At 62.4% G+C, this 44,873-nt stretch carries 49 protein-coding genes and 1 pseudogene (1 of these 50 only partly in view); 25 read left to right on the top strand and 25 right to left on the bottom strand.

Annotation, left to right across the window (positions count from 1 at the left end; all coding sequences use genetic code 11):
- The 6 genes and pseudogenes from I2G20_RS08880 to I2G20_RS08855 all read left to right on the top strand — a co-directional run.
- Window positions 1-112: pseudogene (locus I2G20_RS08880) on the top strand (IS630 family transposase); the annotation flags it as partial.
- Between the two features lie 296 nt (window positions 113-408).
- A complete protein-coding gene (gene phnC, locus I2G20_RS08875; protein ID WP_196259323.1) occupies window positions 409-1,245 on the top strand; it encodes a phosphonate ABC transporter ATP-binding protein in 837 nt (278 codons plus the stop codon).
- A 46-nt stretch (window positions 1,246-1,291) separates the two neighbouring features.
- The gene (gene phnD, locus I2G20_RS08870; protein WP_196259322.1) at window positions 1,292-2,212 is read left to right on the top strand and encodes a phosphonate ABC transporter substrate-binding protein; all 921 of its coding nucleotides are present in this window, start codon (window positions 1,292-1,294) and stop codon (window positions 2,210-2,212) included.
- A gap of 62 nt (window positions 2,213-2,274) precedes the next feature.
- The gene (phnE, locus tag I2G20_RS08865) at window positions 2,275-3,183 is read left to right on the top strand and encodes a phosphonate ABC transporter, permease protein PhnE (RefSeq protein WP_246472946.1); all 909 of its coding nucleotides are present in this window, start codon (window positions 2,275-2,277) and stop codon (window positions 3,181-3,183) included.
- Between the two features lies 1 nt (window position 3,184).
- Entirely contained in the window at window positions 3,185-4,045 is an 861-nt protein-coding gene (gene phnE, locus I2G20_RS08860; RefSeq protein WP_196259321.1) for a phosphonate ABC transporter, permease protein PhnE, read from the top strand.
- Entirely contained in the window at window positions 4,042-4,662 is a 621-nt protein-coding gene (locus I2G20_RS08855) for a DapH/DapD/GlmU-related protein (protein WP_196259320.1), read from the top strand. Before phnE (I2G20_RS08860) ends, I2G20_RS08855 begins: the two co-directional genes overlap by 4 nt.
- A gap of 177 nt (window positions 4,663-4,839) precedes the next feature.
- Here the strand turns inward: I2G20_RS08855 and I2G20_RS08850 are convergent, their stop codons facing one another.
- From I2G20_RS08850 to phnG, 11 genes are all read right to left on the bottom strand, one after another.
- Window positions 4,840-5,052: a tautomerase family protein gene (locus tag I2G20_RS08850; protein ID WP_196259319.1), complete on the bottom strand. Its 213-nt coding sequence runs from the start codon at window positions 5,050-5,052 to the stop codon at window positions 4,840-4,842.
- A 12-nt stretch (window positions 5,053-5,064) separates the two neighbouring features.
- A complete protein-coding gene (locus I2G20_RS08845) occupies window positions 5,065-5,469 on the bottom strand; it encodes a PIN domain-containing protein (RefSeq protein WP_196259318.1) in 405 nt (134 codons plus the stop codon).
- A complete protein-coding gene (locus I2G20_RS08840) occupies window positions 5,466-5,699 on the bottom strand; it encodes an AbrB/MazE/SpoVT family DNA-binding domain-containing protein (RefSeq protein ID WP_196259359.1) in 234 nt (77 codons plus the stop codon). The genes I2G20_RS08845 and I2G20_RS08840 overlap by 4 nt, the downstream gene beginning before the upstream one ends.
- A 62-nt stretch (window positions 5,700-5,761) precedes the next feature.
- Entirely contained in the window at window positions 5,762-6,901 is a 1,140-nt protein-coding gene (locus tag I2G20_RS08835; RefSeq protein ID WP_196259317.1) for an alpha-D-ribose 1-methylphosphonate 5-triphosphate diphosphatase, read from the bottom strand.
- Between the two features lie 72 nt (window positions 6,902-6,973).
- Window positions 6,974-8,119 carry an alpha-D-ribose 1-methylphosphonate 5-triphosphate diphosphatase gene (locus I2G20_RS08830; RefSeq protein WP_196259316.1) on the bottom strand — a complete coding sequence of 382 codons (1,146 nt, stop codon included), beginning with the start codon at window positions 8,117-8,119 and terminating at the stop codon, window positions 6,974-6,976.
- The gene (gene phnL, locus I2G20_RS08825; protein WP_196259315.1) at window positions 8,119-8,820 is read right to left on the bottom strand and encodes a phosphonate C-P lyase system protein PhnL; all 702 of its coding nucleotides are present in this window, start codon (window positions 8,818-8,820) and stop codon (window positions 8,119-8,121) included. Before phnL ends, I2G20_RS08830 begins: the two co-directional genes overlap by 1 nt.
- Before the next feature lie 201 nt (window positions 8,821-9,021).
- Entirely contained in the window at window positions 9,022-9,825 is an 804-nt protein-coding gene (gene phnK / locus I2G20_RS08820) for a phosphonate C-P lyase system protein PhnK (RefSeq protein ID WP_196259314.1), read from the bottom strand.
- Entirely contained in the window at window positions 9,822-10,742 is a 921-nt protein-coding gene (locus I2G20_RS08815) for an alpha-D-ribose 1-methylphosphonate 5-phosphate C-P-lyase PhnJ (protein WP_196259313.1), read from the bottom strand. The genes phnK and I2G20_RS08815 overlap by 4 nt, the downstream gene beginning before the upstream one ends.
- Window positions 10,739-11,839 carry a carbon-phosphorus lyase complex subunit gene (locus tag I2G20_RS08810; protein ID WP_196259312.1) on the bottom strand — a complete coding sequence of 367 codons (1,101 nt, stop codon included), beginning with the start codon at window positions 11,837-11,839 and terminating at the stop codon, window positions 10,739-10,741. Before I2G20_RS08810 ends, I2G20_RS08815 begins: the two co-directional genes overlap by 4 nt.
- Window positions 11,840-12,439: a phosphonate C-P lyase system protein PhnH gene (gene phnH / locus I2G20_RS08805; RefSeq protein WP_196259311.1), complete on the bottom strand. Its 600-nt coding sequence runs from the start codon at window positions 12,437-12,439 to the stop codon at window positions 11,840-11,842.
- The gene (phnG, locus tag I2G20_RS08800; RefSeq protein WP_196259310.1) at window positions 12,436-12,906 is read right to left on the bottom strand and encodes a phosphonate C-P lyase system protein PhnG; all 471 of its coding nucleotides are present in this window, start codon (window positions 12,904-12,906) and stop codon (window positions 12,436-12,438) included. Before phnG ends, phnH begins: the two co-directional genes overlap by 4 nt.
- Window positions 12,907-13,094: 188 nt before the next feature.
- Between phnG and phnF the strand changes: the two genes are divergently transcribed.
- A complete protein-coding gene (gene phnF / locus I2G20_RS08795) occupies window positions 13,095-13,823 on the top strand; it encodes a phosphonate metabolism transcriptional regulator PhnF (RefSeq protein ID WP_196259309.1) in 729 nt (242 codons plus the stop codon).
- Between the two features lie 17 nt (window positions 13,824-13,840).
- Here the strand turns inward: phnF and I2G20_RS08790 are convergent, their stop codons facing one another.
- Genes I2G20_RS08790 through gntR form a run of 3 tightly spaced genes read right to left on the bottom strand, consistent with a single transcriptional unit; the run spans window position 13,841 to window position 16,634 of the window.
- The gene (locus tag I2G20_RS08790) at window positions 13,841-14,593 is read right to left on the bottom strand and encodes an SDR family oxidoreductase (protein ID WP_196259308.1); all 753 of its coding nucleotides are present in this window, start codon (window positions 14,591-14,593) and stop codon (window positions 13,841-13,843) included.
- A complete protein-coding gene (gene denD / locus I2G20_RS08785; RefSeq protein WP_196259307.1) occupies window positions 14,590-15,579 on the bottom strand; it encodes a D-erythronate dehydrogenase in 990 nt (329 codons plus the stop codon). The genes I2G20_RS08790 and denD overlap by 4 nt, the downstream gene beginning before the upstream one ends.
- On the bottom strand, window positions 15,579-16,634 hold the full coding sequence (gntR, locus tag I2G20_RS08780) for an HTH-type transcriptional regulator GntR (RefSeq protein ID WP_246472944.1): 1,056 nt from the start codon (window positions 16,632-16,634) through the stop codon (window positions 15,579-15,581). The genes denD and gntR overlap by 1 nt, the downstream gene beginning before the upstream one ends.
- Before the next feature lie 214 nt (window positions 16,635-16,848).
- Between gntR and I2G20_RS08775 the strand changes: the two genes are divergently transcribed.
- The 6 genes from I2G20_RS08775 to I2G20_RS08750 all read left to right on the top strand — a co-directional run bounded on the left by I2G20_RS08775 (window position 16,849) and on the right by I2G20_RS08750 (window position 23,309).
- A complete protein-coding gene (locus tag I2G20_RS08775) occupies window positions 16,849-17,391 on the top strand; it encodes a TRAP transporter small permease (RefSeq protein ID WP_196259305.1) in 543 nt (180 codons plus the stop codon).
- Window positions 17,391-18,668, top strand: a complete 1,278-nt coding sequence (locus I2G20_RS08770; protein ID WP_196259304.1) for a TRAP transporter large permease — start codon at window positions 17,391-17,393, stop codon at window positions 18,666-18,668. The genes I2G20_RS08775 and I2G20_RS08770 overlap by 1 nt, the downstream gene beginning before the upstream one ends.
- Before the next feature lie 53 nt (window positions 18,669-18,721).
- The gene (locus I2G20_RS08765) at window positions 18,722-19,735 is read left to right on the top strand and encodes a TRAP transporter substrate-binding protein (protein ID WP_196259303.1); all 1,014 of its coding nucleotides are present in this window, start codon (window positions 18,722-18,724) and stop codon (window positions 19,733-19,735) included.
- 117 nt (window positions 19,736-19,852) lie between these two features.
- A complete protein-coding gene (locus I2G20_RS08760; protein ID WP_246472943.1) occupies window positions 19,853-20,752 on the top strand; it encodes a DMT family transporter in 900 nt (299 codons plus the stop codon).
- A complete protein-coding gene (locus tag I2G20_RS08755; protein ID WP_196259302.1) occupies window positions 20,749-22,530 on the top strand; it encodes an IlvD/Edd family dehydratase in 1,782 nt (593 codons plus the stop codon). Before I2G20_RS08760 ends, I2G20_RS08755 begins: the two co-directional genes overlap by 4 nt.
- 11 nt (window positions 22,531-22,541) lie before the next feature.
- Window positions 22,542-23,309, top strand: a complete 768-nt coding sequence (locus I2G20_RS08750; protein ID WP_196259301.1) for an SDR family oxidoreductase — start codon at window positions 22,542-22,544, stop codon at window positions 23,307-23,309.
- Window positions 23,310-23,346: 37 nt separating this feature from the next.
- On the opposite strand, the gene I2G20_RS08745 is transcribed toward I2G20_RS08750, so the two are convergent.
- The 5 genes from I2G20_RS08745 to I2G20_RS08725 form a co-directional block, all read right to left on the bottom strand.
- Window positions 23,347-24,579, bottom strand: coding sequence for an MFS transporter (locus tag I2G20_RS08745; RefSeq protein ID WP_196259300.1), 1,233 nt, complete (start codon window positions 24,577-24,579; stop codon window positions 23,347-23,349).
- A 192-nt stretch (window positions 24,580-24,771) separates the two neighbouring features.
- A complete protein-coding gene (locus I2G20_RS08740) occupies window positions 24,772-25,797 on the bottom strand; it encodes a TRAP transporter substrate-binding protein (RefSeq protein ID WP_196259299.1) in 1,026 nt (341 codons plus the stop codon).
- Window positions 25,798-25,874: 77 nt separating this feature from the next.
- Window positions 25,875-27,197, bottom strand: coding sequence for a TRAP transporter large permease (locus I2G20_RS08735; RefSeq protein WP_196259298.1), 1,323 nt, complete (start codon window positions 27,195-27,197; stop codon window positions 25,875-25,877).
- On the bottom strand, window positions 27,194-27,736 hold the full coding sequence (locus I2G20_RS08730; protein WP_196259297.1) for a TRAP transporter small permease: 543 nt from the start codon (window positions 27,734-27,736) through the stop codon (window positions 27,194-27,196). The genes I2G20_RS08735 and I2G20_RS08730 overlap by 4 nt, the downstream gene beginning before the upstream one ends.
- Window positions 27,737-28,166: 430 nt before the next feature.
- On the bottom strand, window positions 28,167-28,610 hold the full coding sequence (locus tag I2G20_RS08725) for a MarR family winged helix-turn-helix transcriptional regulator (RefSeq protein ID WP_196259296.1): 444 nt from the start codon (window positions 28,608-28,610) through the stop codon (window positions 28,167-28,169).
- A 183-nt stretch (window positions 28,611-28,793) separates the two neighbouring features.
- Between I2G20_RS08725 and I2G20_RS08720 the strand changes: the two genes are divergently transcribed.
- Complete coding sequence (locus tag I2G20_RS08720) at window positions 28,794-29,015, top strand: hypothetical protein (protein ID WP_196259295.1); 222 nt, start codon at window positions 28,794-28,796, stop codon at window positions 29,013-29,015.
- Between the two features lie 21 nt (window positions 29,016-29,036).
- On the opposite strand, the gene I2G20_RS08715 is transcribed toward I2G20_RS08720, so the two are convergent.
- The gene (locus I2G20_RS08715; RefSeq protein WP_207747577.1) at window positions 29,037-29,819 is read right to left on the bottom strand and encodes a PadR family transcriptional regulator; all 783 of its coding nucleotides are present in this window, start codon (window positions 29,817-29,819) and stop codon (window positions 29,037-29,039) included.
- Between I2G20_RS08715 and I2G20_RS08710 the strand changes: the two genes are divergently transcribed.
- Together I2G20_RS08710 and I2G20_RS08705 are read left to right on the top strand one after the other, a co-directional pair.
- Window positions 29,803-30,123, top strand: coding sequence for an SH3 domain-containing protein (locus I2G20_RS08710; RefSeq protein WP_196259294.1), 321 nt, complete (start codon window positions 29,803-29,805; stop codon window positions 30,121-30,123). The genes I2G20_RS08715 and I2G20_RS08710 overlap by 17 nt on opposite strands.
- An 87-nt stretch (window positions 30,124-30,210) precedes the next feature.
- Window positions 30,211-31,227, top strand: coding sequence for an asparaginase (locus tag I2G20_RS08705; protein ID WP_196259293.1), 1,017 nt, complete (start codon window positions 30,211-30,213; stop codon window positions 31,225-31,227).
- 13 nt (window positions 31,228-31,240) lie between these two features.
- On the opposite strand, the gene I2G20_RS08700 is transcribed toward I2G20_RS08705, so the two are convergent.
- Window positions 31,241-32,581, bottom strand: coding sequence for a TIGR03808 family TAT-translocated repetitive protein (locus I2G20_RS08700; protein ID WP_196259292.1), 1,341 nt, complete (start codon window positions 32,579-32,581; stop codon window positions 31,241-31,243).
- Between the two features lie 153 nt (window positions 32,582-32,734).
- On the opposite strand from I2G20_RS08700, the gene I2G20_RS08695 reads away from it, so the two are divergent.
- Both I2G20_RS08695 and I2G20_RS08690 read left to right on the top strand, forming a co-directional pair.
- Window positions 32,735-34,240, top strand: a complete 1,506-nt coding sequence (locus I2G20_RS08695; protein WP_196259291.1) for a helicase HerA-like domain-containing protein — start codon at window positions 32,735-32,737, stop codon at window positions 34,238-34,240.
- 8 nt (window positions 34,241-34,248) lie between these two features.
- Window positions 34,249-34,779, top strand: a complete 531-nt coding sequence (locus I2G20_RS08690; RefSeq protein WP_196259290.1) for a hypothetical protein — start codon at window positions 34,249-34,251, stop codon at window positions 34,777-34,779.
- 4 nt (window positions 34,780-34,783) lie between these two features.
- On the opposite strand, the gene I2G20_RS08685 is transcribed toward I2G20_RS08690, so the two are convergent.
- The 3 genes from I2G20_RS08685 to I2G20_RS08675 all read right to left on the bottom strand — a co-directional run bounded on the left by I2G20_RS08685 (window position 34,784) and on the right by I2G20_RS08675 (window position 38,291).
- Complete coding sequence (locus I2G20_RS08685) at window positions 34,784-35,332, bottom strand: response regulator (protein WP_196259289.1); 549 nt, start codon at window positions 35,330-35,332, stop codon at window positions 34,784-34,786.
- A 159-nt stretch (window positions 35,333-35,491) separates the two neighbouring features.
- Window positions 35,492-36,091, bottom strand: a complete 600-nt coding sequence (locus tag I2G20_RS08680; RefSeq protein ID WP_196259288.1) for a superoxide dismutase — start codon at window positions 36,089-36,091, stop codon at window positions 35,492-35,494.
- Between the two features lie 121 nt (window positions 36,092-36,212).
- Window positions 36,213-38,291: a S9 family peptidase gene (locus I2G20_RS08675; RefSeq protein ID WP_196259287.1), complete on the bottom strand. Its 2,079-nt coding sequence runs from the start codon at window positions 38,289-38,291 to the stop codon at window positions 36,213-36,215.
- Between the two features lie 81 nt (window positions 38,292-38,372).
- Between I2G20_RS08675 and vapB the strand changes: the two genes are divergently transcribed.
- Window positions 38,373-38,621 (top strand): type II toxin-antitoxin system VapB family antitoxin, encoded by a 249-nt coding sequence (gene vapB / locus I2G20_RS08670; protein WP_343070321.1) that lies wholly within the window; start codon window positions 38,373-38,375, stop codon window positions 38,619-38,621.
- Entirely contained in the window at window positions 38,621-39,040 is a 420-nt protein-coding gene (locus tag I2G20_RS08665) for a type II toxin-antitoxin system VapC family toxin (protein ID WP_196259286.1), read from the top strand. Before vapB ends, I2G20_RS08665 begins: the two co-directional genes overlap by 1 nt.
- A 10-nt stretch (window positions 39,041-39,050) precedes the next feature.
- Here I2G20_RS08665 and msrB read toward each other — a convergent pair whose 3' ends face one another.
- Window positions 39,051-39,449 (bottom strand): peptide-methionine (R)-S-oxide reductase MsrB, encoded by a 399-nt coding sequence (gene msrB, locus I2G20_RS08660; RefSeq protein WP_196259285.1) that lies wholly within the window; start codon window positions 39,447-39,449, stop codon window positions 39,051-39,053.
- Window positions 39,450-39,655: 206 nt separating this feature from the next.
- Between msrB and I2G20_RS08655 the strand changes: the two genes are divergently transcribed.
- The 5 genes in view from I2G20_RS08655 to I2G20_RS08635 are tightly spaced (at most 14 nt apart) and all read left to right on the top strand, a layout consistent with a single transcriptional unit that may run on beyond the window.
- On the top strand, window positions 39,656-42,034 hold the full coding sequence (locus I2G20_RS08655; protein WP_343070320.1) for a putative monovalent cation/H+ antiporter subunit A: 2,379 nt from the start codon (window positions 39,656-39,658) through the stop codon (window positions 42,032-42,034).
- The gene (locus I2G20_RS08650) at window positions 42,031-42,453 is read left to right on the top strand and encodes a Na(+)/H(+) antiporter subunit B (RefSeq protein ID WP_196259283.1); all 423 of its coding nucleotides are present in this window, start codon (window positions 42,031-42,033) and stop codon (window positions 42,451-42,453) included. The genes I2G20_RS08655 and I2G20_RS08650 overlap by 4 nt, the downstream gene beginning before the upstream one ends.
- Window positions 42,453-42,830, top strand: coding sequence for a Na+/H+ antiporter subunit C (locus I2G20_RS08645; protein ID WP_196259282.1), 378 nt, complete (start codon window positions 42,453-42,455; stop codon window positions 42,828-42,830). Before I2G20_RS08650 ends, I2G20_RS08645 begins: the two co-directional genes overlap by 1 nt.
- A gap of 14 nt (window positions 42,831-42,844) precedes the next feature.
- Window positions 42,845-44,428 (top strand): Na+/H+ antiporter subunit D, encoded by a 1,584-nt coding sequence (locus I2G20_RS08640; RefSeq protein WP_196259281.1) that lies wholly within the window; start codon window positions 42,845-42,847, stop codon window positions 44,426-44,428.
- Window positions 44,425-44,873 carry the 5' portion of a Na+/H+ antiporter subunit E gene (locus I2G20_RS08635; protein WP_196259280.1) on the top strand. It continues 34 nt past the right edge of the window, so only the first 449 of its 483 coding nucleotides appear in the window; its start codon is at window positions 44,425-44,427; its stop codon lies off the right edge, out of view. The genes I2G20_RS08640 and I2G20_RS08635 overlap by 4 nt, the downstream gene beginning before the upstream one ends.

The raw sequence follows: 44,873 nt of genomic DNA, 5'->3' as shown, positions 1-44,873 counted from the left end.
AGCAGAGCGAACCGTTGATGCGCTCTGGAACAGAATTGGCAAACTGGTCCAAACCTTCACGCCCAAAGAGTGCGCCAACTACTTCGCAGCCGCTGGATACGATGCAGACTGATAGGATTCCGCCCTAACGCCTAGCCGATTGATCTTTTTGTGGTTTTCCCGCTCCGGGGCAGTGGAAAACTGCCGCTGATTGAATTCTCGATATTTGGGGTGGTCGCTGAAGTGTATTTGATGATCAAAAGTAATATACAAATCAATAATTGGTCTATCCACAATAGACTGTGGATATTGAAATATATGTGTCACACTTATTCCCTAAGGTCTCCTCTCAAGCGCCGCGATTCCCGAAATTCATTCTGGGCACGCGGTAGTTATTGTTCGCCCTGAGGCAACCGGAGGCCACGACAAATGCTTGAGCTCAATCGGGTACGAAAAGTATTCGGCGATAATGCTGCTGTAAAAGGCATCACGCTGCGATTTGAACCCGGCCAGATGGTTGGCGTTATTGGCCGTTCGGGTGCCGGCAAGTCCACCCTCCTTCGGCTGATCAATCGTCTCATCCCCGCGAGCGGTGGCGAGATCCTTTTCGAGGGCAAGCCCGTAACCGGCCTCACGGGCAGCGAACTGAGGGCCTGGCGCGCCCGTTGTGCCATGATCTTCCAACAGTTCAACCTCGTCGGCCGCCTCGATGTGCTCACCAACGTGATGATCGGCCGCATCGGCACAGCAGCGACGCTTCCCGTCATGTTCAAGCATTTTTCGAAGACCGATCGCTCGCTCGCCGCCGCAGCCCTCGAACGGCTCGATCTTCTTCCTCAGGCGCTGCAGCGCGCCGATACATTGTCGGGCGGCCAGCAGCAGCGCGTGGCCATCGCCCGCGCGCTCATCCAGCAGCCTTCGATCATTCTTGCCGACGAACCCATCGCCTCGCTCGACCCGCGCAATGCCCGTCTCGTCATGGACGCCCTGCGCCGGATCAACGAGGAGGACGGCATGACGGTCATTTGCAACCTCCATACGCTCGATGCCGCGCGTGCCTATTGCGACCGCATCGTCGGGATGGCGCATGGCGAGCTCGTCTTCGACGGCAAGCCAGAGGAACTGACCAGCGCCGTCATCGAGCAGATCTACGGCGGCGATGACGAGGAACAGGCCATCGACGAGAAACTGACCTCGACGATTGCGGCCCGCAAGTGGACCCCGCCCGTGCCCGCGAAATTGCAGCCGGCCCAGGCCGCGATCTGAGTTAGCCCGCAATAAATACCTAACCCCCCATAGGAGAAGAGGTCCCATGACCGCTCTGTTTCGCCGCCGCGCCTTCGCGGCGTTCGCCCTCGCCATGTCTTTTGTCAGCCCGGCCCTTGCCGATTGGCGCGAACAATATCCTGAACTCTACCTCGGCATCTCGTCGTCCGAGAACGAGAACGACGCCATTGCCCGCAATCAGGGTTATGCCGCTTACCTCACCGAAAAGCTCGGCGTGCCGGTCAATGTGGTTCGCGGCACCGACTATGCCGCCGTTATCGAAGCCATGCGGGCAGGCAATGTTCACTTCGCATCCATCGGGCCCGCCAACTATGCTCTGGCGCACCGGGTGATGGGAGAGGATGTCGCGCCGGTTGCGGTCAGCCTCGATCTGGAAGGCAACCGCGGCTACTATTCGGTTCTGGCCGTCCGGGCCGACAGCCCCTATCAGTCGCTTGAAGACGTTGCGGGCAAGCCCTTCGCCTTCGCGGATCCCAATTCCGCTTCGGGCTTTGCCATCCCTTCCTATTACCTGCGTGAAACCCTCGGAATGCCGCCTGAAGAATACTTCGGCGAAGTCGCTTTCTCGGGTGGCCATGAACAGTCGGTCATCGCCCTGCTTAATGGCACCTTCGAGGTCGTCGCCACGCACTGGACCAACGAGACGCGCGGCAATATCCAGCGCATGGTCGAAAAAGGGATGATCGAGGAGGGTTCGACCCGGATCATCTGGACGTCGCCGCTGATCCCGTCCTCGCCCGTCGTAATGCGCACCGATCTCCCCCAGGAAGTTCAGGACCTCTTCAAGGAAGCGCTGTTCGCCTTCCCCGATGAAGCGCCGGACGCCTTCAACGAACTTCACTCGAACCAGTCCAGCGGCTACGGCGTGGCAACCCACGAAGACTATATCGATATGGTCGCCATCACCGAATACAACGCCGAACAGCGCCGTTTGCGCGGCAACTGACCGAAAATGACGGGGCGCCCGGACCGGGCGTCCCTTTTCGTTTTTCCGACAGGGGCAAGCCGATGACATCTCCCTCAACTACGCTCGGCGCCGGCGCACGAGATGCGCGCGACCGCCTTTCCCGGTTCGAGGCGCGCTTTCTCGCCGAACGCAGGACGCGCATGGCCTGGACGGCGCTTTATCTGGCGCTGTTCCTTGCCGCGACCATCGGATCGATGGTCGTTTCGGGGTTCAACGTGCAAAAGCTCATGACCGGGCTGCCAAAGGCGTGGAATTACGTCCACGGCACGCTACCCACGCTCACCCTCGAAAACCTTCTGGGCGACCTCCGGACCTGGTATTGGGGCTTCAACTATTGGCTGCGGCTTCTCGTCGAGACCGTGCTGATGGCCTTTGTCGGCACGGCGCTGGGCGGTTTTCTTGCTTTGCTCCTGTGCTTCCCGGCCTCGCGCAATCTGGTCCAGCGTTCGGGCATCTATTTTTCCGCACGCCGTGCGCTCGAATTCTTCCGCACCGTGCCCGAGCTCGTCTTCGCGCTGATTTTCGTCTTCGCCTTCGGGTTGGGGCCGTTCGCGGGCGTGCTGGCCATCGCGGTTCATACCGCGGGGTCGCTGGGCAAGCTCTTTGCCGAGGTCAACGAGAACGTGGACATGCGCCCGCTCGAAGGCGTCTATGCGTCGGGCGGCAACTGGCCGATGGCCATGCGGCTCGCCGTGATGCCGCAGGCGCTACCGAACTATGCCAGCTATGCGCTGCTGCGTTTCGAGATCAACGTGCGCGGTGCCGCCGTTCTGGGTGTCGTCGGAGCGGGCGGGATCGGGCAGGACCTCTACTTTGCCATCCGCCAGTTCGAATACCAGGACATCTCGGCCATCCTGCTCCTGCTCATCGTCACCGTCTCGATCATCGACATGGTTTGCGAAACCATCCGCCACCGTCTGATCGGCGCGGACAATTTCAAGGGACACTGACATGCCCCCGGCACCATCGATCGCCCCCGGCGAAATCGCCCGGCTCGAAAAGCTCCAGCCGACCCTTTTCCGCCGCCCCTGGCCCGAACTCTTTCTGACGTACGGCCTCTGGACAGCTTTTTTCGGCGTCTTGATTTTTGGGCTCTGGTGGATCAACGCCTCTCCCGCGCGCATCTGGGAGGGGCTGGGAAAACTCGGATTTCTCGTCCAGTTCATGTTCCCGCCCTCCGATGGCGGGCATTTCTGGGAATTCGCCTATGCCATCCTCGAGACCGTCGGCATGGCCTTTCTGGGCACGCTGATCGCCGCAATCGTCGCGCTGCCGCTGGGGTTCCTTGGCGCCAAGAACGTCATTCCCAACTGGTTCTTCCATTTCGGCCTGCGCCGGTTCTTCGATGGTTTCCGGGCGGTCGACAGCCTCATCTGGGCGCTGATCTTCGTGGCTGCCGTCGGCATGGGCCCCTTCGCCGGCGTGCTCGCCATCGTCTTTTCCGACATACCGGTCTTTGCAAAGCTCTTTTCCGAATCCATCGAGAACATCGATAACAAGCCCGTCGAGGGCGTCCGCGCCTCGGGCGCGCGCGAGCTTCACACCCTGCGGCTGGGCGTCTTCCCGCAGGTGGTGCCCGTGATGCTGTCGCACGTTCTCTATTTCTTCGAATCCAACGTCCGCTCCGCCACCATCCTCGGCATCGTCGGGGCAGGGGGGATCGGCCTGGCGCTCTCCGACCGCATCCGCATCAACAATTGGGACGAAGCCGCCTTCATCATCATCATGATCCTCGTGACGGTTGCCGTGATCGACAACATCTCCAAGCGCATCCGCATGAAGATCATCCTCGACAAGACGGACAGCAAATGACCCTCAAGATGCTGGGCACCGAGCCTACGATCCACGAGACCGCCAATATCCGCGAGAGCACGCTGGGCCGCTACACCGAAGTCGGCGCCCGCACGATGATCGCTGAAACCGATTTCGGGGACTATTCCTATATCGTCCATGACGGCTCGATCATCTACGCGACCGTCGGCAAGTTCTGCTCGATTGCCGCCTTCGTGCGCATCAATCCCGGCAACCATGCCACCTGGCGCGCCAGCCAGCACCATTACACCTACCGCTCGCGGCAATACGGCTTCGATCTTGGAGACGACGAGGAGTTCTTCGGCTGGCGGCGCGCGCATCGCGTGGCCATAGGCAACGATGTCTGGATCGGGCACGGGGCGGTTATCATGCCCGGCGTCACCATCGGAGACGGCGCCGTGGTGGGCTCTTCCGCGGTGGTCACCAAAGACGTGGAGCCCTACACCATCGTCGCGGGCGTTCCCGCCAAACTCATCAAACGCCGCCATCCTGAAGCGCTGGCCGAAAGGCTGATGGCGCTCAAATGGTGGGATTGGAGTCACGAGAAACTGGGCGAAACCCTGCCCGACATGCGCGCACTTTCCGCCGAGGCGTTCGTGGAAAAATATGGGGCCTGAAACCGTGTGGGGAATTCTTCCGACCGATAACTGAACGAGAAAACGTTTTCCGTTCAATTCGTCCAGTTATAATTTGTCGGACTCCAAATCTGGGTCCAAATGGACCCGACGTGGTGATCAGCAACCCGGTAGAATATGCGGGCTGGATGACGCGGGGATAAGCGGCTTTGGCGCACCTCAGGACGTTTTCGCCCGGTTCTTGCGCAGCTCGGTCACGGACACCCCGCCCACGCCCCAGTTATCGAGGTCGACCTCCTCAATGACGACAAAGGTGGTTGCGGGGTTCTTGTCGAGGACATCGACCAGCAGATCGGTGACCCCCTTGATGATTTTCGCCTTCTGCTCGGCAGTCGCGCCTTCGCGGGTGATCTTGATGTTGACGTAGGGCATGGGACCTCCGGTTCAGGTTTCGGGTACGATCAATCGAAGCGTAGGGAAATAGGTTTGGTATCGTCCCAGGTCGCGAGTAAGCAATGGCAGGTCAGCAACCGCTGCATGAGCGCCAATGAAGAAGTCGGGCAGAACTCCCGTGCGCTTGCCACCGGCGGTCCGGTACTGAGCAAAGGCTTTGGCCGCCAGGAACAGTGCAGGCCGCGGCGTCGGCACCATATCAATGCCCGCATGCGCGATGAAGGCATCGAGGTCCTCAATGCGCTCGTATCTTACCGAGAGCTCGGCATAGACAACGTCATTGATGAGCAACGGCCCGGCGAGACTGGCCGCTTCGAGCTGCATGAGCGACCAATCGACCCAAGCGGGGTCATTGGTAGCGAGATCGAGCAGAACATTGGTGTCGACCAGCGTCACGATTCGCCGCGTGTAAGAGCCATAATGGCGTCGGTATCAAGCCCCGCACCGGCATGGCCGCGCAATTGGGCAAAACGACTGACCGGCCTTTTGCTGTCGTGCGGTACCAGAACAATGCTGCCATCCTTGGCGCGCAAAAAATCGACCTTGCTGCCTGGCTTGATGCCAAGAAGGTCGCGGACGGACTTCGGAATCGTCACTTGGCCTTTGGAGGTCACTGTAGTGGTCATTGCAAAACCTGTAATACCATTATCTGACAAGGTATTACTTCGCGGTGCGAAATTCAATAGCCTCAGCTGATCCGCTTCCCCTCGCGCCAGACGCCCATGATGACGGGCAGGCCGTCAACGAGTCTTACCCGCGAAAAGTCGGCCCGCTTGCCTTCGGCGATGCGGCCGCGGTCGGTGAGGCCAACCATGTCGGCGGGGTTGGCAGAGACCAGATTGACCGCCTTAGGCAGTGATATGGTCTCCTGCAGGCTGAGCTGGAACACCGCCTGCATCAGGCTGGAAGGGACGTAATCGGAGGAAAGCCCGTCGAGAAAACCGCGCTCGGCGAGGTCGATCGCCGAGACATTGCCCGAATGCGAGCCGCCGCGCACCACGTTCGGCGCGCCCATCACCACCTTCATGCCGCGCTTGTGCGCATGGCCGGCTGCGGCCACCGATGTGGGGAATTCGGAAATCTCGATGCCGTGCGACACCGCTTCCTCCACATGCTCGCGGGTCGTGTCGTCATGGCTGGCCATGACGGTACCGTGATGCCGCGCCAGCGCGATGACCGAGCGGCGGTGATATTCGGCGTGGCGCGCCTGGTCGTCCTTGCGCTTTTGGACCATGGCGTCGAATTCCTCGTCGGTCCATTTCTTGTCCCGGTTGAACTGACGCCATTTGGAGAGATCGGCCCATTGCCGCTGGCCGGGCGTGTGGTCCATCAGCGAGACGAGTTTGATGAGCGGGTTGCCGGCAAGCGGATGGTAGATGTCGAGCACGGCGGGGTCGGCCAGCTCGCACCGCATATGCAGCAGATGCTCGGCCCGCAGCACATCGCGGATCTCGGGGTTGGAGACGGTCTCGACGGTGGTTGTGATCATCTGGCGGCGGTTGCTGGCCGCCGAATACTCGCCCACCGAAACCGCGTCGAAAACCGTCGTGATCCCGGCCCCGGCGATCTGTACGTCATGGGAAAGAATGGCAGCAGCCGGCGAGGGCCACATGACGCCGGGGCGCGGCTGGAGATGCTTTTCGAGATTGTCAGTATGGATCTCGACGAAGCCCGGTACAAGATAATCGCCCTCGAAATCGAGCGTGCCGGGAAGCGCGGAGGCACCGGTGTCATATCCGGCGATCCTGCCGTCCTCCACCGACATCGCGCCCTGGATCACCTGATCTTCAAGCACCAGCTTTGCATTCGAAACGACCAAGTCACTCATCTTCCGGCCTCTTTTCCCTTGCGGGACGTATACGATTTTCAAATTCGCTTCACCGGTGACGGAGAAAAGCGATCACGCAACCCTCTCGCCATCCCGCCACGCCTGCCGCAGGATTGGCGTGCCAGCTGAAAGGTTCACGAAAATGATGTCGGCGCGAAGGCCGGGCAGGATTTCGCCGCGATCCTCGAGCCTGGCTGCCCGCGCCGGAGCGCTGGTCGCCATGCTGACGGCTTCGGGCAACGAAATGCCCAGGGCGTCGTCGTCGGCGATGGCGAACACCGCATCGAGCATTGAACGCGGCACATAGTCGGAGGCCAGAATATCGACCAGCCCATGTGACAGCAACTCGCGTACCCCGACATTGCCCGATTGCGAACCGCCGCGCAGATAGTTGGGCGCGCCCGCGACCGCGTGCATCGAGAGCGACCGGGCTTCGCGTGCCGCCTCCATGCTCACCGGGAATTCGGCAATCCTGATGCCCTCCTCATGCGCCTGCCGGACATGTTCGGCGGTCGCATCGTCGTGACTGAGCAGCGGTAGGCCAAAGGAATGCGCCATCGCGATGATCTCGGCGCGGACATCGACGGATTCGGTCTCCAACCTGTCGAGAAGTTCGGTGATTTCCTCCTCGACCTCGGCGTGGGTCTTGCCGCTCGCCGCCATGCGGCGGGCGATATAGTTGCCCATGTCCCGGCTCTGGCGCTTGCCGGGCACGTGCTCCATCACCGAAACCAGGCGCACGAAATCCTTGTCGACATTGGCCTGCGCCTGTCCCGGCGCCTCCGGATCGGTGATCTCACAGCGCAGGTGGACGAGGTGCTCGGCCCGGAATGCCTTGACGTTGCGGGCGGCCTCGATGCCGTCGATCATCGGCTGGAAGATTTCGCGCCGCTCGGGGTTCTTCTCGGTGCCACCAACACATATGGAGTCGAAAACCGTGGTGATCCCCGCACCGATGATCTGCGCGTCATGCGCAAGGACGGCGCGATGAACGTCCCAGCGCACATGCGGGCGCGGCAGGACGTGCTTTTCCAGGTGATCGGTGTGGATGTCGACAAGGCCGGGCAGGATGTAATCGCCCCCGGCATCGATGGCGCCGGGCAGGGCGGTGCCGCCGCTCTCGACGCCCGCGATAAGGCCATCGCGAATGGCAAGCGTGCCCTCGATCACCGCGTCATCGAGAACGATCTTCGCATTGGTGAAGACGATTTCGGCCATCACGCAGCGCTCCGCTGGAAAGCCATGACCTCGAACAACCGGTCGGCAACCGCCTCGCGCACCTCGGCGTCGTGGAAGATGCCGACAATGGCCGTGCCGCGGGCCTTGGCTTCGAGGATCAATTCGATCACCACCTGCCGGTTGGCCGCATCGAGCGAGGCGGTGGGCTCATCGAGCAGGAGCACCGGATAATCGCGGACAAAGCCGCGGGCGATATTGACCCGCTGCTGTTCGCCGCCCGAGAAGGTCGCGGGCGCGATGGACCACAGGCGTTCGGGGATATTGAGGCGGGAAAGCAGGCTCTTGGCCTTTTCCTCTGCCGCCTGGGCAGGCAGGCCGACGAGCTTGGCGGGCTCCGCGACCACTTCGAGCGCGGGCACGCGCGGGATGACGCGCAGGAACTGGCTGACATAGCCGACGGTCTGGCGGCGCACCTCGACGATCTTGTAGGGCTCGGCTTTGGTCAGATCGACCCAGCCGCCCTCATGGGCGACCGAAATCGAACCCGATGTCGGCTTGTAGTTGGCATAGAGCGAGCGCAGCAGGGAGGATTTCCCGGACCCTGAAGGCCCGTGCAGGCAAACGCATTCCCCCGCATTCACGTCGAGCGAGAGATTCTCGAACACGGGGATCACCGTGCCCCCCTGGGTATGGAGAACGAAGTTTTTCGAAAGCTCTGCGACGGAGATCATGATGGTCATTGTGGTGTTCCTTGTTGGGCGCTGCGGCTGACGAGGCACCGCTCGCCCCCACCCCTAACCCCTCCCCTCAAGGGGGAGGGGAATCCGTTCGGCGTTTTTTGGGGCGAATGCTTGCAGGAAGCATGGAGCCAGTCCCCCTCCCCCTTGAGGGGAGGGGTTAGGGGTGGGGGTGAGCCAAGAGCGCCGGCTTGAGCCATGCCACTAAACCTGCAAAACCGAGGAAACGAGCAGTTGGGTGTAGGGATGATGCGGGTCGTCCAAAACCTGATCGGTCAGTCCCGCCTCCACCACTTCGCCGCGCCGCATGACCATCAGCCGGTCGGCCAGCAGCCTGACGACAGCCAGATCGTGGGTCACTATGATGGCCGCGATTCCCAGTTCGCGAACCAGCCCGCGCAACAGGTCGAGCAGGCGGGCCTGCACCGAAACATCGAGACCGCCGGTGGGTTCGTCCATGAAAACCAGACGCGGGTTGGTGACGAGGTTGCGGGCGATCTGGAGACGCTGCTGCATCCCGCCCGAAAACGTCTTCGGCCGGTCATCGATGCGCGTGGTGTCGAGTTCGACCTTGGCGAGCCAGTCAAGCCCTGCGGCGCGGATATCGCCATAATGCCGCGCGCCGATAGCCATCAGGCGTTCCCCGACATTGCCGCCCGCTGAAACCTCCATGCGCAAGCCGTCGCGCGGGTTCTGGTGGACGATGCCCCAATCGGTGCGCATGAGCTTGCGGCGCTCGGGTTCGCTGAGCGTGAAGATGTCGCTCATCCCCCGGTGCTTGAGGTCATATTCAACGGTTCCGGATGTCGGCTGCATCTGGGCGGAGAGAACGTTCAGGAGCGTGGACTTGCCCGAGCCGGATTCGCCCACAATGCCGATCACCTCGCCCGGATAGAGCGTGAAATTGATGTCCCGGCAGCCGGTCACCTCGCCATAGGACTTGGTGAGGTGAGAGACCCGCAAGAGCGGGCGCCGCTCGGCCTTTTCCATTTGCATGACGGCGCTCATTGGGCGGGTTCCTTGTGGGCAAAGGCGAGGGCGGCGGGGTCGGCGCCAAGCGGGCCCGTATGGCCCTTGGCGCGCCGGTCCTCGCAGAAATTGGTGTCCGAGCAGACGAACATCCTGCCGCCCCTGTCATCGAGGATGACCTCATCGAGATAGGAGCTCTTTGCCCCGCACAGCGCGCAGCATTCCTTCCAGGTCTGCACCTTGAACGGGTGATCGTCGAAATCGAGCGACTTGACCTGGGTATAAGGCGGAATGGCATAGATGCGCTTTTCGCGGCCCGCGCCGAACAGCTGGATGGCGGGGTTGTTCTCCATCTTGGGGTTGTCGAACTTGGGGATGGGCGAGGGCGACATCAGGTATCGCCCATTGACCATCACCGGATAGGAATAGGTCGTGGCGATGTGGCCATAGCGCGCGATATCCTCGTAGAGACGGACGCTCATCAGCCCGTATTCGGCATAGCCGTGCATCTTGCGCGTTTCGGTCTCGCGCGGCTCGAGCTTGCGCAGGGGCTCCGGCTGCGGGACCTGATAAACGAGCACCTGGCCCTCGCGCAGGGGAAATTCGGGGATGCGGTGGCGGGTCTGGATGATGTCGGCGTCTTCGGTCGTCTCGGTCGTTTCGACGCCCGCGACGCGTTCAAAGAAACGCCGGATCGAGACGGCATTGGTCGTATCATCCGCGCCCTGGTCGATGACCTTGAGCGTATCATCCGGGCCGATGACCGAGGCCGTCACCTGAACCCCCCCCGTACCCCAGCCATAGGCAAGCGGCATTTCGCGCCCGCCGAACGGCACCTGATAGCCGGGGATGGCGATGGCCTTGAGAATGGTCCGGCGGATCATTCTTTTGGTCTGCTCATCGAGATAGGCGAAATTATAGGCCTCGTCCCACTGGACGGCGGAAACGGCGCTCATTGGGCGGCGTCCTTCTGCTGGCGGTCTTCGTATTCGGCGCGAAGCTGGCGGATGAGGCTCAGTTCGGCCTGGAAGTCGACATAATGCGGGAGTTTCAGATGCGAGACGAAGCCGGCCGCTTCCACGTTGTCGGCGTGGTAAAGGACGAATTCCTCGTCCTGAGCGGGATACTTGGCGACCTCGCCGAACTCGCGGGCCCGCAACGCGCGGTCGACGAGTGCCATGGCCATCGCCTTGCGCTCGTTGTGACCATAGGTCAGGCCATAACCGCGCGTGAACTGCGGCGGACGGTCGGCCGAGCCTTCGAACTGGTTGATCATGTGGCACTCGGTGACCACCATGTCCCCGATATCGATGGCGAAGCCCAGTTCCTCGGGCACGATCTCGACCGCAACCTCGCCCATGCGGATTTCGCCCGCGAACGGGTGATTGCCGCCATAGCCGCGCTGGGTTGAATAGGCGAGCGCGAGCACGAACCCCTCGTCGCCGCGCGCAAGGTTCTGCAGCCGCTGGTCGCGCTCGGCGGGACAGCTCATCGGCTCGCGGGTGAGATCGAAGGCCTCGGGCTGGTCAGGGTCGGGCAGATCGGGCTCGATCAGATCCTCATAGTCGAGCAGGTCCGCAACATGCGGCATCCCATCATCGAGCGCCTCGTCTGCAACCGGAGCTTCCGGCATGCCGACGCCACCTTCGGCGGCCAGCGCGAAATCGAGCAGGCGGTGCGTATAGTCGTATGTCGGCCCGAGCACCTGCCCGCCGGGAATGTCCTTGTAGGCTGCCGAAACGCGGCGCTGGACGAGCATCTTTGCCGTGTCGATGGGCTCGGACATGGCAAAGCGCGGAAGGGTGGTGCGGTAGGCGCGGAGAAGAAAGATGGCTTCCACCAGATCGCCCTGTGCCTGCTTGACCGCGAGCGCGGCAAGCCCGCGATCATAGAGCGAGCCTTCCGCCATGACGCGATCGACCGACAGGCCGAGCTGGTCGGCGATCTGCTCGATGGTGATCTCGGGACGCTCGGAATTGCCGCGACGGGTCTCGGCGATCAGCTTGTGCGAATTGAGGATGGCCTTTTCGCCACCCTTGACGGCCACATACATTTACGCCTCCACATTTATGGTACGTGGCAGGCCAACGAGGCTTTTGCCACAGGTGAAAATGACGTCGATCCCTTGGGGATAGAGTTCCCGGTTGTCCGCCCATTGGGCCCAGAAATCGTCGGGAAGCCCCGCGATCTGGACGCCGATCGACCCGTCGATGCCGGGGCCGGTCCAGCGCGTGCCAGGGCCGTCGGTGAGCGAAGGTACGGCGATGACGAGCGTCGCGGAACGATCCGGATAGCGATCCTCGCCGATGCCGAAATTGTCGAGCCGCGGCAGGCTGGCGGCGTTCACAAGGGCGAAGCGCGCCTCGCCCATCCCCGAAACGACCGGGCAGCCGCAATGAAAACGGAGGTATCCGGCGGCGGGTCCTTCGGCCAGCACGGGTTCGAGCCAGACCGGCGTATCGAAATCGAAGAGCGCCAAGGCGAGCGAGCCTGCGGCGATCCCAAGCGGTTCGGGCGTTGCCAGCGATGTCGGCACGGTCTGCACGCGCCCGGGATAGGACATGGCATCGAGCGTGGCCCGGAACGCCGATTGCGCATCGAAAACCGGATCGGCAAAACCGGGCAGGAGATCGTTTGAAGCGGAAGGGGTCATAGCGGATTGTCTCCCCGGACCATCGTGAAGAATTCGACCTTCGTCGCCGCGGCCTTGCGGCTCTTGAGCGCGCGGGCCTCAGCCTGTTTCCTGGCGAGCGCCGCGACGACGCCGGTTTCCAGCGTCATGCGCCTGTCCGTCTGCATCAGCGCGTCGAACACGGCGGCCAGCTCGGCCTTCTTCATGTCGCGCCCTGCTGCGTAGCTGTGGCCGGTGACGCCTTCGGCGAGGCGTATCGCACAGCGCGTGACGCTCATCTCGCCGAAGTTGAACGGGTTGCCCGTGCCGCCTGAGCGGCCGCGCACCATGACAAGCCCCGTCTCTGGGCGGCGCAGGAATTCGTAGGCCGGAACGGCGTCGAGCCCATCGAGCGCTTTTTGCAGATCGGCGGCACTGGCGCGGGCGAAGATGCCCATCCACCGGGCGCGGGCCGGGTTCGGGTGTTCGTGTTTGGAGGCGTGGGACATGATGTAGACCTATACATCTAAACGTCTAGACGTTTTGGTTTTTGCACTGTATGCTTGGCGTGTCGTCGGGTCAACTTCTGCCGCAACACTGTGACGGGGCTATGACATCGGCGGCAGGAAAACCGGATCCGGCGTTCCTTCCCCCACAATGCTGATCCCAGGCAAGATATCGGATCGGAGCAACAGGTATGTCCACCCGCCCCTCGGGTTCGTCCCTCTGGCAATTTATTGCCGACACCATCGGCACCGAGATTCGCACCCGCGCCTATCAACCCGGCGACAGGCTCCCGACCGAACTGGAACTCGCTGAACGATTCGGCGTCAATCGCCACACGGTGCGGCGCGCGGTGGGGAGCTTGCAGGATACCGGGCTGGTCCGCATCGAGCAGGGGCGGGGGACGTTCGTTCAGGAAGATATCGTCGATTACCCGCTCTCGCGCCGCACGCGTTTTTCCGAAATCGTAAAGCGTCAGGCGCGTAACCCCTCGGGCACGCTATTGCGCAAGGCGACGATCCCAGCCGACGATACGATTGCGCATGGGCTCGGACTCCCCGTCGGCGCTCCCGTCGCGCTGATCGAAACACTGGGCATGGTCGACGACATGCCCGTTAGCCTCGCCGCGCACCACTTCCCCCTCGACCGGTTCCCGCACCTGTTCGAGGCGTTCGAGTCCGAGCGCAAGGTAACCCCGATGCTGCAACGGCTTGGGGTGGCCGACTATCTGCGCAAGACCACCCGCATCACCTCGCGCCTCCCGGATAGCTACGAAATGCGCCATTTGCGGCTGGCCCGGAACACACCGGTCCTGTGCCTCGAGGCGGTCAATGTCGACAATGAAGGAAAGCCCATAGAGTTCGGCTACACCCGCTTCTGCTCCTCCCGCGTACAGGTGGTCATCGACACATTGCCGGAGTGAGGCCTCCTGCTCTTGCGCTACCCCCGCCCCACGAACGGCATCTGGTTGGCCATGACGGTCATCGTAAGGACGTTCGCATCGAGCGGCAGGCTGGCCATGTAGAGCACGGCGCGGGCGATGTGGGCGACGTCGATGGTCGGCTCGGGCGCGATGCGGCCGTCGGCCTGCAATACGCCCCCGGACATCGCCGCGGTCATGTCCGAGGCGGCGTTGCCGATATCGATTTGGCCAACCGCAATGTTGAATGCCCGCCCGTCGAGTGAGGAGGCTTTCGTGAGCCCGGTGATCGCGTGCTTGGTTGCCGCATAGGGTGCCGATTGCGGCCGGGGCGTGGTGGCCGAAATCGAGCCATTGTTGATGATGCGCCCGCCCTGTGGGGTTTGTGCCTTGAACTGGCGGAACGCCGCCTGTGTGCAGAAGAAGGCGCCGGAAAGGTTGGCGGCGACCACCTGGTGCCAGGCGCCGGCCGGAATGTCTTCGAGCGGCACCGAAGGCGCGCTCATACCAGCATTGTTGACCAGCAGGTCGAGCCGGCCCCAGCGCGCCACCACCGCCGCGAACCCGCGTCCGACGGCATCGGGATCGCCGATATCGACGCCCTCCGTCATCGTCAACCCGCCCCCCGGATCGATCTCCTGTGCGGCAGCGTCGAGCACTTCCTGCCGCCGCCCGAACAGCGCGACGCGGTAGCCTTCGGTAATCAGGGCACCGGCGATCGCCTTGCCGATCCCGGTGCCGCCGCCGGTGACGATTACGATCCTCTCGCTCATTTGGGTAGCGCTCCGCCGAGTTCGTCTTCGATATGAATGCGGATGATGTCGTCGAACGAAGTCTCGGCCTCAAAGCCCAGTGAAATCGCCCGCGCGGCGTCGAAATCCTTGGCCCAGCCATCGACCATCTCGATGATCATCGGATCGGGTTCGCGCCGGATGAGCGACACCGCCTTGTTGCTTGCAATGCGCCGCAGGGCTTCGATCTGTTCGCCGACGGTCGCCGAAAGCCCCGGCATGTTGAGGTTGCGGCGCGCCCCGAGCGATGCTGTGTCGATCTCGGCGGCCTGACGCAGAAAACGCACGGCTGCGCGCGGGCTGGCGTGCCAGTGGCGCACGCTGTCATCGACCGGTAGCACGGCTTCCCTGCCGGAAAGCGGCTCGCGCAGGATCGAGGAAAAAAAGCCCGAGGCGGCCTTGTTGGGCGCGCCGGGGCGGATGCAGATCGTGGGCAGGCGGATGCCCACGCCATCGAAGAACCCGCACCGCGAATAGTCCGAGAGCAGCAATTCCCCGATTGCCTTCTGCGTGCCGTAGCTCGTGCGTGGCGTTGAAAAGAATTCGTCGCCGATCTTTTCGGGAAATGGCGCGCCGAAAACGGCAATCGAGGAGGTAAAGACGACGCGCGGGCAATAGCGCTCCGCCTTGCCCGCCTGCCGGATGGCCTCGAAAAGGTGCCGCGTGCCGTCGAGATTGATGGCGTAGCCCTTGTCGAAATCGAGCTCCGCTTCCCCTGAAACGATGGCAGCGAGATGGAAGATGACATCTGGCCGGGTTTCGATGAGGCGCGGTGCAACCGAAGCGTCGGCGATGTCGGCGGCGCGCGTGTCGATGACGATGCCCTTGCCATCCGGAGCGTCCGGCGCCGCGACATCGACCAGCGTGATGCGCCCGATCTCGCGGCCGGCCAGCACGCAGTTCTCGAGTAGGCTGGCGGTCAGCTTGCGGCCGACCATGCCCCCCGCACCGATGACAAGGATATTCATTACGCCGTTTCTCCTTCCGGGCTGGCAAAGGCTTTGCGGTCCGTGCTTTGGCGTGCCTTGAGCTCGAACCCGAGATCGATCACGGCCGGGTCCGGCCGCTCGCCCTTTGCTGCCGCTATGACCATTTCGACCGCCCTGTGCCCCATGTCGTAGCGGAACGTGCGGATCGAGGAAATCGAAGGCGTGCTGGCCGCCGCATATTCGATGTCGTTGTAGCCCATGATGCCGAACTGGCCCGGCACGCGGATGTGCCGCCTCTGGCATTCGAACAGCGCCCCGAGCGCCATGTCGTCATTGTTGCAGAACACCGCATCGGCGTCCGGTGCCACCCCGAGGAAATCGGCGAACATCTGGCCGCCCCGCGTGACCGAGGAGGGATGGGGCGTCGTGAAGACGAGGGCGTCGTCATAGAGCCCGGCGTCCTGAAGCACCTGCCGGTAGCCTTCCAAACGCCGCTGCGCACGCGGATCCATGCGTGCGCCGATAAAGCCGATTCGCCTGTAGCCGTTTTCGATGAGGTGCCGCGCCGCCGCCCGTCCCCCCTCGCGGTGATCGAAGCCGATCATCATGTCGATGGGCTCGGGGCCGATATCCATGATCTGCACCACCGGGCAGCCGAGGCTCCTGAGCATTTGCCGCGTCGCTTCGCTCTGGTCGATGCCCGACACGATGAGGCCCGCCGGGCGCTGGGCCGCAAACACGCGGACCAGTTCGTCTTCCTTGCGGCCGGCGTAGCGCGTGTTGCCGAGCTGGACCTGATAGGGGGTACCCTCGATTGCATCGTAGACGCCCCTCAGCACATCCGAGAACACAAGATTGGTGATCGAGGGGATGATGACGCCGATGATCGAGGTGGTTGCCGATGCCAGCGCGCGCGCCGCCTGGTTCGGCGCGTAACCCAGCGCGTCCACGGCCTCCTGCACCCGCGCCCTCACCTTGCCGGACACGATGTCGGGCGTGCGAAGGGCGCGCGAAGCCGTGATAACGCTTACATTTGCCGCCGCAGCAACATCTTTGAGCGTTACAGCTTTAAAAACATTGTTCTTTTTAACCAAGCGTCCCCCCAAGCCGGTTGATGCCGTAAAGCCAGGCGTTGACAATGACATACGCTATCATTTAAGCCGATGTCCAGATCGGATTCCTGTCCCGAGCCCTGCTCGGGTGGCCGGTCGGTCTTTCGGGATTGCGAGGCTTGGAGCTGGCATATCCCCCTGGGGAGGAAATCGAAGGTGCGATACCGGGTGTGCACGCTCTTGGGATCGGGTGGTCATGTCTAGAGTCACGGCTGCCGCGTTCAAGCTCGTCGAGCTTGCCCTTGTCCTGTTGATGGCGGGCATGGCGCTGATGGTCTTCGTCAATGTTGTGCTGCGCTATGGTTTCAACAGCGGCATTACCTGGTCTGAGGAGATGTCGCGCTACTTCTTTGTCTGGCTCACCTTCATCGGCGCCGTCATCACCTTCCACGAAAATTCCCATGTCGGCGTCGAAACGCTGGTCCGCATGTTCGGGCGGCGGGGGCGCGTCATCTGCATGTTGCTCTCCAACGTCATCATCCTGCTCTGCGCGATTGTCTTTTTCCACGGCACCTGGGTGCAGCACCCCATCAACGCCTCCATGAAGGCGGCCGTGATCGATCTGTCGATGATCTGGGTCTATGGCATCGGCTACGTCAGCGGCGGCGGCATTGCGATCATCGCCGCTATCCGGATCCTCCGTATCCTGCTCGGGAAAATCACCGAGGAAGAGATCGCGCGATTTGCCGGCGAATATGCCGACTGGCCTGCGGTCGAGCAGGGAAAGGAGCGCAACTGATGGTCATCGGTGTCTTTCTCGCCGGCCTGTTCGGAACGCTTGCGTTGGGCGTGCCGGTTGCCTTTGCCCTGATGTTCACGGGCATCATCCTCATGAGCTTCATGGGGATGTTCAACACGCAGATCGTCTCCCAGCAGATGATCACCGGCGCCAACACCTTCACCCTGCTTGCCATTCCCTTCTTCCTGCTGGCCGGAGAGTTGATGAATGCCGGCGGGCTCTCCAAGCGAATCGTCGACTTCGCCATTGCCTGCGTCGGGCACGTGCGGGGCGGGCTGGGCATCGTTGCCATCATCGCCGCTGTCATAATGGCCTCGCTCTCGGGTTCGGCCGCCGCCGATTCCGCGGCGCTCGCTGCCATCCTCATCCCGATGATGGCCAAGGCCGGCTATCACGTCCCGCGCGCTGCCGGGCTCATGGCGGCGGGCGGTGTCATCGCCCCGGTCATTCCGCCGTCGATCGCCTTCATCATTTTCGGCGTTGCCGCGAATGTCTCGATCACCGGGCTGTTTCTGGGCGGCATCGTGCCGGGCCTGTTGATGGCCACCTCGCTGGTCGTCATGTGGCTGTTCGTGGCGCGCAAGGAAAAGGTCGAAACCCTGCCCAAGCAGTCGGGCAGGCAAAGGCTCGACGCAACCCTCAAGGCCGGCTGGGCCCTCGTCATGCCCGTCATCATACTGGGCGGCATCCGGTTCGGTGTCTTCACGCCGACCGAGGCGGCCGTGGTGGCCGCGTTCTATGCGCTGTTCGTGGGGATGTTCATCTATCGCGAACTGAAGGTCGCCGATCTTTACGGCGTTCTCCTGCGCGCGGCCAAGATGACCTCGGTGGTGCTGTTCCTCGTCTCGGCGGCCCTGGTGACATCCTGGCTCATCACCAGCGCCAATATCCCCGCGCAACTTGGCACCATTGTTCAGCCGCTTATCGACAATCCCAAGCTGCTGATGGTGGTGATCGTCCTGCTGGTTCTTGTGATCGGCACGGTGCTCGACCTTGCGCCGACCATCCTCATTCTGTCGCCAGTCCTGATGCCGCTCGTGCGCTCGGCAGGAATCGATCCCGTCTATTTCGGCGTGATCTTCGTCATGACCACCTGCATCGGGCTGCTCACGCCGCCCGTGGGGGTCGTTCTCAATGTGGTGAGTGGGGTCGCCCGCGTCCCTATGGGCAAGGTTATCGGTGGGGTGATGCCCTTCCTTCTTGCCCAGGTCGCGGTGTTGATGCTGCTCGTCCTGTTCCCCGAAATCGTCACGGTGCCCCTAGGCTGGATGCGGTGACAGGAACGAAAAGTCCAACGACAACAAAGATATTCAACCCGGAGGAATATAAAATGAAACTCAAGTCAATCTTTGCGGCGGGCCTTGCCGCCTCGCTTGTCGCCAGCATCGCCCTGCCGGCCAGCGCGCAGGTTTCGCAGCGCACGATCCGCGTCTCGAACGGCGTCGCCGAGACCCATCCGGTGGGCAATGGCATCGCGGCCATGCGCGAATGCATCGACGAGAGGACCGGCGGCGCCTGGACGTTCAACGCGTTCTGGAGTTCGGCGCTTGGCGACGATCTTCAGGCCACCCAGGCCCTGCGCTCGGGCACCCAGGAAATGGTCGTAACCTCGTCCTCGCCCATCGTTTCCATCGTCCCCGCACTTGGCGTGTTCGACCTGCCGTTCCTCTTTGCCAACGAGGCGGAAGCGGACGCTATCCTCGATGGTGAATTCGGCGACTATATTTCGGACATGATGCCCGAATACGGCCTCGTCAATCTCGCCTTCTGGGAGAACGGTTTCCGCAATCTCACCAACAGCGTACGCCCCGTCGAAAGCCTCGAGGATTTCCGCGGCATGCGCGTGCGCGTGATGCAGAACAACATCTTCATCGATACCTTCCAGACGCTCGGCACCAATGCCATGCCGATGGCGTTCGGCGAAGTGTTCACCGCGCTCGAGACGCGCGCCATCGATGCCCAGGAAAACCCCTATGTGACCATCGATACCTCCAAGTTCTACGAGGTCCAGGAATACGTGTCGGCCACCCGCCACGCCTACACCCCGTTCATGATCCTGTTCTCGCGGGCCATCTGGGAGACCTATTCGGAAGAGGAGCAGCAGATTCTCCGCGATTGCGCGGTCGTCGGCCGTGACGTGCAGCGTGCCGCAAGCCGGGCGCTGTCCAACGAGTCGCTTGCCCGCATCACCGCCGAGGGTATGCAGGCAAACGAGCTTTCTGCCGAAGCGATGGCCGAAATCCGCGAGGCGGTGCAGGGCGTCTACGAACGCCACGCCGAAACGATCGGCGCCGATGTCGTGGAGCGCATGCAGGCCGCCCTCGCGGAACTGCGCGGGGAGTAATTCCTCTCTGGTCAAACGGGCGGGGACCGGCTTTCCGGCCCCCGCTCCAAATCGAAACGGCCGCGGCCGAGGGTAGCGGGAATGAACGCAACGGGGGTAAGGGGAACAGGGGCTGCCATGACGCCCGCCCGCATGGGCATTCTCGTCATGCTGCTCGGCATGTTCCTTTTTTCGCTCAACGATGCGATGGGCAAATGGTTGGTCGCCACCTATTCGGTGGGGCAGGTGCTGCTCATCCGCTCGGCGGTCGCGCTCGTCATCCTGCTTCCGTTTCTCTGGCAGGCCGGGCTCAAGGACATCGTGCGCGCCGAGCGGCCCATGCTGCAACTGGCGCGCGTCGTATTCTCGACTGCCGAGGTGTTCTGCTTCTACTGGGCCGTTATCTACCTGCCGCTTGCCGATGTGATGACCTATTGGCTCGCCGCGCCGATCTATGTGGCGGCGCTCTCGCCGTTCCTGCTCAAGGAAAAGGTCGGGCCGGTGCGCTGGGCAGCCATCGGGATCGGGTTCGTCGGCGTACTCGTTGCGCTGACGCCGTCCGGCGAGGTGGAGCCCATGGCGATCGTCGTTGCCATCATCGGCACACTGGCCTTTGCGATGATGGTTGTGACTGGCCGCACATTGCGCGGAACACCCGATAAAACGCTCGTCTTTTTCCAGCTCATTGGCGCGCTGCTCGCGGGCATCGTTCTCGCGCCGTTCGGCTGGGTTTCCCCAACCGTTCCGGACTTTTTCCTGCTCGGTATGCTCGGCATCGTGGCGATGGTTGCGCATATCTGTGTAAACCGCGCCGTAAAGCTCGCCGACGCCGCCGTCGTCGCGCCTTTCCAGTATACGTTGCTCCCTTGGGCGATTATCCTCGGCTGGCTGTTTTTCGGGGATTTGCCGCGGCCTCTCATGCTCGTGGGTGCGGCGATCATTGTAACTTCAGGGCTGGTCATTTATCTCCGCGATACCAGGGCTAAACGCGCCGCCACGGCGGCCGCCCCTGCGCGCGGATTTGGAGAAAACACATGAAAAAGCTGCGCTCGCGCGCCTGGTTCGACAATCCTGACAACGTGGACATGACCGCGCTCTACCTCGAGCGCTACATGAATTACGGGTTGACGCGGGAGGAACTGCAATCGGGCAAGCCGATCATCGGCATCGCCCAGACCGGTTCCGATCTCTCGCCCTGCAATCGCCATCACGTGGTGCTGGCCGAGCGGGTGCGCGAAGGCATCCGCGAGGCGGGCGGCATCGCATTCGAATTTCCCGTCCACCCCATCCAGGAAACCGGCAAGCGCCCGACAGCAGGGCTCGACCGCAACCTGGCCTATCTCGGTCTCGTCGAGGTGCTTTACGGCTACCCGCTCGATGGCGTGGTGCTGACCATCGGTTGCGACAAGACCACCCCGGCCATGCTGATGGGCGCAGCGACCGTCAACATCCCCGCCATCGCGCTCTCGGTCGGCCCCATGCTAAACGGCTGGCACAAGGGCCAGCGTACCGGTTCGGGCACGATCATCTGGAAGGCCCGCCAGATGATGGCGGCAGGCGAGATCGGCTATGAGGAGTTCATCGAACTCGTCGCAAGTTCCGCCCCTTCGGTTGGTTACTGCAACACCATGGGCACCGCCACCACCATGAACTCGCTGGCCGAGGCGTTGGGCATGCAGCTTCCTGGCTCGGCGGCCATCCCTGCGCCCTATCGGGATCGCGGGGCCATGGCCTGGCGCACGGGCAAGCGTATCGTCGAGATGGCACTCGAAGACATCAAGCCCTCCGACATCATGACCAAGGACAATTTCCTCAACGCCATCGTCGTCAATTCCGCCATCGGCGGCTCGACCAATGCCCCCGTCCATATAAACGCGATTGCGCGCCATGTGGGCGTGGAGCTTACCATCGAGGATTGGCAGACCCATGGTCTCGAGGTTCCGCTTCTGGTCAACCTGCAGCCGGCCGGCGAATATCTCGGCGAGGATTATTATCGCGCGGGCGGCGTGCCGGCAGTCGTCAACGAATTGATGAAGCACGGGCTGATCCGGGAGAACGCGCCCACAGTCAACGGCAAGACGATTGGTGAGAATTGCCGCGCAACTCCCATCGAGGACACCGACGTCATCAAGCCGTTCGATGCGCCGATGCAGAAAACGGCAGGCTTCCTCGTCCTCAAGGGCAATCTGTTCGATAACGCGATCATGAAGACCTCGGTCATCAGTGAGGAATTCCGCACGCGCTACCTCTGCAACCCGGACGACCCGGAAGCCTTCGAGGGCAGGGCGGTGGTCTTCGACGGGCCCGAGGACTACCACCACCGGATCGACGATCCCGCCCTGGCGATCGACGAGTTCACCTTGCTCTTCATGCGCGGCACCGGCCCCATCGGCTATCCGGGTGCGGCGGAAGTGGTCAACATGCGTCCGCCCGATTACCTCATCAAGAAGGGGGTTCATTCCCTGCCCTGCATCGGCGACGGGCGGCAGTCGGGCACCTCCGGCTCTCCCTCGATCCTCAACGCTTCACCGGAAGCTGCCGCGGGCGGCGGGCTGGCGTTATTGAGGACCGGGGACCGTGTGCGGATCGATTTGCGTGCGGGAACCGCGGACATACTGGTTTCCAGCGAGGAGCTTGCCGCACGGCGGGCCGAACTCGAGGCAAACGGGGGCTATAAATACCCCGATCACCAGACGCCCTGGCAGGAAATCCAGCGTGGTCTTGTCGATCAGCTTGGCAACGGCGCGGTGCTCAAGCCCGCGGTCAACTACCAGCGTATCGCGCAGACCAAGGGGTTGCCGCGCGACAATCACTGAAAGGAACCGCAATGGCCAGCACGCTGTTCGATCTTTCCGGGCGCCGGGCGCTCGTCACCGGCTCGAGCCAGGGGATCGGCTTTGCGCTGGCCGAGGCGCTCGGAGAGCACGGGGCCAAGCTCGTGCTCAACGGGCGTAACGTCGAAAAGCTGGACGGGGCGGTGGCTGCCCTGCGCGAGAAGGGATTCGACGTGGCAGCCGCGGCGTTCGATGTCACAGACCCTCAGGCCATCGAGCGCGCTGTGGCTGAAATCGAGGACGGGCAGGGGCCGATCGACATCCTGGTCAACAATGCCGGGATGCAGTTCCGCGCGCCCCTCGAAGACTTCCCGCATGACCGCTGGGAGGAGCTTTTGCGCACCAATATCTCCTCGGTGTTCTATGTCGCCCAGGCCGTCGCCCGGCACATGATCGCGCGCGGGGCAGGGCGGATCGTCAACATCGCCTCGGTGCAGTCCGAAATGGCGCGCCCCAGCATCGCGCCCTACACCGCCACCAAGGGTGCGGTACGCAATCTCACGCGCGGCATGGCGGCGGATTGGGCCCGCAAGGGCCTGCAGATCAACGCCATCGGGCCGGGCTACTTCAAGACTCCTCTCAACAAGGCGCTGGTCGAAAACCCAGAATTTACCGCCTGGCTCGAAAACCGCACCCCCGCCGGACGCTGGGGCGACGTGAGCGAACTCAAAGGCGCCGTCGTCTTCCTCGCCTCGGACGCGGCGAGCTTCATCAACGGCCACACGCTCTATATCGATGGCGGGTTGACGGTTTCGTTATAGGGCGGCGATGCCTCGACAACGCCGCCCAATTTGATGGCTAAGCCGCCTGCGGCACGCCATTTGGCGTGTCTAGATCCTTCTTGGGCGGCGGGAAGGCTATGGCCATCGCAGCTGCGGCGACACCCACGGCGGCCGAGGCCATGTAGAGCCAGTGATAGCTGCCGAAATTGTCGTACAGCCAGCCGCCGCCCACCGGGCCGAACGCCATGCCGATGGCCGAGACCATCGTCGCCCCGCCGAGAACCGTGCCCATGACATGCGGGCCGAAATAATCGCGCGCCAGGACCGAATAGAGCGGCATGACGCCGCCGTAAGCCAACCCGAGCATGACCGCAAGGCTATAGAACCCGGTCAATTCCGAAACGTAGATATAGAGGTAGATGCCCACGGCCTGCAGCGCGAGGCCGGCCACGATGACCTTCTTGACGCCCAGGCGGTCGGCCGTGATCCCGAAGATCACGCGCCCGAAAAGCCCCGCGAGACCTTCGACGCTATAGATGCTCGCCGCCGCCAGGGCCGGAATGCCGCACAGCATCGCATAGCTTACCGTATGGAAAATCGGACCCGAATGGGCCGCGCAGCAAAGAAAGAACGTGCCGGCGAGGATCGCGAATTGCGGGGTGCGTAGCGCCGCGAAGGGCCGCCTTGGTTGCGGCTTGTGCGGCTCGACATCGACTCCGGTCTGCGGTGTCGCCTCGGCCAGCGCCTGCGGTGCGCGGCGGATCAGCAGCCCTGCCGGAAGGATGAGGATGGTGGCGGCAATGGCCGTCATCATCATCGAATCCCGCCAGCCGAAGGTGCCGATCATGACGGCAGCCAGCGGCGTGATCGTCATGGGCGCAACGCCCGCGCCCACGGATACCAGCGACACCGCAAGGCTCCGGTGCTTGTCGAACCATGTGATCGTCGCAGCCATGATCGGCGCGAAAAACGCGCCGCCCGCCGCGCCGACAAGCCCGCCATAGGCGAGCTGGAACACGAGAAGGTTGTCCGTGCGGCTGGCAAGGAACAGCCCCAGGCCCAGCAGAACCGACGCAACGAGAACGACCGGCCGGGCACCAATCCTGTCGGTCAGCGTCCCCCAGCCGAAGCCCGCTATGCCCATGACGACGAAGCCAACCGTCATCGCGCCGGAAATGCCTGCGCGCGTCCAGCCGGTTTCCTCGGCGATGGGTTGAAGATATACGGGCAGCGCGAACATCGCGCCCATTGCAACGCACGTAATCAGCGCGCCCGCAGCAACGATAACCCAACCATAATGCCTGACCATTTGCCGGTCCCTCCATGCATCCTGTTCCTTTGACGAACGGGCTGCGCGATTTCCGACAGGAGGCCGCAAATTTTCCGCGGCCTGGCGCGGTTATCGATCCGGATAGAATTACGCCTGCGCGCGGGCTTTGAAAAGCAACGAAAAAGGGCGCCCGAGGGCGCCCTTCAGGATCGGGTATTGTGCGTCCTGTGATTACTGGGAAGCGGCTTCCATTGCAGCCTGCGCGGCAGCGTAGAGGGCCGGGCCGTCAACGCCGATGGCTTCCATTTCGGTAAACCACTGGTCGATGGTGACCTGGGCGGCATCCTTCCAGCGCTGGGTTTCGGCTTCGTCGAGCGTGACGATGTTGTTGCCGAGATCCTGGGCGATCTTGAGGCCGATTTCGTCGCCCATATCCATGACGCGACCGAACTCGCGAGCCACTTCGACACCGGAGTTGGCATCGATGATGGCCTTGAGATCGTCAGGCAGATTGTCATAGCTCTGACGGTTCATGACGAAACCAAAGGTCTGGGTGTAAAGCCCATTCTCGCCCGAGAAACCGGTGTGGTTTGTCACCAGTTCGGAAACACGCAGCGAGGGCGTGACTTCCCAGGGGATCGTCGTGCCTTCGATCACGCCGCGGGACAGGCCTTCAGAGACCTGCGGGACGGGCATGCCGACAGGCTCTGCGCCGAGATTGGCAAGCATGTCGGAGATGATGCGCGAACCACCACGGATCTTCATGCCCTGAAGGTCTTCAAGGGATGTGACAGGATCCTTGGTGTGGAACAGACCGGGGCCATGCGTGTGCAGGGCTAGAACCTTGACGCTTGCAAATTCCTCAGCCGAGTTTTCCATGACGTAGTTGTAGAACGCCACGGACGTGTCTTCGCCGTTCGTCAGCATGAACGGAAGCTCGAACACTTCGGACTTGGGGAACAGGCCAGGCGTATAGCCCAGAACGGTCCAGACGATGTCGACCACGCCGTCCTGTGCCTGGCTGAACAGGCTGGCAGGGGCTCCACCGAGCTGCATTGACGGATAAAGCTCGATGTTGATGCGTCCTTCGGATTGCTCCATCACGCGTTCTGCCCAAGGCTCGATCGCATGCTGAGGAATGGTGGCATATGCGGGCAGCATCTGCTGCAGACGCAACGTCACTTCCTGGGCCAGCGCACCGCTGGCTGAAACGATCACGGCCACGGAAGTCGCGGCGATCAGCTTACCTAGTTTCATATTTTCTCTCCCTTTTGCATGCTCACGCATGCGGACCTTGGGTGCAGGACAGAGGTGCCCGGCACCATATTGCGCTCTTAGTAGAGCCACCACACCAGGGCCAACGTGATACCTGGAAAGGCCACGAGGATCATGGTGCGAATGATGTCGCTGGCAACAAACGGCAGCGTGCCCCGGAATGTCTCCGAAAGACGCGTTGTCTTTGCCATCGAATTGATGATGAACAGGTTCATGCCGACGGGTGGCGTTATCAGCCCGACCTCGACGACAATCAGAACGAGAATGCCGAACCAGATCGCAAATTCGTCAGGTGACAGGCCGAAATCGAGAACCATCATCATCGGAAAGACGATCGGCACCGTCAGGAGGATCATCGACAGCGAGTCCATGACACACCCGAGCAGCAGATAGAAAATCAGAACGAAGATCAGGACAAGCCACGGATTGAACCCCTGCGAGCCGACCCAGCTCGCAATGAACTGGGGTAGCTGCGAGACCGCGAGGAACCCGTTCAGTGCGGCTGCCCCAAGAACGATCAGGAATATCATGGCCGTTGAAGCTGCGGTCGCCAACAAGGCTTCGGAAATATTGTTAAGCGAGAGGGAACGCGCGGCAAGCGCGATGATGAACGTTCCGGCGGCGCCGACGGCAGCGGCTTCGGTGGGGGTGAACACACCCGTATAGATGCCGCCGATCACCGCAAGGAACACTGCAAGGACCGGCCATATCCGCGCAAGTTCGATGAACCGCTCACGGTAGGGGACGCGAGCGCGCGTTCCGGCGGCTTCAGGTTTGATGCGGACATAGATCGCGATGACAATCACATAGCCGATGGCGGCAAGGATGCCCGGAATGAAGGCTGCCATAAATAGCTTGGCGATGTTCTGTTCGGTCAGCACCGCAAAGATCACGAGGATCACGGACGGCGGAATGAGGATACCAAGCGTGCCGCCGGCCGCGACCGCGCCCGTCGCCAACGCACCTGAATAGCCATATTTGCGCATTTCGGGTAGCGCCACATGGCCCATGGTGGCCGCGGTGGCGAGTGAGGATCCGCAAATTGCGCCGAACCCGCCGCACGCGCCGACCGCCGCCATGGCTACACCGCCCTTGCGATGGCCCAGCCACGCCGCTGCGGCCTTGAACAGCGCTGCGGACATGCCCGAAATGGTTGCGAACTGGCCCATCAGCAGGAACAGCGGGACAACCGAAAACGAGTAGCTGGCAAACGTGCTGTAGCTGAGGTTCTTGTACTGGGCGAGTAGCGAATTGATGTTGCCGGTAATCAGATAGGTGCCCCCGATCCCGACGCCGAGCATGGCCAGCCCTATGGGCACACGCAGGAAGATGAGGCCGAGCATGACGGGGAAGGCGAGGAGCCCGATGGCGATATTGCTCATAGATGGGCACCCTGGGCGCTGGGTTCATTCTCGCCCCTGATCGCAGCTGATAGGCTTCGACCGAGAACATATACAGAGACAATTGCGAAAACGAGGGCTCCAGCGAAACCTGCCATGTAGCCCCAGCCAAGCGGTATCCGAAGCATGAGCGTGGTTTCGCCATAGGCGAATTTGTCGAGCATGCCGTAATACAGCCGCCAGGCAATGAACGAAGAGGCGGCCAGCATCATGACGTCGGTAATGACAAGAATGACGCGATTGACTGCGTCGCCGAACCTGTCGGTGATCAGAGTGACCAGCGCGTGCGATCGGGTCAGGTGCGCCCAGGGCAAAAAGGCGAAGATGGCGAACCCGACGCCCTTCTCGACCAGTTCATAGTCACCGTAAACGGGTCGGAGCCCGGCCCAGATGAACGCACGGCCGAACACGCTGACCACAACGAGCACCACCAGCCCAAGCAGCGCAATGCCGCCTGCCAGCGCCGTTGCCTTGGCGAGTCCGTAAATAGCGCGCCCTAAGGGCGAACCGTCCTGAAACAACTCTTCCTCCCTGACGACGTCCCTTAGGTCGATCGCCTATGCGAATGGGTCCGGTTTCCTCTCCCGTCCCGGGAGGGGTGGCCCGAACCTGTCGCGAACGGATCATGGGTGCAAATCACATGATCTCATTCGCTTGCGTTTTTTCGTCCTGCCGGTTCCGGCAGGGGTCAGCCCGCAACCTTGCCATGCCGGCCCCCGCTGACAATGGATCGAGGGGACATATCATTGGACTATTCATACATCGGGGCTGCGGCGGTCAAACGCGAATCCTCCGATACTCCCCAGAAACCTGTCATTTCGGCTTTTCCGCCATTTTCTGTTATGCGGCATAACATATCACTTGGAAACGTAATGCAAGCCGATTCTGGCGCTTCGCTCGAAGGGATCATTTTTTTGGTAAAGAGGACTCGGGACCAGTTTGTTGGCCGTACTAGCGGCAAAGCTTTTCGAGCAGGTCGAGGAGCGTGTCGCGCGCTTCCGGCCCCCCGAGTTTCTCGACACAACGGGTTTCGAAAGCATCCTGCAGCCTGCGCGCTTCCTCGAGGAGCCCCGCGCCGGCGGGGGTGAGATAAAGGGCATTGGCCCTGCGATTGCCTGGCACGACCCGCCGCTCGGTCAGGCCCCGGCTGTCGAGCCGATTGATAAGAGTGACGAAATTGGCGCGCTTGATGCCGAGCACTTCCGCGATCTCGGTTTGCTTGCGCCCCGGATTGTTGCCGATGAGGACGAGCACGCTGAATTCGGCCGGACGCAGGTTGAGCGTTTCGAACGTTGAGAGGAACTGCTGGAATATCGCCAGTTGCGCCCGGCGCAGCCGGTAACCGATAATTGAAGTGGTCTCCTCGACCCGCAGAGCGTCGCCGCTTCCCGTCATTTGGTGAACCCCCTCAACGCCTTCACGGCCTAAATAGTCTTGCGGCGGAACTTACAGACATGCACGGTTATGTAAAGCAGCGTACAGAGCGGAACCTTGCCCCATTCCAGACATTATATCGTCGCGTTTTCGCGCTAATTCGCGAAAAGAGGCCATCAGCATGACCAAAGCGGGAGGTTGGGAATGCCTGAATTCGAATATCGTGGATATCGCGTCCGCACGCTCTTCGACAAAACCTGGCAAGTAAAAGTCTGGCCGCCGCTGTTGCCGGCCAAACTGGCCGAACGGATTCGAGCGAGCAGGGCCGAGGGAGAGGACGCATGCCGCCTGCGGGCAACCGCGGTGATCGATAGCGTGGTCCAGCGCAAGGCCAGCGAGGAGAAGCCGGCCGCCCAGCCCGGATAGGCGCCCAGGCCGCGAGGGGCGCTAGTCGCGCGATACCTTGGACCCGGGTGTACCGAAGGCCAGAGGCGCGTCATCCGCAAAAATGTAGGCTCCGCCTTCGATGCGCGCGATCAGGTCCTTGATCCACTCCTTCTTGCACTCCGTTGCGTGCACCCAGAAGCTCAAGAGCGCCTCGACATGGGGAGGCAACGCCCGTTGCCCCGACCATTTGGCGTTTTTCTGCGCGGTGTTCGCTGCATCGTGATGGGTGTCGAGATTGGCGAGCCGTTGGCGCAGGAGCGCGACGACACGCGCCCTGGGTAGGGCCGACATCAGCACGAGGCCGGCGCAGAGCATGTCCGGGCGCATCTCGGGCTCGGTCAGCGCCTTTTCCATTAGCCGCATGAATTCGGCCTCGCCGCTTTCAGTTATCGCGTAATCGGTGCGTGCCGGGGAGCCTTGGCCGATCGGTAGCGCCCGCTCGTTGAGGAGGCCTTCCTTGGTGAGCTGTCGCAGGGCATGGTAGATCGACCCGGTCTTGGTGTTTGCCCATTCGTCGGCGCGCCAAGCCATCAGGTCCTGGCTGATCATATAGCCGTGGGCACGTTCATGCGCGCGGACGAACGCGAGAACCAGCAATCGGGTAGCGGACATGGTTTTGCCAAACCTCCCTGTTTCTTCTGCCTTAGCCCCACGCTTGCTCGATGAATAGCCGATGAACGGCGGAATCAGCATGGGTTCAAAGCCGTTCGAATAGTTCTCCACAAGGAAAGGCGCCGCAGCGCCTCGCACTTTGGGGGTAAAGACGATGACACTGGTTTCCAAGCTCACAATTCCGGCCCTGATCGGCGGCATCATCGCGCTCGCCGCGACCGGGTTGTTCACGCCACAGGTTCATGCTTCGGGCGGCATGAAGGAAGTCGTCGCCCAGATCACCGGTGTCCCCGCCCATTATGTCCTCAACGTCCTCAGCGCCCCCGAGTCCGGCGCCGACCGTGTCGGCACGATTGCCCGCAACGCTTTCGTCTGGGTGGAAAGCTGCACCAATGATGGCGGCTGGTGCCTCGTCGACCGTTCGGGCACGCGCGGCTGGGTCAGCGCCGACTATCTGACGCCCCACGATTTCTGACGATCCTTTTGCCGGTAGCCTCCCGGCTGTTGACTTTCCCGGCGTCGTGTTGTCCTTCGGGGGCCGTTCGTATGCGGGGAATTTTTCATGCAGGCCAATCCCGTCCTGGCGCATTTCAAGCGCGGCAACTGGGTCGAGAACCGCCATCGCGGCGCATTCTGCCTTTGCGATTCCAGGGGCAATATCGCGATTTCCATGGGCGATATCGACCGCCCGATCTTTCCGCGTTCCGCCATCAAGGTCATGCAGGCGCTGCCGATGTTCGAGACGGGCGCGGTGGGCAAATTCGCGCTCGACGATGAAACGCTGAGCCTTGCCTGTGCCTCCCATCATGGCGAACCCGATCATGTCGCCGTAGCCCGCAGGGCACTCGCCGCTGCGGATCTATCGGTCGATGATCTGGAATGCGGCGCCCATCCCCCGTCCAATTCTGCCGCCCGCAAGGCGCTGGAAGAAAAAGGCGAAAAGCCGAGCGCGCTGCACAATAACTGCTCGGGCAAGCACGCCGGAATGCTCTCGGTGGCCCGCGCGCTCGGCATCGACACAAAGGGCTATGTGGAACGTGGGCACGAAGTGCAAAAGCGCGTCCGCGCGGCGGTGGAGACCGTCATCGGCGAGGAATTGACCGAGGACCGCTGCGGCACGGACGGCTGCTCGATCCCCACCTGGGCCTCGCCCCTCAAGAGCTTCGCGCAGGGCTTTGCCCGCATGGCGACCGGCGAGGGTCTGCCGGAAAATATGGCCGGAGCGGCGCAAAAGCTCTTCGATGCGGCAACCGCCCATCCCCACCTCATCGCCGGGACGGACACGTTCGACACCGACGCGATGGCTGCCTTCGATGGACGGTTGATGGTCAAGATCGGGGCCGATGGCGTTTTCTGCGGCGCTGTCCGGAACACCGGCCTGGGCTTCGCGCTCAAATGCGACGATGGAAATCTCCAGGCGGCCACGGTGATGATTGCCGCGATCCTGCAGGGGATCGCCGAGCCCGACGAAAAGGCGCTCGTCGTGCTCAGGCGCTACGCACAAAAGCCGATGAGCAACTGGCGTGGGATCGAAGTCGGGGTGCTGGAAGCAACTGCCGAGGCTTACGTTTCGGCATAACCGCCCGCAGGGCCTAGATAACCGTATTGTCCCGCACCGTGAGCGCCGGGAACCTGCCCGCGTCCGCCGCCAGATCTGTGGTCGCGATATCCCACCAGCGGCTGGCAATCATGGCGTGGGCCTTGCTGTCCGAGATGGTGTTGCCGGTGATGACCGCCGTCCCTGCGCCATCGGCGACGCTGACGGAAACCCCTACCTCGCAGCTTCGCACCAGATTGCCCGTGACCGTGACATCGCGCAGGTAGGGCCCCCATCCCGCGAGGATACCGACCCCAGGAACGTTATCGACGGCATTGCCCGTCACGATGGCGTCGGCTTCCGCGGCAATGCCATAGGGCACCGTGTCCGGGTTGACCGCCGAGGCCGGCGTGATGTTGCGCACGATATTGCCCGTGCAACTCGCCAGTCGGCCATCCTCGTTGAAATTGGTCATGGAGATGCCGGCTGCGGCGTTGTCCACGATATTGTTGGCGATGACCGAGCCCGAAAAGGTGAACTCGGAAAAGATCGCGACTTCCCCGCTGTTGAGGCAGGTATTGCCCCGCACCTGGGTATTGTTGGTCGAATTGAGCCGGACGGCCGAAAAGGCGCAATCGGCAATGGAGTTGTCGGCCACGATCACGCCGTCGGCGCGGAAGACGTTGATTCCGTTCCCGTTCTGCCCGTTACCGCCATTGGTCCAGTCGATGGCCCAGATGCGGTTTCCGGTGACGATGGAGCCGTCATGCCCGTTTTCCCCGCGCCAGATGCGGATGCCGCCGTTGTCGCAATCGTGGATGCGGTTGGCATGGATGGCAATGCCGTCGCCGTCGTAGACGAAAAGGCCCGTCAGCGCGCTCCCCGATATATCGCACCCCTCGATCCGCCCCGATCCGTTGAGAAGCGAAACGCCGTTGAGCCGGGTGTTGAAGATCGTGCAGTCGCGTAGCGTTACGGCCTTGGCGTTGGCGATATGAACCAACCCCCCATGCCACATCGCGCCATCCGCGCCGTTGCCGTCGACCGAAAGCCCGTCGACGATGAGATGCTCGACACCATCAGCAAGAAGGACCGGTCCGTCACCAGCCTGGACAAGCATCGTTCGGCCGGGGGCGCCGCTGAGCGCAAGGCCCGAGGGCAGGCGGAGCGTGCCGGTGCGATACCGCCCGGCGGGCAGCACCAGCCGTCCCGCCCGCGCCGCCGAAGCATCGATCGCTGCCTGTAGGGCGCGCGTCTGGTCGTGGCCCGCATCAGGGGAAAGGGCTGCAAGCCAATCTTCCTGTGCGCTCTGGGCGAGCGCCGACGACATGGCCATGCTGCTGCCCAGCCCGCCAAGCGAGAGCGATGCGATAAAGCGGCGGCGGTCGTGGATCATCGTCCAGCTCCCTTGTTTGTGCGCCAGTCTATGGATTTGCCCGCTCCGCGCCAGCGAAGTCGGCCAGCGTGGTAAACCCGGCGAGCTTGCGGCAAGGGCGCCGCCGCCGCTATAGAATGTCAAAGATGCTGACTCGGACGAGAAAGGTCCCCGATGCTTGTCGATGACGCGGTGTATCTGGGCACCAGCAACCGCCCGGAATATCTGACCCTCAGTTTCGGCAACCGCCACGGGCTGATCACGGGGGCGACGGGGACCGGCAAGACGGTGACCATGCAGATATTGGCGGAAGGCTTTTCGCGCGCCGGCGTGCCGGTGTTCTGCGCGGACATCAAGGGCGACGTCGCCGGCGTTGCGGCTCCGGGCGAGCCCAAGGACTTTCTCGCCGCCCGCGCGGAAACGATCGGGCTCACCGATTACGCCTTTGAAGGATACCCGACAGTTTTCTGGGACCTGTTCGGACGCCAAGGCCATCCGGTCCGAACGACGATTTCCGAAATGGGCCCGCTGCTCCTCTCGCGCATTCTCGAACTCAACGCGACCCAGGAGGGCGTCCTCAACGCTGCCTTCAAATATGCCGACGACGAGGGCCTGTTGCTCCTCGACCTCAAGGATCTGCGCGCGCTCCTGACGCATCTGGCCGAAAATCGCGCCAATCTTTCTGCGCGCTACGGCAATATCACGACCGCCACGATTGGCGCGATCCAGCGTGCCCTGCTGGTCATCGAGCAGCAGGGCGGCGAGGGTTTTTTCGGCGAACGGGCACTCGAGATTTCCGATCTCATGCGGCGCGATGCGCAAGGGCGGGGATACATCTCGATCCTCGCGGCCGACGAACTCATGCGCGCACCGCGCCTCTACGCCATTTTCCTGCTCTGGATGCTGTCCGAACTGTTCGAGCAACTGCCCGAGGTCGGCAACCCCGACAAGCCGACGCTTGTCTTCTTTTTCGAGGAAGCCCATCTCCTCTTCAACGAGGCGCCCAAGGTGCTCATTGAAAAGATCGAGCAGGTCGTCAAGCTCGTGCGCTCCAAGGGCGTCGGAGTCTATTTCGTCACCCAGAACCCGATGGACGTGCCAGAGGCCGTGCTGGCCCAACTCGGCAACCGTGTCCAGCATGCCTTGCGTGCGTATACTCCGAGGGAACAGCGCGCAGTCCGTGCCGCGGCCGACAGCTTCCGGCCCAACCCCGAATTTTCGACCGCCGAGGTCATCACCCAGCTCGGCACGGGCGAGGCCTTGGTCTCGGTGCTCGAGGAAAAGGGCGCGCCCTCGATGGTAGGCCGCACGCTCATCCGCCCGCCATCCTCGCGCATGGGGCCGCTGACGCCCGATGAGCGGACGAGGGTAATTGCAACGAGCCCCGTCGCGGGCAAGTACGACACGGTCTATGATCGGGAGTCGGCCTATGAAGTGCTCGAGCGCCGCGCGCACGATGCCTTGCGGGAAGCCGCTCTCGCCGCGCGCGAAGCCGAGCTCCGCAAGCGCGAGGATGCGTTGAGCAGGGCGCAGACTGGCGGAGCCGCCGCGCCGCGGCGGTCGTCCTCGCGTCAAACCCCGCTCGAAGCTGCGGGCATGACCGTGGTGCGCACCTTCGCCCGGCAGGTCGGCAATTCCCTCGTGCGCGGCATCCTCGGAAGCCTCACCAAGGGGAGATGAGGGCAGCCATGAGCAGGTTTTCGACAGTTGCCGTTTTTGCCGATTGCGGCGTCACCCAACACCAGGCGCAATATCGGCAGGTCGGCGAGTCGGTGGCGCGCAAGAAGGCGCACCTTGTCTGTATCGCCTGCAATGGCGAGTGGCCGCGCGCGCTCGTCGATAGCGCGCTCGCTCACGGGGGCACGGTGACGGTCTGCTCCTCGGGCGGCAAGACGCTCGACGTGCCCCGGGGCGTGACGGTGGAAATGGCGGACGACGTTCGCGCTGCGGGCGCCCGCGCTGCGCTGCTCGGTCAGGCGCTGGTCGCACTGCCCGGAGGGCTCGGTGCCGTCTCCGCGCTCTATAGTGCCTGGGTCGATACCGGGGGCACGGAGGCCGGCAAGCCGGTGGGCCTCCTCAACCAGCAAGGCGCGTTCGAGGTCGTGCGTGGCTTTATTACCGACATAGCCTCTGTCGGGCTCGGGGGCGTCGATCATCTCGTCCAGGTTTCGGACAGCTTCGAGGACCTCTGGACGCGACTCGCCCGCATATTGGAATAGGGCGCTAAACTCGTTCCTCGTTATCCCGCCGCGCCTTGTGAGCGAGGAAGGAGACGACGTTGGCGCCGTCGATACGCCGCTCGACGGGGATGGGGCGCGTGTCGTCCATCACGATGCGTTCCCGCCGCTCGGGGCCGGCGTAGACCGGGCCGCAGGAGATGTGGTCGCGCGGGACCGATTTGAGCCGTGCCTTGATCCGCTCCTCGAGGTAAAGCGGGCTCATCGGCTTCACGATGACCTCGTCGATCCCCGACTGGACGCACCGCTGGCGCATGGCGAGATCCACGTCCTTGCTCAGCGCGATGATCTGGACATGGCGTGAGATCACGAGCGCGTCCGAGCGGAGAGCGATGGCGATATCCGCGGCGGTACCGCTTTCAAGCGTGTAGTCGGAAACGAGGATCGCCACCGGCGCGATGCGCATATAGGCCGAAAGCGAGCGGCTGTCGCGGAATTCCCGCACGCGCCAATTGCGCCCCCGCCGCAGCGTCGCCCCGAGAATCGAGGCCAGCGCAGGGCTGGTCGAAAGAACCGTAATGGTGGGCGCGGGCATATCCAATCCGCTTCCATCTCCGCTGAGTCGGTTTGCTTAACAAAACCTTACCTAACACGGCGTCGGCGCGATAGGAGCGAAGGGGCGGAATTAACGTTAAATCGTAAGCGCCCCGCCTGTGGACAAGCGGGGCGCCAAAACGGAACAGGCCGGAATTTTTTAGGAAGCGGCCTCGTAAAGCTCTTCCACATATTCCCAGTTCACGAGATTGTCGAAGAAGGCTTCGAGATATTTGGGCCGCGCGTTGCGGTAGTCGATATAATAGGAGTGCTCCCACACATCGACGCCGAGCAGCGGCACGCCGCCATGGACCAGCGGGCTTTCCCCGTTCGGGGTCTTGGTGACTTCGAGCTTGCCGTCCTTGAGCGTGAGCCACGCCCAGCCCGAGCCGAACTGGCCGGCGCCGGCGGCAAGGAAGTCCTCGCGGAACTTGTCATAGCCGCCCAGATCGGAATCGACCGCCTTGGCCAGCTTGCCGGGCAGGGACTTGCCGCCGCCATTGGGCTTCATCCACTTCCAGAAGTGGATGTGGTTGTAATGCTGGCCGGCATTGTTGAAGAGCCCCTGGTTCTTGCCATAGCTCTCCTTGACGATCTCCTCGAGCGACTTGCCCTCGAGCCCGGACCCTTCGAGCAGCTTGTTGCCGTTGGTCACATAGGCCTGGTGGTGCTTGTCGTGGTGAAACTCCAGCGTTTCGGCGGACATGTAAGGGCCGAGCGCGTCATAGGCATATGGCAGGTCGGGAAGGGAAAAGCTCATTGTAAGGCCTCCTTGTTGATCGTTTCTCTGGTGGCAGGTAATCGCAAAATCGAAATTTACCAAGCGAGTTCTTTTTATATAGCGTGGGCAAATTCGCGACGCAACGTTGGGGGCCGAAAACTTATGCTAATCCGGCGCACTTGAGCGCAAAGGCGTAGGTGATCGCGGTTTCCTTGATCCGTTCAAAACGTCCCGAAGCCCCGCCATGGCCAGCTCCCATGTTGGTCCTGAGGTACAACGGCCTTGAGTCCGTCTTGGTTGCGCGCAGTCTGGCAACCCATTTTGCCGGCTCCCAATAGGTGACGCGCGGATCGGTGAGGCCCGCAAGGGCAAGGATCGGCGGATAGTCCTTCGCTTCGATATTGTCGTATGGCGAATAGGAGGCGATGCGCTTGTAGGCCTCCTCCGACTCGATGGGATTGCCCCATTCGGGCCATTCGGGCGGGGTGAGGGGCAGCGTGTCGTCGAGCATGGTGTTGAGCACGTCGACGAACGGAACGATGGCCATGACGCCGCCCCAGAGGTCGGGCCGCATGTTGGCGACCGCACCCATCAGCATCCCGCCCGCGGAACCGCCCTCGGCGACGATCCTGCCTTTCGATGAATACCCCTCGGCAACGAGCATTTCCGCCGCGGCGATGAAGTCGGTGAAGGTATTTGTCTTGTGCTCGGCGCGCCCGTGCTTGTACCAGCGATAGCCCTTATCCATGCCGCCACGGATATGCGCTATGGCGTAAACGAAACCCCGGTCGACCAGCGACAGGTTCGAAACCGAAAACCCTGCCGGGATCGCGTGACCGTACGAGCCGTAGCCATAGAGCAGGGCAGGGGTGGAGCCATCGCGTTTCAGCCCCTTGCGATAGAGCAGCGTCACCGGCACCTCTTCGCCGTCGGCCGCCTTGGCGAACAGCCGCCGCGTTTCATAAAGCGCGGGATCGTGCCCGGACGGCACCTGCTGCTGCTTGCGCAAGACCCGAGTCCCCGTCGCAAGATCCATGTCGAAGACTTGCGCGGGCGTGGTGGGCGAGGAATAGGAAAAGCGGATGGTCGTCGTCTCGAACTCGTATCCGCCGACCAGTCCCAGAGAATAGGCCTCCTCGGGGAAGGCAATCGTTTCTTCCTTGTGCGTGTCGAGGTCGCGCACGACGATGCGCGGCAGCCCGTCCTTGCGTTCGAGCCGGATCAAATGACCGGCCAGCAATTCGATATCGAGGATCAGCGTACCGGACTCGTGAGGGACGAGATCGACCCAGTTCTTTTCTCCCGGATCGGAGAGGGGCGCGGTGACGATCTTGAAATCCTCGGCCTCGTTGTCGTTGGTGAGGATGTAGAGCGTGCCGTTGCGCTCCTCGACCGAATATTCGGTGTTCTCGTGGCGCGGCTCGATGCAAACCGGCGCGCCACCCTTGTCCGCATCGATCAGCCAGACTTCCGATGTCTGGTGGTCATGGGCGGAAATCGTGATGAAGCGGCGCGATTGCGTTTGCCCCACCCCGACGAAAAAGCCCGGGTCCTGTTCCTCATAGACGATTTCGTCCTCAGCCTGCGCGGTGCCCAGCACGTGCCGCCGCACCCGGAACGGGCGATGGTTCTCGTCGAGTTCGACATAAAAGAACGATTTTGAATCGTTCATCCACGTCGCTCCGCTTCCCGCCTTCTCGATGCGCTCCTCGCGGTCGTTGCCGGTCTCGGTGTCGCGGATATGGATGGTGTAATATTCCGATCCGTTCCGGTCCGCTGCCCAGGCGATCATCGTGTGGCACGGGGAATGTTCCGCCCCGCCGAAGCCGAAATAGCCCTCGCCTGCCTCGGCATTGCAATCGAGCAGAACCGCCTCCGCGCCGCCATCGCGCGCGGTCCGGCAGATCAAGGCATACTGGTCGCCCTCGCGGGTGCGGGTGTAATAGGCAAACGGCCCATCCGGCGCGGGCACCGAGGAGTCGTCCTCTTTGATCCGCCCACGGATTTCCTTGTAGATCGCCTCCTGCAGCGCCTTGGTCGGCTCGCCGAACTGGCTTTCGTACCAGCCGTTCTCCGCCTCGAGATAATCCCGAATGTCCTGCGGCAACACCGAAGGATCGGCCATCACCTCCCGCCAGTTATCGGCCCTGAGCCAATGGTAAGAGTCGTCGCGCGTGATCCCGTGGCGGGTGTCGGAATGCTGGCGCTTGGAGGCGACGGGCGGGGTGGGGGTGGTCATGGGCTAAGCTCGGAAATGGAGGGGCAATAGATTGACATATACACGGCATATGTTTATATGGAGAACATAAAGGAGGCCATCGTGATCCGCACCGTATCGATCTTTCGCAACAATCGTAATCAGGCGATTCGTCTTCCAAAAGACTTTGAATTTGAAGGCGTAACCGAACTGTCGATCGAACGAAAGGGCGATACCCTCGTGCTGCGTCCCGTTCGTCCGGACTGGCTGTCGTTTATGGATGAAACACCTGCGGATTCCGATTTTATGCAGGAGCGGCCGAACCTGATCGAAGAGGGGCGGTTCTCGCTTGAAAGCGATGACAAGCCCTGATGCCTGCCACCTATATGCTCGACACCAATATCTGTTCATACATCATGCGCGAACGCCGGGCGTCGGTATTGGAAAGGTTGCAGCATGCGGTGGAAAGCCAGGATAGGATCGTCATTTCGGTCATCACCTACTACGAAATGCTCCTGGGAACGGTAGGCCGCAACGCATCGCCTCGTCATGCAAAGCTGGTCGAGTCTTTTGTTGCGCGCCTCTCGGCAATTCTGCCCTGGGACGCCCAGGCTGCGACCCTCGCAGCCCGCATCAAGCAGGAACTGGCAGCCAAGGGTACACCCATCGGCGGCAATGACATGATGATTGCAGGGCATGCGTTGGCGGCCGATTGCGTGCTGGTGACGAACAACACGCGCGAACTTGCCCGTGTCACGAAATTGCAGATCGAAAACTGGGTCGGCGGCTAGCCAGGCTGTCCTACCCCTTCTCCTCGAACTCCAGCGCCAGCCCGTTCGTGCAATAGCGCAATCCCGTCGGCGCCGGCCCATCAGGGAACACATGCCCCAGATGTGCGTCGCAATTGGCGCAGCGGATTTCGGTGCGGCGCATGAAGTGGCTGCGATCGTCGATTTCGACAATGGCGCCTTCAGAGACCGGCTGGAAAAAGCTCGGCCAGCCTGAGCCGGAATCGTATTTCGCGTCCGAGGTGAAAAGCGGCACGCCACAGCAGACGCAATAATAGGTGCCCTCGCGCTTTTCGGTATTGAAAGGATGTGAGAAGGCGCGTTCGGTCCCGTGCTCGCGGGTGACGTGGAACTGCTCGGGCGTCAATTTATCGCGCCATTCCTGGTTGGAAACTGCTTTCATATCGGCCATTTTGGACCCCGCTCGCCTGTTTGATGCTTCATGTATAGCGTTTTGCATCTATATGGTGTTCACAACTTTGCGGATCAACGTCAGGTTCCCCGCATAAGTCTTCCGGTTTCGGTTGAGCTTGGGGACCAGCGCGCTAATCTTGCCGCCTGATTCTGATGCGGGTTTCGGCTCGCTCGAACGATACATTGACAATTCCGGGGGAAATTTTGGGTCCCAGCATCGACGTTTCCATCGCGCTGATTTCGATTGCCCCGTTTCTTGCGGCTCTTCTTGCGCCGTGGATCAAGAAGTTCACCGGTCCGCTCGCGGGCTGGGTGCTGGCGATCATCCCCGCGTCGATCTTCGTGCTTTTGCTGGGCTTCATCGGTCCCGTCTCGGAAAACACCATCCTGCGCGCCGGCTTGAGCTGGATTCCTGCCTACGGGATCAGCTTCTCGTTCTTTGTCGATGGGCTGAGCCTCACTTTCGGACTGCTGATCTCGGGCATCGGCACCTTTATCGTCATCTATTCGGGCGCCTATCTCGCCGGTCATCCCCATCAGGGCCGGTTCTTTTCCTACATCCTGATGTTCATGGGCTCGATGCTCGGGCTCGTACTCGCCGACAACCTCTTTACGCTCTTCATCTTCTGGGAACTGACCTCGATCACCTCGTTCCTGCTGATCGGGTTTGACCATTCTCGGCAGGCCGCGCGCCGCGCCGCCTTCCAGGCACTGGTCGTGACCGGTGGGGGCGGGTTGGTCCTCCTCGCCGGGCTCATCGCGCTCAACGTCGTCACCGGCCAGAACTCGCTGTCCGGGCTTTTGACGACGGCGGGGCTCGTTCAACAGCATTCCTTCTATCAGCCGATCATGCTGATGGTCATCGTCGGCGCGTTCGCCAAGTCCGCGCAGGTGCCGCTTCATTTCTGGCTGCCCAACGCGATGGAAGCGCCGACCCCGGTTTCGGCCTATCTGCACTCTGCGACCATGGTGAAGGCGGGCGTCTACCTCCTCGCGCGCATGAACCCCATCCTTGGCGGTACGGACCAGTGGTTCTGGATCCTGACCCTCTTCGGCGGCACGACTCTCCTCGTGGGCGGCGCGCTGGCCGTGCGCCAGACAGACCTCAAGCAGATGCTGGCCTATACCACGCTCGGCTCGCTCGGCCTGCTCGTCATGCTGATCGGTTTCGGCACCAAGGAAGCGATCCTTGGCGCCGTGCTGTACCTCTGCGCGCATTCGCTGTTCAAGGGCGCGATGTTCATGATCGCCGGGACCATCGACCATGGCACCGGCACGCGCGACATCACAGCCCTTGGCGGGCTGCGCGAAGCCATGCCGGTGACCTTCGTCGCCGCGATCCTCTCGGCGGTCTCGATGGCCGGTTTCCCCATCGCGCTGGGTTTCCTCGCCAAGGAGGAAATATACCTCGCCATGACCCAGGGCGTCTGGCCCGATCTGCTCTTTCTCGCCGTTCTCATCGTCGGCAATGCGCTGATGATGACCGTCGGCCTGCTCATCGCCTTCAAGCCGTTCCTTGGGCCTGAAAAGCCCACGCCGCACGAACCCCACGAAGGTTCGCCCGCTCTTCTCGCGGGTCCGGTCGTGCTGTCGGTTCTGGGGTTGATCGCGGGCCTCTTTACTGGCTGGCTCAATACCAACCTCCTCGATCCCGTGGGGGGGGCCATCTACAACAACGTCATCGACGCCCATCTCTATCTCGCCTTCGATATCACCAATCCGGCCGTTTGGGCGTCAATCGCCACCTGGGTATTGGGCGGGCTGCTGGTCTGGCGGGTCGATGCCGTGCGTTCGGCCCTGCGCCGGGCGGGCAATGCCATCGGCTGGACCTTCGACATCGGGTTCGATTGGGTCATCTCCAGCCTCATCCGCACCGCCGACGCCATCACCCGCACGCTCCACAACGGAAGGCTCGAGATTTATCTGCTCATCGTTTTCGTGACCCTCGCGCTGGTGCTCTACCTGCCGATGATCGTCACCGGCACGCTGCCCCAAATTCCGGACATCCCGGTCCTCACCTATTACGAGTGGGGCGCCATCCTCATTGCGGTGGTCGGCCTGCTGGCCGTGCTGTTCGCACGCACCCGTCTCGTCGCCATCGTCGCCCTGGGCATTCAGGGTTTTGCCGTGGCGCTGATCTTCCTGCTGTTCGGCGCACCCGATCTCGCCTTCACCCAGTTCATGGTGGAGACCCTGTCGGTCATCATTCTTGCGCTGGTGATGACAAGGCTGCACCTCGACAGCAAGGATCACCGCGAGATCGAGGAAGCGGTACGCGATGGGGTGGTGTCGGTCGCCGTTGCGTCCGGCTTTGCCATCGTGCTGGTGGCCGTGCTTGCCGTCGACCTCGATCTGTCGCTGACCGAATTCTTCCAGGCCACCAGCGCGCCCATCGCCCACGGGCGCAACATTGTCAACGTGATCCTCGTCGATTACCGCGCCATCGATACGCTGGGTGAAATCTCGGTGGTGATGGCGGCCGGTCTCGCCATTCTGGCGATCATTCGCGTGCGGGCGCGCAATCGCTTCGCGCCGCCGGCTCCACCCGTTCCCGCAAAACGCCGCAGGAAGGCTTCGGCATGAACACGGTCATCTTCCGCACGGTCGCGCCCGGCATCGCGGCGCTAATGCTGGTCTTTTCGATTTTCGTGCTCCTGCGCGGCCATAACGAGCCGGGCGGCGGCTTCATCGGCGGGCTGATCGGTGCGTCCGGCCTCGCGGTCTATGGTATTGCCTGCGGTGTCGCCGAGGTGCGCAGGGCCATGGTGATCCATCCCATCGTGCTGGCGGGATTCGGCGTTTTCATCGCCACCCTCGCCGGCCTCATGCCGCTGTTCGTCGATGCGCCGTTCCTCACCGGGCTCTGGTGGATATTTGAGCTCGAGGGCCAGGAAATCGCGCTTTCGACGCCGTTGATCTTCGATATCGGGGTCTATGCCGTGGTCGTGGGAGCCGTCGCGACGATTGCACTCACGCTCGAGAATGATGAGGAGCATTACTGATGGAAATCGCCCTTGTCGGCCTCGTCGCCGTTTTCTTTGCAGTTGCCGTTTACCTGCTGCTCTCCAAATCGATCATCCGCATGCTGCTTGGCATCGTGGTGATCGGGAACGCGGTCAATCTGGTGCTCTTCACGGCCGGGCGGCTCACCGCCGAGGTGCCGCCCATCATCCCGGCGGGCGAATATGTGCCGCTTGCGGGATCGGCCAATCCGCTGCCCCAGGCGCTGATCCTCACCGCCATCGTGATCGGCTTTGCGCTTTTCGCCTTCCTGCTCGTGCTCGGCTATCGGGCCTACCAGGAACTGGACGCCGACAACACCGACACCATGCGCCTGGCCGAGCCCGAAGACGCGCCGCGCCCGCCCCTGAGCTACTAGGATAACGACAAGAGATGGCGAGCCCGTACGAATCCCTCGATCTGCCCCCTGCGATGATTGAATCGGCCACCCCGGCGGCCGATTGGGTCGTCGTCTGGCCGGTTGCACTGGCGCTGGTCGGCGCGGGCCTTCTGGTCATGCTGCGTGGGCGGCGCGACATGCAGGTCGCCTTCGCCGCCGCTTTTGTCGCGGCAATCGTCGTCTCTAACATCTATCTCGTGATGCGGGTGTTCGAAGCCGGACCCCTCGCCATGACCATGGGCAGGTGGCTCCCCCCGTTCGGGATCAGCTTTGCCGCCGACATGACGGGCGCGCTGTTCAGCCTCGCCGCCTCCGTCTCCGCGCTCGTTGTTGTCTTTTACGCCCAGAGCGAGATCGACAGTCGCGAGCATCGCTTCGGCTTTTATCCCCTGCTGCTGCTTTTGCTCGGCGGCGTGTGCGGGTCGTTCCTGACAGGGGACGTCTTCAACCTCTACGTCTGGTTCGAGGTCATGCTCATCTCGTCCTTCGGATTGATCGTTCTGGGCGGACGGAAGGTCCAGCTCGACGGCGCGGTGAAATACGGCTTTCTCAATTTCCTCGCCACCAGCTTCTTTCTGATGGCCATCGCCTATCTTTACGGGCTGACGGGCACCCTCAACTTCGCCGATCTCGCGAGCAAGGCGGACGATCTCCCGCTCGGGGCCATGCTGACGGTGGCGGCGCTGTTCCTCTTTGCCTTCGGCATGAAGGCGGCGGCGTTTCCTGCCAACGCCTGGTTGCCGGCCTCCTATCATACGCCCGCCATTTCCGTGTCGGCCCTGTTCGGCGGCCTGTTGACCAAGGTGGGCGCCTACGCGGCGATCCGCGTGCTGATGGTTGTGCTTCCCGAAGGCCGGCTCATGCTCGAGCCCGTCATCGCCGCCGTGGCGCTGGCCACCATGTTGTTGGGGCCGCTCGGCGCGCTGGCGCAGACCAATATTCGCCGCGCCATCGGCTTTCTCGTCATCGGAGGCATCGGTGCCTTGTTCGCCGGCCTGGCTCTCGGAACGCAGCACGGCATCGGTGGCGCGGTGCTCTACGCCACCCATTCCATCCTGACCCTTACCGCATTCTATCTCGCGGCGGGCGTCGTCGAGAAAATGAGCGGTACCCAGGATATCCGGCTGATGGGCGGGATCTATGCGGCCAACGCTCCGCTTTCCATCGTCTTTGTCGTGCTTGTTTTCGCGGTGGCCGGGCTGCCGCCGTTCCTGGGCTTCTGGCCCAAGCTGTTGCTGGTCGAGGGCGGGGTGAGGGCAGGACAATGGTTCCTTGTGGCGGGTTTGCTGCTCAATTCGCTCCTCACCCTGATGGCCGCCAGCCGCATATGGGCCCACGTGTTCTGGCGGAATGGTCCGGAGGGAGAGCGGTCCGAACAACCCAACACCATGTTGCGCGCACTGACCGGTGCCGAAAAACGCTATGCGCTCGGCTCGACCGTCGTCCTTGTCGCCCTCATCGTCGTGCTGGGCCTCTTCCCCAACTGGCTGTTTACCGCCAGCGGCATGGCCGGTTTCGACATGCTGGACCCCACGCGCTATATTGATGCCGTATTCGCGGAGGTGAACCGCCCATGACGTTCGTGCTTCTCGTCGTTGTGCTTGCGCTCATTTGGGCGTCGATCACGGGCACGTTCACCCTCATGAACCTGCTGCTCGGCGCCGTCGTTGGCGCGGCTGCGGCCCTGTTTATCCGCGACCGGGTGGATCGCCCCTACATCTTGCGGCGCCTCGGCCGGGCGGTCCGGCTCGCGCTGCTGTTCTTTTACGAGCTCGTCCTCTCGGCTTGGCGGGTGGCGGTGCTCGTCGCTTCCCCCAACATGCACGCCAAGGTGCGCCCGGCCATCTTCGCCTATCCGCTGACGGTAAAGTCCGACCAGGAGATCACCTTGCTCGCCAATCTCATCACGCTCACGCCGGGGACGCTGTCGGTGGACGTGTCCGAGGACCGTTCGGTCCTGTTCGTCCACGCCATCGATCTCACCGACAAGGGGGCGACCATCCGGTCGATCCGGGATGGGTT

Source organism: Pelagibacterium limicola (assembly GCF_015694405.1).
Lineage (GTDB): Bacteria > Pseudomonadota > Alphaproteobacteria > Rhizobiales > Devosiaceae > Pelagibacterium > Pelagibacterium limicola.
This window is presented reverse-complemented; position numbering and strand designations above follow the sequence as displayed.

What these genes read in the sequence shown, in the direction of transcription:
- I2G20_RS08740 (WP_196259299.1), bottom strand. Translation starts at nt 25,797, where the DNA reads ATGAAACTAGGTAAGCTGATCGCCGCGACTTCCGTGGCCGTGATCGTT.
- I2G20_RS08685 (WP_196259289.1), bottom strand. Translation starts at nt 35,332, where the DNA reads ATGCCCGCGCCCACCATTACGGTTCTTTCGACCAGCCCTGCGCTGGCC.
- I2G20_RS08700 (WP_196259292.1), bottom strand. Translation starts at nt 32,581, where the DNA reads ATGATCCACGACCGCCGCCGCTTTATCGCATCGCTCTCGCTTGGCGGG.
- I2G20_RS08810 (WP_196259312.1), bottom strand. Translation starts at nt 11,839, where the DNA reads ATGTATGTGGCCGTCAAGGGTGGCGAAAAGGCCATCCTCAATTCGCAC.
- denD (WP_196259307.1), bottom strand. Translation starts at nt 15,579, where the DNA reads ATGAATATCCTTGTCATCGGTGCGGGGGGCATGGTCGGCCGCAAGCTG.
- msrB (WP_196259285.1), bottom strand. Translation starts at nt 39,449, where the DNA reads ATGGCCGATATGAAAGCAGTTTCCAACCAGGAATGGCGCGATAAATTG.
- I2G20_RS08705 (WP_196259293.1), top strand. Translation starts at nt 30,211, where the DNA reads ATGCAGGCCAATCCCGTCCTGGCGCATTTCAAGCGCGGCAACTGGGTC.
- phnF (WP_196259309.1), top strand. Translation starts at nt 13,095, where the DNA reads ATGTCCACCCGCCCCTCGGGTTCGTCCCTCTGGCAATTTATTGCCGAC.
- I2G20_RS08675 (WP_196259287.1), bottom strand. Translation starts at nt 38,291, where the DNA reads ATGACCACCCCCACCCCGCCCGTCGCCTCCAAGCGCCAGCATTCCGAC.
- I2G20_RS08720 (WP_196259295.1), top strand. Translation starts at nt 28,794, where the DNA reads ATGCCTGAATTCGAATATCGTGGATATCGCGTCCGCACGCTCTTCGAC.
- I2G20_RS08755 (WP_196259302.1), top strand. Translation starts at nt 20,749, where the DNA reads ATGAAAAAGCTGCGCTCGCGCGCCTGGTTCGACAATCCTGACAACGTG.
- I2G20_RS08775 (WP_196259305.1), top strand. Translation starts at nt 16,849, where the DNA reads ATGTCTAGAGTCACGGCTGCCGCGTTCAAGCTCGTCGAGCTTGCCCTT.
- I2G20_RS08850 (WP_196259319.1), bottom strand. Translation starts at nt 5,052, where the DNA reads ATGCCCTACGTCAACATCAAGATCACCCGCGAAGGCGCGACTGCCGAG.
- phnG (WP_196259310.1), bottom strand. Translation starts at nt 12,906, where the DNA reads ATGTCCCACGCCTCCAAACACGAACACCCGAACCCGGCCCGCGCCCGG.
- I2G20_RS08835 (WP_196259317.1), bottom strand. Translation starts at nt 6,901, where the DNA reads ATGAGTGACTTGGTCGTTTCGAATGCAAAGCTGGTGCTTGAAGATCAG.
- phnC (WP_196259323.1), top strand. Translation starts at nt 409, where the DNA reads ATGCTTGAGCTCAATCGGGTACGAAAAGTATTCGGCGATAATGCTGCT.
- phnH (WP_196259311.1), bottom strand. Translation starts at nt 12,439, where the DNA reads ATGACCCCTTCCGCTTCAAACGATCTCCTGCCCGGTTTTGCCGATCCG.
- I2G20_RS08830 (WP_196259316.1), bottom strand. Translation starts at nt 8,119, where the DNA reads ATGGCCGAAATCGTCTTCACCAATGCGAAGATCGTTCTCGATGACGCG.
- I2G20_RS08765 (WP_196259303.1), top strand. Translation starts at nt 18,722, where the DNA reads ATGAAACTCAAGTCAATCTTTGCGGCGGGCCTTGCCGCCTCGCTTGTC.
- phnE (WP_246472946.1), top strand. Translation starts at nt 2,275, where the DNA reads ATGACATCTCCCTCAACTACGCTCGGCGCCGGCGCACGAGATGCGCGC.
- phnL (WP_196259315.1), bottom strand. Translation starts at nt 8,820, where the DNA reads ATGACCATCATGATCTCCGTCGCAGAGCTTTCGAAAAACTTCGTTCTC.
- I2G20_RS08650 (WP_196259283.1), top strand. Translation starts at nt 42,031, where the DNA reads ATGAACACGGTCATCTTCCGCACGGTCGCGCCCGGCATCGCGGCGCTA.
- I2G20_RS08750 (WP_196259301.1), top strand. Translation starts at nt 22,542, where the DNA reads ATGGCCAGCACGCTGTTCGATCTTTCCGGGCGCCGGGCGCTCGTCACC.
- I2G20_RS08640 (WP_196259281.1), top strand. Translation starts at nt 42,845, where the DNA reads ATGGCGAGCCCGTACGAATCCCTCGATCTGCCCCCTGCGATGATTGAA.
- phnE (WP_196259321.1), top strand. Translation starts at nt 3,185, where the DNA reads ATGCCCCCGGCACCATCGATCGCCCCCGGCGAAATCGCCCGGCTCGAA.
- I2G20_RS08735 (WP_196259298.1), bottom strand. Translation starts at nt 27,197, where the DNA reads ATGAGCAATATCGCCATCGGGCTCCTCGCCTTCCCCGTCATGCTCGGC.
- I2G20_RS08745 (WP_196259300.1), bottom strand. Translation starts at nt 24,579, where the DNA reads ATGGTCAGGCATTATGGTTGGGTTATCGTTGCTGCGGGCGCGCTGATT.
- phnD (WP_196259322.1), top strand. Translation starts at nt 1,292, where the DNA reads ATGACCGCTCTGTTTCGCCGCCGCGCCTTCGCGGCGTTCGCCCTCGCC.
- I2G20_RS08815 (WP_196259313.1), bottom strand. Translation starts at nt 10,742, where the DNA reads ATGAGCGCCGTTTCCGCCGTCCAGTGGGACGAGGCCTATAATTTCGCC.
- I2G20_RS08760 (WP_246472943.1), top strand. Translation starts at nt 19,853, where the DNA reads ATGACGCCCGCCCGCATGGGCATTCTCGTCATGCTGCTCGGCATGTTC.
- I2G20_RS08665 (WP_196259286.1), top strand. Translation starts at nt 38,621, where the DNA reads ATGCCTGCCACCTATATGCTCGACACCAATATCTGTTCATACATCATG.
- I2G20_RS08840 (WP_196259359.1), bottom strand. Translation starts at nt 5,699, where the DNA reads ATGACCACTACAGTGACCTCCAAAGGCCAAGTGACGATTCCGAAGTCC.
- I2G20_RS08725 (WP_196259296.1), bottom strand. Translation starts at nt 28,610, where the DNA reads ATGACGGGAAGCGGCGACGCTCTGCGGGTCGAGGAGACCACTTCAATT.
- I2G20_RS08690 (WP_196259290.1), top strand. Translation starts at nt 34,249, where the DNA reads ATGAGCAGGTTTTCGACAGTTGCCGTTTTTGCCGATTGCGGCGTCACC.
- I2G20_RS08710 (WP_196259294.1), top strand. Translation starts at nt 29,803, where the DNA reads ATGACACTGGTTTCCAAGCTCACAATTCCGGCCCTGATCGGCGGCATC.
- I2G20_RS08790 (WP_196259308.1), bottom strand. Translation starts at nt 14,593, where the DNA reads ATGAGCGAGAGGATCGTAATCGTCACCGGCGGCGGCACCGGGATCGGC.
- I2G20_RS08695 (WP_196259291.1), top strand. Translation starts at nt 32,735, where the DNA reads ATGCTTGTCGATGACGCGGTGTATCTGGGCACCAGCAACCGCCCGGAA.
- I2G20_RS08680 (WP_196259288.1), bottom strand. Translation starts at nt 36,091, where the DNA reads ATGAGCTTTTCCCTTCCCGACCTGCCATATGCCTATGACGCGCTCGGC.
- I2G20_RS08645 (WP_196259282.1), top strand. Translation starts at nt 42,453, where the DNA reads ATGGAAATCGCCCTTGTCGGCCTCGTCGCCGTTTTCTTTGCAGTTGCC.
- I2G20_RS08770 (WP_196259304.1), top strand. Translation starts at nt 17,391, where the DNA reads ATGGTCATCGGTGTCTTTCTCGCCGGCCTGTTCGGAACGCTTGCGTTG.
- I2G20_RS08855 (WP_196259320.1), top strand. Translation starts at nt 4,042, where the DNA reads ATGACCCTCAAGATGCTGGGCACCGAGCCTACGATCCACGAGACCGCC.
- phnK (WP_196259314.1), bottom strand. Translation starts at nt 9,825, where the DNA reads ATGAGCGCCGTCATGCAAATGGAAAAGGCCGAGCGGCGCCCGCTCTTG.